The organism is Pseudomonas extremorientalis, assembly GCF_001870465.1.
Lineage (GTDB): Bacteria > Pseudomonadota > Gammaproteobacteria > Pseudomonadales > Pseudomonadaceae > Aquipseudomonas > Aquipseudomonas extremorientalis.
Genome location: NZ_MDGK01000058.1, coordinates 218,461 through 272,808, shown reverse-complemented (window position 1 = coordinate 272,808; position 54,348 = coordinate 218,461). Strand labels below are relative to the sequence as shown.

Below are 54,348 nucleotides of genomic sequence, written 5' to 3'. Positions count from 1 at the left end.
CGGACCCAAAAACGATGGTCCTGGACGCAGATGCTCTAGGTCAGGCTTCTGCCACTGCGGAAGTGGAGGTGCCGCGTGACAGTCCTTATTTTCGAGTGGGTGATTTTATCTTGCTCACCGTGCACGGCACCACTCCAACAGGTGAGTATGTGACTGAATCCTTGCGGCTGCCGGTTGACAAGATTCCAAAGTATTACGAATTTCCTATCCGGAACGAGTTGGTCCGCTCACTTATTCAAAGCACCCTGACGGCTTCCTATGTTAGGCAAAGAGACGGTGAAGATGATCTGCCCTCCAGGGAGACGACGGTTACCGTTGCCGGCCGGCGTTTTGAATTGCCAAGGCCACTGGTTCGCCAAGCCCATGGACCGTTCATCCAGCCGGACTTGCCGCTCATTACCGCGGAAATGCCGGACTACCAACCGCCGGGCAGCCCTGGGGACGATTTGACAGTTCGCATTCAGGGGGTTCGCTTGGACAACACCTCTGAACTGGTTTGGTCTTCGCGTCTGGCTGGCTCGCATGTGCGCACGCGTGATTTTCTCAATGACCAATACGCGCGTTTCGAAGGCTTGCGCGACACCAACGTGCACTACATCGTCACTGGCGCACTGGGGGTACGTGAGTCAGACCGCCGTTGGATACAAGTAGGAATTCCAGCGCGAACGCTGCAGGCACCTGTGTTCCAGGACGCGATCAATGACAACGTAGACCCCGCGCGGGTCGGCAGCGTGGGTACGCTGGAGCTGCGTGCGGATTTCAAACAGGGCGACCTGGTCATCCTTAAGTACAAGGGCTCCGTCAGTGGGGAAGCGCAGTATGAATACCCGCTGTTTGTAGCGGGCAATCCACTCTTGGTGGATGTTCCAAAACAGCTCTTCGTTGACAATCTGGACGGCACGCTCACTGCCAGCTTCCTGATTGACCGCTATGGTGTCTTCGAGTATTCCGAAGAGGCGGTGGTGACCATCGGCACGGCATTGGGCAAACTGTTCATGCCCGAAGTGCTGCAAGCCAACCCCGACACCCATGAACTCGACCCGATACATACATGGCCGGACGGTGCGACGATCCGGGTGCGTTACGAGTTCATCAAGCCCGCCGACAAAGTCGAGGCTGTCTTTAAGGGGCTACCAGGAATAGGCTGCTATTCGGAAATCAAGGAAGGGCAGACCGGAGACCATATCGACTTCACGGTCCCGGTCGGAGCCATCGGCTACAACATCCATCCTGATGGCCGTGATATCGAAGTGTCCTTTAAAGTGATCCGCAATGGATTTGCTACACCGTCACCGACACTGGTGGTGCGTTTACTCTCGCTGCATCATTTGTCTGGGCCCCTGATCGACAGCATTGGCGAGGACAGCGTGTTGCAGAAAACGTTGTTGGACGATCTGGACATGACTCGTGTGCCGCCATACCCCTACGCCGCGATGGGGCAACGCATGTGGTTGCACTATTCGGGCTGGCTCGACACGGGAGCTCCCTATGAGGAGTCGACGTTTGTCGCCCGCGAGGCTGTTGACGATGATGTCACATTTGGCCCATCGGCATATACGCCAGTGGGTCGTCTGCGCCGCCTTCAAGACTGGTCTGCACTGACGATACGCTTCTGGGTGGCGTTCGATCACAGTTCGCAGAAGGACAACGCTGTGCTATTTGGCGTTCGTCATCATGTGGTCCAGGACCAACCGAACGTATTTCCTCATCCGTCGATCAAAGACTCGACGCCTGCCAGCGGGCCGGAAGTGTCGGTTAACCCACTGACAGTCGAAAACAAGTGCCAGGTGCTGGTGAGCTACCCCAACATGAACCTGGGGGGGGTGGACAAGGTATTGCTTCACTGGATCCTTGCTAATGGTTTGACGATTGATTTGGGGCCGCTGGATGGTTTGGATGGTGGCACGGTTACCTACAACGTGCCCAATGATTTGGTCGCCAGGAGTGTAAACAGTACTGTTCATTTACAGTACTTCGTACAGTTGGGTCGAGGTGGCGAGGGTACATCCGATGAACAGAAGGTCACGTTCGGTACGATTGCGTCCGCCAACCTGCCACGAGCCCTCATCAATGGCGTGGCCCATGGAGGGAGCCTCAATCCACCTACACTTACCGGTGACGGCCGGATCGCAGTTGCCAAATGGCGCTTGAGTAGCCCCGGGCAACGGGTGTGGTTGTCGGTTTCCAGTCCTGGAGCTGTCACGCAGAACCTGTTAACGGCCTATCCGATCAATTCGTTGCAGGCTGCCAATGGCCTGCGCGACCATTTGATCTCGCGCGCCTGGTTATTGGGACTGCGGAATAACAGCGTGGTCACGGTCGCGTTGGCGGTTACCTTCAACGGCAGTGAGGAGCGCAGTGATGCGATACCTTTCCCTTCCACGCAGTACAACATTCGCCTGACGTCGCCGCTGAATTTCGACCAGTCTGCGGTCACTTTGAGTGCTCGGACTTACATACTTCCCGGAACTCCCAATATATTGCCAACCTTCGGCGCAGGAAACTCGATCACGCGCCGGGCTTCGGGAGGTACAGCGCCCTACTACTACTCAAGCAGTACATCGGTGGCCGTGGTGGATGGCGGAGGGCTGGTGACCGTGCGCGGCAATGGTTCTGCGACGATTACCGTCAGGGACTCGTCGGTGCCGGCGCAGACCCGCAGTTACACCGTTTATGTCAGCAACGTCGTGCAAGTGTATGGCATGGGCAGGAATACGTTCAGGAATATCAGTACGGCAGTGGCGAATGCTGGGCTACGCATGCCCAGTCTCGATGAGCTACGCGCCATCAACCACGCCTATGGAGCCAGGTGGCCCATGGGGTATGCGTGGTACTGGTCGGGTACCTTCTCCCATTCATTCCTCTTTACCAATTATTACTACTTTCTGGATATTCCTAGCGGTGGCACAGGGACGGAAGCCGACAAGTTGCTCGGCGGCCACCTAAATGGTATCGGGTTGAGATAACGCAAGCGTGAAGGGCTGGCCGGTGGATCGCATAGAGAAACCGGCCTTTTCATCATTAGTTGATTGAGTGAGGAGGCTCAGATCTTCCAGTGACTTGCACTATTGGCCAGTCGTTGACGCATCGCATCCACATTCGCCGCCAACTGCACCGTCAATAAGCGATACCCATCCAGCGCGCTGTAGACCGGCGTATCCAGTGCTGGCTCGGTGCCTGTGATAGGGCTGGGCCGCTGCAACCGCTCCGTCACCCCCGACTTCAACGCCCGCGCCATCCCCACCAACTGCACCCGAATCTGCCGATGTTCGGTCCTCAACATCACCTGCATCCGCGCCATCGCCTGTTCATCCCGTGGATCGGGCCGGGTATTGCCAAGAATCTCCAGGGTGCTGATGCACATGCGCAAATGCCGCTGGATCGCGTCGAGTTCGGTCATGGAAATCCGCACTTCCTTCGACACCGACGGCATCAGCGAACGCAGTTGCACCATCGACGCATTCAAGCGGTTGAGCAGCTTGACGTGCTCATCATCGGTGACCGACTGGCCATTGATGATCCGGCTGTAGATCGCCGCACAATCGCGCAGCGCACTGGCCAGGTTGTAGCGCCACGAATACACGGCGTACAGCGGCAGGGCGAACGAAAACGCCAAGGCCAGCACAATGCCGATCAAGATATCGACGGTGCGCCATAGCCCATCGGAGATCGGGTTGTCCCCGTGACCGGCGACGATAAACACGGTGATCGCTGACAACAGTGCGATGTAGCCGCCCTTGCCGATGGCGTGATAGGAAAAGAACCCGCACACCGCCGACATCAACAGGTAGGTCAAGAAGGGCAGGCCGAAGTAGGCCTGCTGCACCACCACCACCAAGCCGACGCTGGCGCCGATCAAGGTGCCATAGGCACGCTCCACCGCTTTCTTGCCGATATTGCCGTGGTGCTGCAGACCACCGATCACGATCAGCATGGTCACCGACGCCCACTCACCGTGGGGCAGGTTGATACCGGTGGTCAGCAGGATTGTCGCCAGCAAGCCGATGGACACGCGCACGGCGTGAATCAGCTTGGCATGGCGGTAGCGGCGGTACGGGTCGAGCAGGGGGCGCAACAGGCGCCGGGCGAAGAAGGGCAGGTTCATCGGTAGTAAAGTGGCCTCGAAATTCAGGGGGTACACGGTCCAAGTGTGGGAGGGGGCTTGCCCCCGATAACGGTGGATCAGTCAACCGGTCTGTTCCTGAGCGACTGCTATCGGGGGCAAGCCCCCTCCCACATTTGGGTCTGTAGCGTTTTCAGAAGATGTAGTCGGTAGTCAGGAAGCTTGAATCGCGGTTACGCAATATGTCGCTGACCAGCGCCTTGTTGCTCTCCTGGAACTTGGTCGCTACCAGGGTGCGGATCGAGAACACGCGCAACGCGTCATGTACCGACAGCGTACCCTCGGCCGAGTTCTTGCGCCCGTTGAACGGGAAGGTGTCCGGGCCGCGCTGGCACTGGGCGTTGATGTTGATACGGCCGACCTGATTGGCGAAGGCGTCCACCAGGCGCCCGACTTCCACGGCGTTGGTGCCGAAGAGGCTCAGTTGCTGACCGAAATCGGAGTCGAGCACGTACTCGATCACGGTCTCCAGGTCGCGGTAAGGCACGATCGGCACCACCGGGCCGAACTGCTCTTCGTGGTACACGCGCATCTGCGGGTTCACCGGGTACAGCACCGCCGGGTAGAAGAACGAACCGCGACTTTCACCACCATGCTCATTCACCACCTTGGCGCCATGTTGCGCGGCATCGGCTACCAGGCTGGTGAGGTAATCCACCTTGCCCACTTCGGGCAATGGCGTCAGCGCCACGCTGTCTTCCCACGGCATGCCGGGCTTGAGCGTGGCCAGTTTCTGGTTGAATTTCTCGATAAAACTGTCGACGACATCTTCATGCACGAAGAGGATTTTCAACGCGGTGCAGCGTTGGCCGTTGAACGACAGCGAACCGGTAACGGCTTCGCTGACCGCATTGTCAAGGTCCACCTCGGGCAGCACGATGCCGGGGTTTTTCGCATCCAGGCCCAATGCCGCGCGCAGGCGGTGTGGTTTCGGGTGTAGTTTTTTCAGGTCGCTGGCGGCCTTGTTGGTGCCGATAAACGCAAAGATATCGATCTTGCCACTGGCCATCAGCGCACTGACGGTTTCACGGCCGCTGCCGTAGATCACGTTGATCACCCCGGCCGGGAAGCTGTCGCGGAACGCCTCCAGCAACGGACGGATCAGCAGCACGCCGAGCTTGGCCGGCTTGAACACCACGGTGTTGCCCATGATCAGCGCCGGGATCAGCGTGGTGAAGGTTTCGTTCAGCGGGTAATTGTAGGGGCCCATGCACAAGGCCACGCCCAGCGGTACGCGGCGAATCTGGCCGAGGGTGTCCTGTTCCAGCTCGAAGCGGCTGGAACGGCGGTCCAGTTCTTTGAGCGCGTTGATGGTATCGGTGATGTAGTCGCAGGTGCGGTCGAATTCTTTCTGCGAGTCCTTGAGGTTCTTGCCGATCTCCCACATCAGCAGCTTGACCACCGCGTCGCGCTGTTCACGCATGCGGCGCAGGAACGCTTCGACATGCTGGATGCGCTCGGCCACGCGCATTGTCGGCCATTCGCCCTGGCCGCGGTCATAGGCACGCACGGCGGCGTCCAGGGCGGTAAGGGCGGTCTCGGCGTCCAGCAACGGCGTGCTGCCGATATGCGCGCGCTCGTCGCCAAACTGCACCGGGCTTTGCACCTTGGCCAAGGGGCCGTTCCATACCTGCAACTGGCCGTCGACCAGGTAATCACGCTGTTCAATGGGCGCTCCGAGCTGGAACTGCTCGGGAACTGCGGCGGCGGAGGCGGGAAACAGCTGGGCGAGCAGGTTGCTGGTGGTCATGGCGCTACCCCTGGAATAGTTGCAAAACATGACTAGAGAGTCACCCAACAACAGGCTCTATGGCAAGGCTTGCGCGCTTTCTTGTACGCAGGGCTGTGCCCGGCGGTTAAACTGCGCGGCTTTTCAGAAGGAGTTCACATGAGTCAGTACCAGCCGGGCATTCTTGCCGCACCGGTGCCGTTGCAGGCACGCCATCTGTTTTTTGCCGTGGAGGCTCTGGCAGCCGTACCCGCTGCGTTGGACGCACTGGTGCAACTGACCGATTCGGCGGCAGTGGTCGGTCTTGGCGAGCCGCTGGTTGCCGCACTGGGCGCACGCGTTGAAGGCTTGCGCAGTTTTCCGGCCATCAGCGGGCCGGGCGCGCATAACCCGTCCACACAGCAGGCGCTGTGGGTGTGGCTGCATGGCGTGGATCGCGGTGAACTGCTGTTGCGCAGCCGTGCATTTGAAAAGGCCCTGGCTCCGGCATTTCGCCTGGTGCAGATGACCGAAGGTTTCCGCTACAAGACCGGCTTCGACCTCACCGACTACGAAGACGGTACCGAAAACCCCCACGACGACGCCGCGGTCGACGCCGCCCTGACCGACAGCGGCGCCAGCTTCGCCGCGATCCAGCAATGGCAGCATGACCTCGATGGCTTCGCTGCGCTGCCGGCTCAGGAGCGCGACCACATCATCGGCCGCCGCCATGGCGACAACGAAGAACTCGACGACGCCCCCGAGTCCGCCCACACCAAGCGCACCGCCCAGGAAAGCTTCACCCCGGAAGCCTTCGTGGTGCGTCGCTCCATGCCCTGGGCCGAGAATGGCCAGGCGGGCCTGATGTTCCTGGCGTTCGGCCATTCCTTCGATGCGTTCGAAGCGCAATTGCGCCGCATGAGCGGTCTGGAGGACGGGATTGTCGATGGCCTGTACCGCATCAGCACCCCCTTGACCGGTGGCTACTACTGGTGCCCGCCGATCAAGGATGGCCACCTGGACCTGAGCGCCCTGGGCTAAAGCACGCCGCTGGTCACACGTTCACCGCCGCCGCCCGACGGTCTCATCGCCCGCGGGTGCGCCGCCTGCTCGAACCAGGTGGGCGCGACAAAACGATAGCCCATGCCCGATGCCGTGGCGATGTACGGCACATCGTCATCGTCATCGTCATCGCCCAGCGTGCGGCGCAGAGTCTTGATCTGTGTGCGCAGGTTGCATTCCTCGACCACCCGTTTCGGCCAGGCAATGTCGAGCAGTTCGGTTTTCTGCAGCAATTCGCCGGGCCGCGAGGCAAGGGCGATCAGCAGGGTCAGGGCGCGGTTGCCAAGGTTTACCGGCTGGTCATGCCTGAGCAGTTGGTGGCGCTTGGGCAGCAGTCGATAAGGGCCGAAGTGAATCTCAACGCAACCGTCGTCTTTGAGGAGAGTGGTGGGTGAATAATTCATGTCGGTCATAGATCACCTGAAAGATTTATATATAGCCGGCCTGAAAGCGAGTCCTTTGGTTATTAGTGCAGTTGCACTAGCAGGCGCGGAGGGAAGTTGCTCGCCAAGCAATTGGGTTGCTTGGGACGAGTTATCAAACGCGATGATTAAGTCGCTTCTGTTACAAATCAAAATGTCTGGAAAGTTGGGCAAAAGGCTATTAGCGAAAAATGTGAAGTAATCGCGAAAATAAATGCCGGGTGTCGCTAGGTGGCGCGTTTCAAAAGAGGCTTATTGTTCAGCATTGTTCAGTGGGTATTAGCGGAGTGCCCGTAAACATTGGTCTTGAGCGTGTTTTTGTTTTTCTCTGAAAGTTCCATGTCACTCAGGCGATGAATTTTTTTCAACGCCAGGTTGAGCCAGACCTTTCACAACCTGTATCTGAAACGTTTCACAAGCTTTCACAGCGAAGGCGTTTTGATCGTGAGTAGTATGGGGCCCATGCAAACCAACAACGGTTCGAAGGCGCATTGTCTGACGTTTTGGGCCTTCATCGGTTTGCATACTTTCAGCGTGCTGTTGCGCAACTGAATAACTTCCCTATCGATGCAAGGAGATGAACATGGCTGATGTCCCACCAGTAAAAGCAGGCGGCGCCGACGACGCTATCGCGAAGATGGAAGCGACCTTCAACATGGCTATCGAGAAGTCGGCCAAGATCACCGAAATCAGCACCGCGAAAAAAGCCGAGCTGGACGCCACCAAACAGCGTCCGCAGAACTGATTCGCCAAACGGGCGGCGCCGGCGCTGCCCGTTTACCTCTCAATTCCCGTTTTTATCCTGATTCTTGACCCCGTTGCACAGGCTCAAAGGGGCAAACCCGACTATGACAGCCCTGATTTCCCTGGGCCCGGTCGCCGCAACTGGCGCACCGACCCTGACGGTGACCGGCGGTTTGCATCAGGGCAGTTCCCTGGTGCTCGACCAGCCTGTCTACACCCTCGGCGCCGATCTGGCGGCTGATTTGGTGCTCAGCGATCCCGGCGTTGCCGGCCTGCACCTGCGCCTGCGTTTTGAAGGCGGCCAGGTGGCGGTCGAAGCCTTGGGCGGTGACGTATTGATCGCCGGCAATGTGCGCATTCCCCAAGGCAACGGTCATCGCGCGCGGCTGCCGGTGCAGCTGCGCATCGGCACGGCGGGGGTGAGCCTGGCAATGCCTGGCGGTGCTGAAAAACCAGTGCCCGCGTCACGCACATTGACCCCCTGGGTCGTCGCGACCGCGCTGCTGTTTATCTGTGCTGGAGCGCTGGCGTTTCGCAGTGAAGCACCACCGCAGCCGGCAACCGCCGTTACCGCCGTTGCACCGCTGAAAACACCTTCCCGCGAACAGGCCAAGGCCTGGCTGGAGCAGCAGTTGCAAGCCGCCCGACTGGATACCGTGAAGGTCAGCAACAGCAACGGCCAGCTCAGCGCCACGGGCACCTTCGAACAGTCGCAAAAACCGCAGTGGCTGGCGGTGCAGCAAGCCTTCGACCAGCGTTACGGCCAGCAGATCGTGCTCAACCCGCGCGTCGCCGTGCGGGCCGATGCGGCGGCGCCGCGCGTGCGCTTGCAGGCCGTGTGGTTCGGGCCTCATCCGTACGTGATCAACGACAGTGGCAAGCGCCTGTACCCCGGCGCGGCGCTGGCGGACAACTGGGTGCTGGAACGTATCGAAAACAACCAAGTGATCCTCGCCCGTGGTGAGGAGCGCTTCACCTTCACGTTGTGACCATGCTTTTAAGCTAAGGCCCTGGGATGAAAGTCGAACCCCGCCCGTTGATCCCCAGTGACGTACGCAGTGCGCCGGTCGAAGCTGTGCGCCCGGTCAATTCGCGCCAGGCCACCGCCTTCGAAGCGGTGCTCAAGACCCGCAAGACCCACACCCGTCGCTCCCTGCGCAGCGACCTCGAAGAACTCACCGGCGCCGCTGGCGTCGACTCGCTGTTGTTCGGCAGTGCTCGCTCCCTGGAACTGCTGGAGCATGTGATGGAACACATCCTGCCAAGCCTGGACGCCGAGCCACACATCAAGGCACTGGCCGTCGAGCTGATCGGCGAAGAGATCGAGATGCGCCGCACCCTCGCACAGCAACGCTCGGAGGTACACGCCTGATGGCCCGCGATAACGACGACGCCGTGCAACTGCTCAAGGGCATCGGCGAGCTGTACCGGCGCAATGGCCAGTCCCAGCGCGCCCTGGTGATGCTGCTGATCGCGGTCAACGTCGCCCCCGATGACGGCGTGTTGCTGCGCTCGCTGGTGCTGGCTTTCACCGACAGCGGCGACGCGTCCCGCGCCCTCGGCGCCCTGGACCGTCTGGTGGCGCTGGAAGGCGAGTCCGCCAGCCTGTTGCTGTTGCGCGCCCGCGCCTTGTGGTACGGCGAGCGCAAGGACGACGCGCGCCAGTGCTTCAAACGCTATCTGGCTGCACGCAGGGCCGGCGCATGAGTGCGCTCAACCGCCTGAACAACCTGGCGCGCCTGGCTGCCCAGCGCACCGACGTGATCATCGTCGCATTCATGCTGATGGCGATTGTGATGATGATCATCCCGCTGCCCACCTACCTGGTGGACGCGCTGATCGGTCTCAATATCGCCCTGAGCATCCTGATCCTGATCGTGGCCTTCTACATCGGCCACTCGGTAGAGTTCTCCGCGCTGCCGCCGCTGATCCTGCTCAGCACGCTGTTTCGCCTGTCGCTGTCGATCACCACCACCCGTTTGATCCTGCTGCACGGCGACGCCGGGCATATCGTCAAGGCCTTCGGCGACTTCGTGATCGCCGGGCAAGTGGTGGTGGGCATGGTGGTGTTCCTGATCATCACCGTGGCGCAGTTCGTGGTGATCACCAAGGGTGCCGAGCGCGTGGCGGAAGTGGCCGCGCGCTTCACCCTGGATGCGATGCCCGGCAAGCAGATGAGCATCGACAACGACCTGCGCAATGGTGATATCGACCAGGCCGAAGCCCGTCGTCGCCGCTCGCGATTGGAGCGTGAAAGCCAGATGTTCGGCGCGATGGACGGCGCCATGAAGTTCGTGAAGGGCGATGCCATCGCCGGCCTGGTGATCCTGGCGGTCAACCTGCTGGGCGGCATGCTGATCGGCATGATCGAGCGCGACATGCCGTTCGGCGTGGCGGTGCACACCTACTCGTTGCTCACCGTGGGTGACGGCCTGATTGCACAGATCCCGGCGCTGCTGATTTCGGTGGCGGCGGGCACCGTGGTCACTCGCGTCAACAGCGACGGCGAAGCGGGGGACCTGGGCAGCGAGATCATCAAGCAACTGGGCGCCAGCTACCGCGCTCTGGGGTTGACCGCGTTGATCATGATCGGCGTGAGCCTGCTGCCGGGGTTTCCGACCTGGGTGTTCCTCGGCTTGTCCCTGGTGTTCGGTGGCGCGGCATTCATGATGTATCGCCGGCATCACCGCCAGCCGGAACTTGAAGTGCTGGTCGAGACGCCGGAGCCGGTGGTCGAAGCCCAGGCCGAACGGGATGACAACCTGTTGCCCGATACCCGCGTGCTGCTGACCCTCGGCAGCGGCGTGTCCCAAAGCGCACCGCGCCAACTGCTGCGCCAACGCGTCGAAGCGCTGTGCCACGACCTGCGCACCGAACTCGGCGTGGATATACCGGTACCGGGCATCTACATGGAAGCCAAGGCCACGCCTGGCAGTTTCCGCGTGTCCCTGGAAGGCGTGCCGGTAAGCGAAGGCGAGTTGCCGACCAACTGCCTGCTGGTGCAGGACGATCCGGTGCATGTGCAGTTGCTCGACCTCGCCACGGTGCAGGCCGATTCGCCGCTCACGGGCCGCAACGCCCACTGGGTCGAGCGCCAACACGAAGACACGTTGCGCAACGCCGGCATCGGTTTCCTGCTGCCCGACGAGGTGTTGCGCGGTGTGCTGGAACGCAGCCTGCGCCGCTATGCCGCCGACTTTCTCGGCATCCAGGAAACCCGCCTGCTGCTGGAGCGCACCGAGGCCACCTACGGCGAACTGGTCAAGGAAGCCCTGCGCCTGGTGCCGTTGCAGCGGGTGGCCGAGACCCTGCGTTTGCTGGTGGGCGAAGGCGTGTCGATCCGCAACCAGCGCGCCTTGCTCGAAGCCATGGTGGAGTGGGGCGCCCGTGAAACCGATGCCGGGCGCCTGGCAGAGCACCTGCGCGCCGCGTTGGCACGGCAGATCAGCCATCAGTACGCCGACCGCAACCGGGTGATCGGTGCGCTGGTGCTGGCGCCGGGCCTGGAAGACCAGTTGCGCGGCTCCCTGCGTCGCCAGGAACCGCAGCGCGAGTTGATCCCCGAGGACGTCAGCCGCGCCTTGCTCGCCCAACTGCGCCAGGCGTGCGAGCACACCCGCGAGGTCAACAGCGCGGTGTTGCTGGTGCACCCGGAACTGCGCCGCAGCCTGCGCCGCCTGGTGGTGCGCGGCGAGCTGGAACTGGCGGTGCTGTCGTTCCGCGAGCTGGCCACCGAGTACAACCTGCAAGCGCTGGTGACCATCAGCCTGACCGAGATTTCCAATCGCCGCGGGCCTGCCGCGGCTTCCGTCACTCCCCTGGCGTCTGCCTCATGATGCGTTTTTGTGCGTTGTTGCTGACTGTGTTTTCGTGTGTGAGCCAGGCTCAGGAAATCGCCGCCGGTGCCGGAGGTTCTATCGCCCTGGCCTCCGGCGAAGGGCGCATCCTGCATTTTGTCGCCCCCGTGGACACGGTGTTGGTGGCCGAGCCGAATGTGGCCGACTTGCAGGTGGTGTCACCGGGCACCCTCTACATCTTCGGCAAGGCGCCGGGCAATACCAGCCTGATCGCCCTCGGCAGTGACGGTCAGCAACTGGCGAGCCTGAGCCTGGCCGTCAGCAGCGCCAGCCAGGCGGTGACGGCGCCGATGCAGGCATTGCATCCCGGCAACGCTGCGCAGATCAGCGGCGCGGGTAACCGTCTGATCGCCAAAGGCACCGTGGGATCGGTAGCGGAAGCCACGGACTTGAACGCGCTGCTCAATCCCCAGGGGCAGGGTTTCCAGAGCGCGATCAACACCACCGAGTACGCAGGGGCCGCCCAAGTGAACTTGCGGGTGCGCTTTGCCGAAGTGTCGCGTTCGGAGTTGCTGCACTACGGCGTGAACTGGAACGCGATGTTCAACAACGGCACGTTCTCGTTCGGCCTGATCACCGGCGGGCCATTGGCCGCAGCCTCGGCGGGTGGCTTGGCCGCAGCGGGCGCAGGCTCGGGCAATGTGAATATCGACGGCATGCTCGACGCCTTGCAGGCCAACGGTGTGCTGCAGATTCTCGCCGAGCCGAACATCACCGCCATGACCGGCCAGACCGCCAGCTTCCTCGCCGGTGGCGAAGTGGCGATCCCGGTGCCGGTCAACCGCGACCTGGTGGGCATCGAATACAAGTCGTTCGGCGTGTCGCTGTTGTTCAACCCGACCCTGCTGCCCAACGGCCGCATCGCCCTGCAGGTGCGCCCGGAAGTCAGCAGCGTGGTCAGTGGCGGCACCGTGGATTTCGGCAACTTTCATGTGCCGTCCTTCAGCGTGCGCCGCGCCGATACGCGGGTGGAAGTCGGCAGCGGGCAGACCTTCGCCATCGCCGGGCTGTTCCAGCGGGAAAGCAGCCAGGACATCGAGAAACTGCCGCTGCTGGGTGACCTGCCGATCCTCGGCAACCTGTTCCGCTCCAAGCGCTTCCAGCGCAATGAAACCGAGTTGGTGATCCTGATTACGCCGTACCTGGTGGAGCCGGTGCGCGGTCGCACCCTCGCCACGCCCCTCGACGCACCACCGGCTACCGCAGCGGCCACCGGACCGCGCAGCGGCGGGGCGTTCGGTTTCTACATGAATTGATCAGGGGGCCTGCCATGAATGTTTTACGTGTATTGCTGCTGTTGCCCCTGGCGCTGATGGGTTGCCAGACCCACCTGGCGCCGACGTACTACTCATCCGAATACCGCGCCGATGGCTTGCCGACCCAATGCCAGCAACCCCCGGCGACGGACACCATTGGGCTGGGCGAGGATTTCAAGCCGACGTTGGCGCTCGGCTGTGCGAACAATTTGAACCTGATGCAGATGGTCGAGCGCAAGCAGGACTTGACCCAAGGCCGCCCCACAGGCCCGGCCATGGCCGCGCCTGTGGGCCGCGCTGCCCAGGTGTACATCGAAGGGTTTGACCGCGAGCAATTGCAGCGGCGCAAGGATCAGCAAGAAGCCAAGGCCGATGCGGCGGGGGGCAAGCAATGACCTGTGTTGCTTGTTGTGGCGAGCGGGCCTGTTGTGGTGAACGGGCCTGTTGTGGCGAGCGGGCTTGCCCCGCGTTGGGCTGCGAAGCAGCCCCAAAACCAGGCGCTGAGAACTGTCTGTTGGAATGCGGTGAATTTGACAGGGGCCGCTTCGCGCCCCAACGCGGGGCAAGCCCGCTCGCCACAACAGGCCCGTTCACCACAGAAAGCTCACCCACAACAGATTCAGCGCGGATCCACCAACCCCAACTCCCGAGCCTGGGCCACCGGATCGCTGATCGCCTTGATGCGCTCGGCTTCGTTCACCAACCGCGCCCGTTCGGCAGCGGGAATATCGTCCAACGGCAGTGCAGCGATGCGGTCTTCGTACCCCGCCAAGACCATCACCAACAACTCATTACGCTGATGCCGCGCCAATGCGCGGGGCGACTGGGCGACCGGGGCGATGGTGTCCAACGCCTGCTGCGACTGCCCGCCCAGCGCATACGCCAGGGCCAGGTTGCAGCGGTTGTCGAGGTCGTCGGGCTTGAGGCTCAGGCTCCTGGCGAACGCGGTTTGCGCCGCCGCGGCCTGGCCATTGAGGATCTGCGCGACACCCAGGCGGGTGTACGCAACCGGCAAGCCGCTGATCCCGGCCGCCTGGCCCAGGGCGGTGACGGCACGCTGAGTCTTGCCCACTTGCAATTGCGCGGTGCCCAGGCCGAGCAGGGCTTCGGCATTGCGGGCGTCGAACCCCAGGGCCTGCTGGAAGGCCCGCTCGGCGCCCGCCGCATCCTTGGCGTCGAGCCTGGCCTGGCCGAGCTTGAGCCACAGCTCGATACCCGCGCCGGGTTGCTGCGCCGCCCGCTCGTACAGCGCTGCCGCACTGGCGTAGTCGCCGCGCTGGCTCAGGTCATTGGCCAGTTGCAGGGACTTGTCGGCATCGGTCGCAGGTGGGTGGGCGCAGGCGGTCAGCAGCAGGGTACTGGCGAGCAGAAATCTAGGGGTCATCGTCACAACTCGTCTGGCGAAGGCGGAGGCCATGTAAGCATATTTTTGATGGCTGTCCTATGCCTGTTCAGCGCCAGTTTCGCCCACGCTGCCGAAGAGCCTGACTGGTTCTCCCAACCCTACGCCTACGTGCTGGTGGACCAGGACGTGCGCAGTGCCCTGGAAGAATTCGGGCACAACCTCGATGTGCCGCTGGTGCTCTCCGACAAGGTCCGCGGCAAGGCCCGCAGCACGATTCGCGCGGCCACCGCCGGGGAGTTCCTGCAAACCCTGTGCAGCACCAACGGCCTCACCTGGTACTTCGACGGCAACCTCTTGTACCTCAACGCCAGCGATGAAATCAGCACCAGGCTCTTCAAGGCCAGTGCCCTGGACCTCGACCAGTTGCAGGCCTACCTCGGCAACCTCGATGTGTTCGGCCAGCAGTTGTCCATGCGCAACGGCCCCGAGGGCGATGAAGTGTTCGTGTCCGGACCACCGCCGTACCTGGCGCTGGTGCAGCAGCATGTCGATCACCTGCAACCCAAGGTCACCGCCGCCCCGGTGGCGCGCGAGCGCGGTGTGCGGGTATTCCGTGGCGCCCAAGTCAGTACCGAAACCCCAACCCAGTAAAGGAGCAGCACCATGTCCGTAACGGCCGTAGACAGCAATCTCGCCCCTGGTGGCGCCAGCCCTGAAGCCAGGTTCAACGCGGCGGTGGATAACGCCAAGGCCGGCGATAAGCCCGCCGAGCCCACCGACGCCGAACTCACCGATTCGTTCATCACCCAGGCGGTCACTTACGGCGGCCAGTTCATCATCATGCCGAAGATGCAGGAACTGCTGAACGACGCCATGTCCGATGACGACGAAGAGTAGGAAGCCCCTATGACTATCAGTCTCGCCGCCGGCGCTTCGGCGTTGCCGCCGTCTGCCGGCGCGGGGCCCGCCGGGGCCTCGCAGAACCTGTTCGAGCACATGGCCAACACCGCCAAGGGCATGCCCGAAGGCGCCAGCCCGCACCAGATCGGCTCGGGCCTGATGGAGCGCATGAACAGTTTCATCGACCGTACGCGGGCGTTTTCCGAGCGCGCCGACCTGCTCACCAACAATCCTTCGGCACCGCCGCCGGCCCAGGCAGAAATCCGCACCGCCAGTGCTTCGCCCCAGGGTGAACCCGGGAAAAAAGTCGGCGAGCAACAGGTCGACCAGATCGTCCACTCCCTGGGCAAGATGTTCGATTACTCCATCGAAACCCAGATGGTGGTGCGCGGTGCGACACAGATTTCCGGCTCCGCCAACACGCTGCTCAAGGGGCAATAACATCATGCCAAGCCCAAACCGTGCGCTGCGCCTGTTGCTGATCGGCCTGCTCGCCAGCCTGTTGCAGGCGTGCAACACCGACCTCTACACCAACCTCAGCGAGCGCGACGCCAACGCCATGGTCGCGGTACTGCTGCGCGGTGGCGTCCCGGCCGAGCGCAAGGCCCAGGACAACGGCCAGCTCAAGGTGGTGGTCGATGAGTCACGCTTTGCCGAAGCCATGACCCTGCTCGACAACGCCGGCCTGCCGCAGCAGAGTTTTTCCAACATGGGCGAGGTGTTCAAGGGCAATGGCCTGGTGTCGTCGCCGGTGCAGGAGCGGGCGCAGATGATCTATGCGCTCAGCGAAGAGCTTTCGCATTCGGTGTCGCAGATCGACGGCATCGTCGCTGCCCGCGTGCACGTGGTGCTGCCGGACAACGACCTGCTCAAGCGCGTGATCTCGCCGTCATCGGCCTCGGTACTGGTGCGTTACGACCCGGGCACCGACATCAATACGCTGATCCCGCAGATCAAGACCCTGGTCGCCAACGGTATCTCCGGGCTGAGTTACGACGGCGTTTCGGTGACGGCGATCAAGGCCGCCGTCGCCATCAGCCAGAACCCGGCGCAACCGCGCCTGGCGCGCTTCATGGGCCTGTGGCTGCTGGAAGACAACCTGGCCCAGGCGCGGCTGATGTTCGGGGCCTTGTCGCTGATCGCACTCGGTGCGGTGGGTGTGCTCGCCCGTCAGCAGTGGGCATGTCGTCAGTCCCAGGCGTTGTATGTGCTCAAGGAGGGTGAATGAGTTTGTTCGAACGCTGGCAGGGGCTGATTGCCGAGCCGCTGCGGTTTGTGCGCGGGCCGAGCCTGGGTGCATGTTTTGCCGATGAATTGTCAGACGCCGTGCTGCAGGCGATGCAGGGCCAGACACGCTTTCGCCAGCGCCTGGAGCAGTTGTTGGTCAGTCATTATCAACTGGCACCCATGGCGCAATTGACCACGCCGATGGCGGCGGACTTGGCGGTGCTGTTGTTGTCGCCGGCACAGTTTGCCCGCTTGCCGAGGTTGTGCGGCGCCATCTGGCACGCCCCGACCCTGAGCCGCGAGATCCGTCGCGAGGTGGTCAACGAATTGCGCGAAGGCCTGGGCGCTGAGGTCTTCGTGAGTGCCCTGGCCTTGCGCCAACTCGGTGGTGCGGCGGATCTGCTGCGCGAGCCGGTCGAGTTGGTCGACGCCGTCGACCGCGATGGCCAAGGCTGTGTCGCGGCCTGGCTGCACGCCCAGCACGCCGACTGGCAGGGCTGGCTGCGTTTGCGCTTTGCCTTTCCCCAGGGCCACGGCGCCCGTGTACCGCGCGACCTGGAAATCGTCCAGGCCGCCGCTGCGTGCCTGCTGGCCGAGGAGATCACGCCATGAGTGAACTGCCAAGCCGTCCCACCGCCCGCATCCTGCGCGCCGAAGACGCCGCGTTGTGGAGCGATGGCTTTGCCTTCCTGCAAGCGGCCAAGGCGCAGGCCGAGCAGATCCGCGCCGACAGCGAGCAGTGGCTGAGCAGTGCCCGCGCAGAGGGCTTTGAAAGTGCCCGGCAAGCCGGCGCTGAACAGGTGGCGCAACTGCTGCTCGCTACCCAAGCCCAGGTGCAGCATTACTTGAGCAGTCTGGAAACGTCCCTGGTCGACCTGGCCCTGGGTATCGTGCACGAAGTGCTGGGGGAGTTGGACAACGCCGAGCGTGTGGTGCGCAGTACCCGCCAGGCGTTGAGTGCGTTTCGCCAGGACCAGGCCCTGACCTTGTGGGTGCCGCCGGCGGACGTGGACGCCCTGCGCCAACGCCTCAAGCTGGAGGGATTGGCAATCGCGGTGGATGCGGATGAACAGCTGAGCGCCGGACAGGCTCGCCTGAACAGCCCGGCCGGCTCCGTGGAGCTGGGCCTCGAAGCCCAATTGCAGAACCTGCGTCGCAGCCTGTTGCCCTTTGCCGAAGAGGGCCTGGCATGAACCTGGAACAGCTGCTGCCACGCCTCTGCGAGCGCCTGGCCCAGGCGCGCCCGCGGCCCATGCACGGCACCGTGCTGAGCATTCGCGGTGTATTGCTGCGCGCCAGTGTGGCCGGGGCGAGCATCGGTGAGCTGTGCCAGCTGCGCGACCCCGGCAGCGCCCGCAGCCTGAGCGCCGAGGTGATCGGTTTTGACGGTGACGAGGCCATCCTGTCGCCCATCGGCTCCATGGAAGGCCTGTCCACGCGCACCCAAATCACCGCCACCGGCGAGACCCTGGGCGTGGCCGTCGGGGATGCGCAGCTCGGCCGGGTCATCAGCCCCATGGGCGATTTCCTCGACGGCGACGGCATGCCGCCGACCGTGGCCTTGCAGCACTACCCGCTGCACGCTGAACCCCCGGCAGCGTTTTCGCGACAGTTGATCGTGCGTTCCATGGCCCTGGGCATTCGCTCCATCGATGGCCTGCTGACCCTGGCCCAGGGCCAACGCATGGGCATCTTCGGTGAGCCCGGTGTGGGCAAGTCGTCGCTGCTCGCCAGCATCATCCGCAACAGCGAAGCCGATGTGATCGTGATCGGCCTGATCGGCGAGCGGGGCCGGGAAGTGCGTGAATTGCTCGATGTGCAGCTCGACGCCCAGGCCCGTGCGCGCACGGTGGCGGTGGTTGCCACTTCGGATCGCCCGGCGGCCGAGCGGGTGCGTGCGGCGTTTGTCGCCACCACCCTGGCCGAGTACCACCGCGACCAGGGCCGCAACGTATTGCTGTTGATGGACAGCCTCACGCGTTTCGCCCGGGCCCAGCGCGAGATCGGCCTGGCGGTGGGCGAGCCGCCAACCCGGCGCGGTTATCCGCCGTCGTTCTTTTCGGCCTTGCCGCGTTTGCTGGAACGCGCCGGCCCCGGGCCCACCGGCAGCATTACCGCGCTGTACACCGTGCTGACCGAGGGTGATGCCGCCAGCGATCCGGTGGCCGAAGAGGCCCGTTCGATCCTCGACGGTCACATCGTCTTGAGCGCCGAGTTGGCCCAGCGCAACTACTTTCCGGCGGTGGATGTGTTGCGCAGTCGCAGCCGTTTGATGGAGCAGGTCGCCGGTGAAGAGCACAAGCGGCTGGCGATGCGCATGCGTGAATTGATGGCGCGGTATGGCGAGATCGAAATGCTGATCCGCGTGGGGGAGTACTCCGCCGGCAGCGATCCTTTGGCCGATGAAGCGATCAACCGCCACGCCGCTATCGAAGCCTTCCTGCGCCAGAACGCGGGTGAGCCGAGCAACCTGGAACAGACCCTGGCCCACATGCGCCGGGTACTGGCATGAACAAGGAGCAAATCCAATGAAAACCCAACAACTACGCACCCTGCAAACCCTGCGGGTGTTGCGTGAACAGCGGGCCGCCAGCCAACTGGCCGCGCAGCAGCAACGCTGCGAGCAGACCCACGGTGTGCTGACTGACGCCAAGGAGCAATTGCGCCTGCACCGTGAGGCGATTGCCGAAGAAGCGCGGCAGGTTTATGCGTCCCTGACCGAAGGCCTGTCGGTCGCCAGTTGGCAGGCCGCCCAGGATCGCCTGCGCGGCCTGTCGGATGACCAGCAGCAACTGGAAAACGATGTGGCTCACGTGTCCACCACGCTGCGAAGCCAGGAGCGCGAGCGCGATGTGTTCCGTCAGGAGCGCCTGAGCCGCCAGCGCCAGTCCGAGGCCTGGCAAAGCCTGCTTGAGGGCCGTGAAAGCGCCGAGCGCCGGGTGGGCGAGCTGCGTGATGAAGGCGCCGGCACATGATTCCAGCCCTTGCCGATTCGCTGTCGCCGTGGCTGACCCACTACGACCCGGCGTTACTGGCTCTGCACAACCAGTTGCACCGCCGCTGCCGTCCCTGGCAGGGCCGTTGCGGCGGGCAGGACTTGCGCGTGAGCTGGGCCGCCGCAGCGCGCCGCCTTGACGCGCCGCGTCATGTGCCGCTGTCGCTTGGCGGTGCCGCGATGCGCCTGAGTTTGCCCGCTGCGGCGCTGGAGCAACTGATGCTGCCGTTGGCGCTGCCGTTCGATGTGCAGCCGTTGCCTGCGCTGCCGCGCGCGTTGTTGCTGGAGCTGGCGTTGCTCGACCTGATCGAAAGCCTGGAGCCGTTGCTCGGTCACCCGCTGCAGGTGCTCGAAGCCGGTGATGAGCAGGGCGTGTTTGCCCTGCGGCTGGCGCTGGAATTGACCTTCGGCCACCAGCCCGCGATGAGCGCCCAGTTGGACCTGAGCGAAAGCGCCGCCGTACTGGTCACGCAACTGCTGGCGCAATACGCCGAGGTCGAACCCGACCCCTTGCCAGGCCTGCGGCAGACCCTGGCGGTGGTGGCGGGGCGCCAGTGGCTGTCCCTCGGTGAACTGCGCAGCCTGCGCCCCGGTGATGTGCTGATGCTGGAGCAAGGCCCGGGCCTGTTGCTCGACCTCGATGGCCGCCTGCAGGCGCGCTGCCAATACCAGGGCGAAGTCCTGCGCCTGCAGGAAGCCTTGAAAGCCCCCTTTGTGGAACCGGAGAACCCCATGACTGATGTTGATGCCGCCGTTGCGCTGGATGACCTGCCGTTGAAACTGGTGTGCCAGGTGGGCAGCCTGGAACTGACCCTGGCGCAGTTGCGTGAACTGGGCGCCGGCAGCCTGTTGCAGCTCGACACGCCGGGTGTGGACAGCGTCGACCTGATGGTCAACGGCCGTCGCGTCGGCCAGGGTCAACTGGTGAAAATCGGTGACGGCCTGGGTGTGCGCCTGCTGAGTTTTGCCACCCCATGACCGGTTATCAGCCGAACCTGATCGAGATCATCCTGGTCGTTGCGACGATCGGGCTGATCCCGCTGGCGGTGGTGACACTCACCGGGTTCATGAAGATCTCGGTGGTGCTGTTCCTGATCCGTAACGCCCTTGGCGTGCAACAGACGCCGCCGAACCTGGTGCTGTACGGCATTGCGTTGATCCTGTCGGTGTACGTGACCACGCCGTTGATTGGCGACATGTACCGGCAGGTGGAGGGGCGCGACCTCAACATCGAGCATGTGGAGCAACTCAAGGATTTGGGCGATGCATTGCGTCCACCGTTGCAAGCGCACCTGAAGCGGTTTGCCAATGAGTCCGAACGCGGTTTTTTCGTGCAGGCCACCGAGACCATCTGGTCGCCTGAAGCACGCGCCGATTTGCGTGACGACGACCTGGTGGTGCTGATCCCGGCGTTCGTCAGCTCGGAACTGACCCGCGCCTTCGAGATCGGCTTTCTGCTGTACATCCCGTTCCTGGTGGTGGACTTGCTGGTGTCCAACGTGCTGATGGCCATGGGCATGTCGATGGTCTCGCCGAACCTGATCTCCATTCCGCTGAAGATTTTTTTATTCGTGTCCCTGAGCGGCTGGTCGCGCTTGATGCACGGTTTGATTCTGAGTTACGGCTGAGGCACGATCCATGGGCCAGGACGTATTCCTGTCATTGATGAAACAGGCGCTGATGACGGTGCTGATGCTCTCCGCACCGGCGCTGGGCGTGGCGATTATCGTGGGCTTGAGCGTGGGCCTGTTCCAGGCGCTGACGCAGATCCAGGACCAGACATTACCCCAGGTGGTGAAGCTGGTCGCGGTGTTGCTGACCATCGTGTTCCTGGGGCCGGTGCTCGCCGGGCAGGTGGCGGAACTCGGCGGCCAGGTGCTGGACAACTTTGCGATGTGGACGCGCTGACCGCCCATGGATGCCAGCCTGACCGCGCAGTTCCTCGAAGTCGCCTACCCGGTGATCAGCTCCGCGTCGCTTGCCGCTTGCCGTGCCATGGGCGTGGTGGTGATCACCCCGGCGTTCAACCGCCTGGGCCTCACCGGCATGATTCGCGGCTGTGTGGCCGTGGCGATTTCCATCCCGATGTTCTTCCCGGTGTTCGACGCGCTGACATCGATGCCGGAGCACGGCAGCCTGTTTATCGCCGGGTTGCTGATCAAGGAGTTCCTGATCGGTATTTTGATCGGCCTGCTGTTCGGCATTCCGTTCTGGGCCGCCGAGGTGGCGGGGGAGTTGATCGACCTGCAACGCGGCTCGACCATGGCGCAACTGGTGGACCCGCTGTCGTCCGGGGAATCCAGCGTGATGGCGACCCTGCTCACGGTGATGCTGATCACGCTGTTCTTCATGTCCGGCGGGTTCATCCTGATGGTCGACGGCTATTACCACAGCTACCAGCTCTGGCCGGTCACCGCGTTCACGCCGGTGTTCGCCAGCTCGGCGCTGCTGGCGGTGTTGTCGATCCTTGACCAGATCATGCGCGTCGGCGTGCTGATGGTCTCGCCGTTGCTGATCGCACTGCTGGTGACCGACCTGATGCTCGCCTACCTGTCGCGCATGGCGCCGAACCTGCATATCTTCGACCTGTCGCTGCCGGTGAAAAACCTGTTTTTCACGATCCTGATGGTGGTCTACATCGGCTTCCTGATCCCGCTGATGCTCGACCAACTGGCGGAGTTTCGCGGCACGGTCGAACTGCTCAAGACCCTGGCCGGCATGGAGTAGCCCATGGCCGATACCAGCGAAGAAAAATCCCAGCCGGCCACGGACAAGAAGCTCCAGGACGCACGTAAAAAGGGCCAGGTTGCCAAGAGCCAGGACCTGGTGTCGGGCATGGTCATCCTGTTCTGCACACTGTGCATTTCCGTTCTGGCGCCACGGGCCAAGGCCCAGGTTACGGCGCTGATCGACCTCACCGCGCTGATCTACGTCGAACCGTTCGCCACGGTGTGGCCACGGGTGCTCGACCATGCCGAGCAACTGGTGATCGGCATCACGTTGCCGGTGATGGCGGTGACCACCGGCGTGGTGATCCTGACCAATATCATCACTATGCGCGGGTTTGTGTTCTCCACGGACCCGATCAAACCCGAGTTCAAACGCATCAACCCGGCGGAGGGCATGAAGAAGATCTTTGCGCTGCGCAACCTGGTGGAGTTCATCAAGGGCCTGATCAAGGTGCAGGTGCTGGCAATCGCGTTCTACGTGGTGGGCAAGCATGCATTGCAGGCGCTGATGGAGTCGTCGCGCTGCGGTGCCGAGTGCATGCAGTCGACATTCTTCCTGGTGCTCAAGCCGCTGGTGTTTACCGTGCTGTGCGCATTCATCCTGGTGGGCGGGGTGGACGTGATGATGCAACGCTGGCTGTTCGGCCGCGACATGAAGATGACCCGCAGCGAGACCAAGCGCGAACGCAAGGACATCGACGGCGACCCGCTGATCAAAAGCGAACGCCGCCGCCAGCGCAACGAGATGCAGGCTCTGGCGACCAAGTTGGGTTTGGGCCGTGCGTCCTTGATGATCGGCACCACCGACGGTTGGGTGGTTGGCGTGCGTTATGTGCGCGGGGAAACGCCGGTGCCGGTGATCGTGTGCCGGGCCTCCCCGGAGGAGGCGTTGTTGATGCTGCAGGAGGCGTATGACCTGGGGATTCCCCATGCGCCGGACAAAACCCTGGCAGCGGACATCGCAAAAAAGGCGGTGGCTGGCGACCCGGTACCTGATGCCGCATTCCAGGCAGTAGCGGACTGGTTGGTGGCAGCCCGTCTGATCTGAAGTAAAGGCGGTGTCATCGCCTTTACTTCAGATCAGACGCGCATGGCTCCAGAGGTTGGGGCCGCCGCCACAACGGGTAAGACAGGCGCAACCGGATTGGCTGCGCCTACGACTGTTGGCGCCTTTTCGAGGGCGGTATCGACTGCCGGTCCAGGTGAATCGACAGAGGTCGCCTCTTTCACGGCAGGTTTTTCCGGGAGGCGCAGATGTTCGGGGACCTCGTTTTTCAGGGCTTTCCAGGACGGCTCAAGCGATACTGGCGGTTTTTTGGGGGGCGCGGCGGCTGGTTCCTTGTCGGGTGCTGGTTTAGCCGTCTTGTCACCTGCTATGGCTTTAATCGCTTTACCTGTGCCGTAGGTGGCGCCGGCAGTGGCCACACCGGTGACGGCACCGACAGCGATTGCTTTGCCAGCGCCAATCAAGGCGGGAATGATTGCAGCAAGAAATGGAAACATAGGTAGGGTCCTTCATTGGCCGGGACGGAGCCGATCATGAGTGTCCTGAGCGCCTCCATCAGTTCCATTTCTTACTGCTGGGTTCAATCAATTCCTACGTCGTGGTTGTCGTTGGTCCACTCCGACGGTTTGAGCGAGTACTTATCCTGGTCTGCCTGACAGGGTCATTTCACCGCTGTAAAAGCTTGTGCGATTCATCCCGTGTTCAATCACTACCGGTGCTGGAGCCGCGGCAACGAGGCGATGCGCAACTTGGGTTCCTGCAACCGCGCCAGGTCGGTCGCGATCTGCGCCCGCCAAAAATGCGCGCCCGCCAACTGCGCGTCCACCCAGGCCTGGCGCAGCAGCACGGTGGCCTTGTCCACCGAGCCGTAGTGCGCCTGGCGCAGGATCAGTTGCGCCTTGATCCGCAGTATTTGCGGCACGAACCAACGTTCATGGCGGCCGAGGGCCAATTGCAGGGTGTCTTCGAGCACTTCCAGGGCGAGTTTTTCCAGGCCCAGGCGCGCCAGGCCCAGGGCGTACTCACAGCGCAGCAGGCTGTAGAGCTGGCTGTCGCCCTGGCCTTGCAAGTGGTGCAAGGCTTCGCCCAGTTGCGGCACGCCGGTTTCCGGGGCGCCTTCGCGGATCAGCAGGATGTTTTCGAAACACAGGCGAAATTGCCGCCAGATATGCAGGTCCTGGCCGGTGGTGCTGTCTTGCAGCAGGCCCAGGTAATAGCGCACTTTCGGCAGGTTGGATGCCAACAGTGCCAGGGGTATGGCACCCAGGCACAGGGTGTACCAGAGGGTCGCGGGGTGTTCGAGGGAGATGGCTTCGTCGACGCAACTGCCGATCAGGCGCAGCGCCGGGTCGACATCGCCTTCAAGCAACTGCACCTTGGCCTTGAGGCAGCGGGCGGCGATGCGTTGGTCGAATTGCAGGTCGATGATGTGCGAACGCGGTGCCGACGGCGAGCCCAGGGCTTCATCGATGTTCTGCCGTGCCCCCATCAGGTCACCCATATGGAACAGCGCCACGGCACGCATGCGCTTGCCGAGCAATTGTTGGCTGCCGCTGCTGTTCAGCGCGATGTAGCGCTCGGCCAGTTCCAGGGCTTCGGTGTACTGGTTGCAGCCGCAGCGGTCGGTCCACAGACCCCACAGGGCACGCAACTTGTGCTCGGCATCGCCGAGGTCGCGGGCGTCTTCGCATACCTGGCGCCAGGCGTCGCGCATCGGGCCGCCGGTGCCGTAGGTGAGCATCAGCACGCTGGCCAGGGCCGTATGCAACAACATGCGCTGGCGCAAGGGCAGCGGGATGAGGGCGTCGCTGGCCAGGCCTTTGTCGACCCAACTGCGGCACTCGCTGATCAAGGACACCCGCAGCCACAACGGCACGCCGCCCAGGGTCAATTCGATGCCCAGGGACAGGTCGCCGGTGGGCGAGTAGGCCCAGTCGAGGGCTGCCCGGATGGTATTGATCTGCGCAGCGTAGAGGGCCAGCCAGGTGCCTGGCGACAAGCCATCCAGGGTTCGCCCGGCTTCCTGCAGCACGCCGAGCGCATAGCGCGCATGACGCTGGCAAGTGGTACGGGTTTCGCCCTGTTCGTCGAGTTTTTCCAGGGCGTAGGCGCGGGTGGTTTCCAGCAGGCGGTAGTGCTTGGGCACGGTGGATTCGCTGGCGATCAGCAGCGACTTGTCCATCAGGCTTTCGAGCAAGGGCAGGGCGTTGCGTGGGGCCAGGCGGCTGGAGGCTGTCATCGTCTTGACCGCCTCCAGGGTGAAGGAACCAGTGAACACCGCGAGCTGGCGCAGCATGGCCTGTTCGTCGTCGCTGAGCATGGCGTAGGTCCAGTCCAGGGTCGCGCTCAGGGAACGGTGCCGGGCGAGGGCGGTACGCCGGCCAGTCATTTGCAGGCGGAAGCTGCCGTCGAGCAGGCCCACCAGGTCCTGGATGCCAAAGGTGCGCACGCGGGCGGCGGCGATCTCGATCGCCAGCGCGTTGCTGTCGAGTTTGCGGCAGATCGCACTGACGGCCGCGACGTCGGCGTCGGTGAACACAAAACCCGGGTCGAGGGCGCGTACGCGTTCCACAAACAGACGCACGCCGGACCATGCCAGGGCTTGCTGGGCGCTGAGGTGGGCGTGTGCGTCGGGCACCTCCAGCGGCGCCAGGTCATGCACCCGTTCGCCGTGTGCACGCAGCGGTTCGCGGCTGGTGGTAAGCACACAGCATTGCGGGGCGCTGCGCAGCAGGATTTCGACCACGTCGGCGGTGGCAGGCAGTACGTGTTCGCAATTGTCGAGCACCAGCAGCAAGCGGCGGTTGGCCAGGCTGGCGACCACACAGTGCAGCGGGTCTGCGCTGACGGTCTGGATACCCAATGCACTGGCGAGCATGCCGGCCACCCATTGCCCGCCAGTGGCGGGGGCCAGGTCGACGAAGCACGTGCCCAGATTGAGTTCACCGGCCAGGCGCTGCGCCACCGCCATGGCCACGGTGGTCTTGCCGATTCCGCCGGGGCCGGTGAGGGTCACGAAGCGCTGGCTCATGACCTGGTCGGCCAGGCTGGCGATCAAGGCGTCGCGGCCGATCACCTCAGCCGTCGGCGTCGGCAGGTTGGGCTCATCCACACGCACATAGGGCGCGGGCAGGTGCTCTTCACTGGCCGCCTGTACGGTGACGGGGGCGACAAAGCGATAGCCGCGGCCCGGCACGGTGACGATATAACTGCAGTTGCCATCGTCACCCAGCGCGCGGCGCAGCGCGACGATCTGTGCGCGCAGGTTGCATTCTTCCACCACCACCTTGGGCCAGGCGAAGGCGATCAGTTCGGCCTTCTCCAGCAATTCTCCCGCACGGGTCACCAGGGCAATCAACAGGTAGAGCGCGCGACTGCCCAGGGTGACCGGCACGCCGTTGCGCAACAACACATGCTGCTTGGCCAGTAATAGATAGGGGCCAAAGCCCAGGGTGCTGTCAGGGGCGGCCGGCGCGGGATGGTCTGCGTCCAGAAAGGACACTGCGTGGTTCTTGCTCGAGCTCATCAAATCGTCCTTTTTATAGTCAGGCTTGTTATTGGCGATCAGGCCATTCGCCCTTTTTGGGGTACAGATGTGCAGCAGCAGTCTTGGAAAAATGATGTCGATCAACCGTGTTAAAGGCTGCCCTCCTTTGGGGCGTGGTCGTTTTTATGGTGACGTCACGGAGCCTGTTTCAGGGGATGAGACTGTCTCAGAGCTGAAACATTTTATTACTAGAAATACTGATAAAGCAGAATGTATGCCAGTTGGCATGTATCAAACATGACAACAACCGCATGAAATTCATGGTGATTTTTGCGGTCGTCGACGACAGGGGAGGGCCTTCGTTCGGAAAGGCGAATATTTCTAATTGTGTCGTTCGGGATGCCGAATAAAGCGCCGGGGTTTTGGCACTGTTTTATTGACTGTGTATCGAACTGTATCCCTGCACCATCCTGATACACCTGCATGACGTTCTGTCGCGTTCGCGACACAGAGCGGATACACGCCTGGCTTTAACTCTGCTCACCAGCTGGCGCAGGCGGTCACCGACCCCAAGCGCCCTGGCCACCCTCAGTCAAGCCAGGAGACTCATCTTATGAAGCGTCCTTACGCAGCCCTCGCGGCAACCCTTGCGCTGTCCCTCAGCGCCTTCGCGGCCGTGGCTCACGCCGACGAGCCCAAGCCCCAGGAAAAATGCTTTGGCGTGTCCCTCGCCGGTGCCAACGATTGCGCCGCCGGCAAAGGCACCTCGTGTGCCGGCACCGCCACCACCGACTATCAGGGCAACGCCTGGGTGCTGGTGGACAAAGGCACCTGCACCCAGATCAAGACCCCTAAAGGCTTCGGCAGCCTCACGGAGCAACCGTGATCCAGCGCCTGCTGCCCGAAGCCCTGCTGTTGCTGGTGGCGCGGGTGGCGATCGCGGCGGTGTTCTTTCTGTCGGGACGCACCAAGGTCACCGGGTTGATTGAACTCAAGCCGTCGACCTACACGCTGTTCCGCTCGGAGTACGCCTTGCCGCTGATTCCGCCGGAGTGGGCGGCGCACCTGGCGACCTACGCCGAGCACCTGTTCCCGCTGTTGCTGGTGCTGGGCCTGCTGACCCGTCCGGCCGCCGCCGCGCTACTGGGCATGACCCTGGTGATCGAGGTGTTTGTGTACCTCGATGCCTGGCCGGTGCACCTGACCTGGGCGGGGCTGTTGTTGCCGCTGCTGGCTTATGGCGGTGGGGCCTGGTCGCTGGACCGCCTGATGCTGGGCAAACGTTCTTAACTTTGATGGAGATTTCCCATGCGTATGCTTTCTTCCCTGGCCATTGCCATGGCCTTGACCGTTCCGATGCTGGCCCAGGCCGCGGATGCCCCGCAGCCCGGCACCGGTAAAAGCGTGGTGATCGTGCCCGGTTCGTTTGTCGACGGCTCCGGCTGGCGTGTGGTGCACGACATCCTGATTCACAAGGGCTACAAGGTCACGGTGGTGCACCAGGGCCACGAGAACCTGGCCGCCGACGTGGCCGAGGCGCGCGAAGTGCTGGAGCAGCAAGTCGGCCCGGTGGTGCTGGTGGGTCACAGTTCCGGTGGCGGGGTGATCTCGATTGCCGGCGACCGCGACAAGGTCAAGTCGCTGGTCTACGTGTCGGCGCTGCAACCGGAAGTGGGCGAGAACATGGCCCAGTTGATCGGCTCCATGCCGGCGCCCAGCGATGACATCAAGCAGAGCCGCGACGGTCACCTGTTCTTCGACCGTGCCAGGTTCAACGCCGACTTTGCCGCCGACCTGACCACCAACCGCACCGACTTCATGGCCGCGTCCCAGGTGCCCGCGACCACTGCCCTGTTCGGCGGCACCGTGTGGGCCGCGGCCTGGCACAAAAAGCCGACCTACGCGGTGGTCTCCACCGAAGACCGAGCCCTGAGCCCCGACCTGCAGCGCTGGATGTACAAGCGTGCCGGTTCCAAGGTCACCGAAATCAAGGCCAGCCACTCGGTGTACATCTCCCAGCCCGAGGCTGTGGCGAAGGTCATCGAAGACGCTGCTTCCGTTATCAAGTAATTCACCCCAACCCTGGAGAAACACCCATGAACACTGCACTCAAATCCCGCCTGAGCCTCGCTGCCGCTGCCGCCCTTATCGCCATGGCCTCGGCCTCATTCGCCACCGCCGCCAGCGCCGCCGACCAACAGGAAAAACCCGGCCGCTGCTACGGCGTCAACACCTGTAAAGGCACCAGCCTGTGTGCCACCGCCAAGAACGACTGCAAGGGTCTCAACAGCTGCAAGGGCGAAGGCGTGATCGTCAAGACCCCGTCCGAGTGCCTCAAGGCCGGTGGCACCTTGACCGAACCGAAGTAATCCACCCGGCGGGCCCTGTGTGGGCTCGCCACTTATTCGTTGCGGAGATCCGTCATGTCGACATCCAACCCTCACTTTTCAGGCTACGGCCTGGGGCTGCGCAAGGAGCATTACTGCGACTTCCTGGAGACTTCGGTGCCCGTGGATTTTGTCGAAGTGATCTCCGAAAACTTCATGGTCGCGGGCGGCCAGCCCCGGCACATCCTGCGCCAGGTGCGCGAGCGTTACCCGGTGGCACTGCATGGTGTGTCCATGTCCATCGGCACCGCCGAAGGGCTGGACACCGACTACCTGCGGCGCCTCAAGTCGCTGGTGGATGAAATTGAACCGCTGTTTGTCTCCGACCACCTGAGCTGGTCGCGCAGTGGCGGTTTCAATGCCCATGACTTGTTGCCGGTGCCCTATACCGACGAAGCGCTGGACCGGGTCTGCGCCAATATCCACCAGGCCCAGGACGTGCTGGGCCGTACGATGCTGTTCGAGAATCCCTCGAGTTACCTGGCGTTCGAGGGGGCCTGCATGACCGAGTGGGAGTTCATCACGGCCATGGCCCGGCGCACCGGCTGTGAACTGCTGCTGGACGTCAACAATGTGTTTGTCAGTGCGAGCAATCACGGTTTCGACGCCCTGGCGTTTCTCGATGGCATCCCCGCCGAGCGAGTACGCCAGGTGCACCTGGCCGGCCACAGCCAGGGCCGTGACATCTTGATCGACAGCCATGACAGCCCGGTGTGCACCGGCGTCTGGGAACTGTACGCACGGGCCATGCAACGGCTGGGGCCGGTGGCGACCATGATCGAGCGTGATGATGAGATCCCGCCGCTCGCCGAGCTGCTTCAGGAACTGTCGATGGCCCGGACGTTGGGGGCGGCGCTATGAACCTGGCGCAACTTCAGCAGGCTTTTCGCCGCTGGCTGGTGAACGCGTCAGATGAATCCGCGCAGTTGCTGGGCAGCAATCACGTCGGTTTGGCGGTGTACCAGAACAACTACCGCGCCCAGTTGGTGGGCTGCCTCGAACAGGCGTTCCCCAACCTGCGCCGTTGGCTTGGAGAGCAAGCGTTTCTGGCCGCGAGCATTACCCATATCGACAACCATCCGCCCCATGCCTGGACCCTGGATGCTTACCCCGAGGGGTTCCACGCCACCTTGAAGGATGTGTTTCCACAGAATCCGGATGTGCATGAGCTGGCCTGGATCGAGTCGGCCCTGAATGAGGCCTTTGTCGCCGCTGACGCGCAACCGCTGGCCCTGGAAGCGTTGGCCGAGCTGGACTGGGACACGGCGGTATTGCAGCTCACACCGTCGTTGCGTTGCCACGACTTGACCACCAATGCCGAGGCCATCTGGTCGGCGCTGTGGCAGGAAACGTGCGCGCCGGAAGCGGTGATGCTGGAACAGGCGGGCGGTTTGCTGGTGTGGCGGCGGCAATTCACCTCGCGGCTGCGTCAGGTGGATGCGCTGGAACTTCAGGCGGTGCAGCAGGTACAGGCTGACGGCAGTTTCGCCGGGCTGTGTGAGTTCCTGGTGCAACGCCTGGGGGAGGACGCGGGCGTGATGCAGGCAGGTGAATACCTGGCCGCTTGGCTGGGCAGTGAATTGATCGTGGGGGTGAGAGATGTTTGACCGTCGGGGTTTTTTATTGCTGGCGACGGTGGTGATCACCGCCCCGGCGTTTGCGCTGCAACAGGTGAGCACGGATGAGGGGGAGGTGCGTTATGAGCAGTTCGGGCCGGAGGACGGCCGCGCGATCATCTTGCTGGCGGCGGATGTGCAGGTGTTTGCGGCGGTCAGCGGGCCGCTGGCGGCGCAGGGTTTCCGGGTGATCGTACCGTACCTGCGCGAGGCCGATGACGTGGCGCTCGGCCAGGATGTGCTGGAACTGATGAACGCGCTGCATATCCCCGAGGCGGTGCTGGCCGGTGTGGAACAGGCCGCACGCGTGGCGACGCACACGGCGACCCTGAAACCGACACGCTGCGTGGGGCTGGTCACGCTCAACACGGTGCCCCAGGCGGGTTTTGCCGAGGCGGTAGGGGTGATGGCTAAAACCGGGCACTGGCGAACATGAAAATACGGACAGTTAGCCAATCGGCCACTGAATAAATTCGCGGCTGCCATTAATCTAACCGCCTTAGTCACCTGCGCGGATTGTTCATGTCTTCTGTTGCCGATGGGTTGCCCCTCGATAAACGCCTGCCGGCCGTGATCGCGATCTCCCTGGGGATCGGCATGGCGACCCTGGACACGGCCATCGTCAACACGGCGTTGCCGACCCTGGCTGAAGGGATCGGCACCGATTCCGCTTCGGTGATCTGGGTGGTCAATGCCTACCAGTTGGCGATCATCGCCACGGTGCTGCCGTTTGCTTCGCTCAGCGATGTGCTGGGGCATCGCCGGGTGTACCTCGGCGGGTTGTTGCTGTTTATTGTGTCGTCGCTGTTTTGCGGGTTGGCCGGCTCGCTGCTCACCCTGACTGCCGCGCGAGTGGCGCAAGGGCTTGGGGCGGCGGCGATCATGAGCGTGAACACGGCGTTGCTGCGGCATATCTACCCGTCAAAAATGCTCGGGCGCGGGCTGGGCTATAACTCGTTGGTGGTGGGGTTGGCCTTTACCCTTGGGCCGACGGCTGCGTCGGCGATTCTGTCGGTGGCGACCTGGCATTGGTTGTATCTGATCAACGTGCCGCTGGGGTTATTGGCCTTGGGGTTGGGCGTGCGCTCGTTGCCGACCCTGCCGATGACCGGGCATGCCTTCGACCGTCTTGCCGCCGTACTGTGCGCCGGGCTGTTCGCCCTGCTGGTGCTGGGCCTGGGCGCGGCGGTGCACGGTGCCCAGGGTGCGCTGACGCTGGGTGTGATTGCTGTGGCACTGGTCTGCGGCGTGCTGCTGTTGCGGCGCCAGGCCGGGCACCCGGCACCGATGCTGGCGCTCGACCTGTTCAAGCGCCCGGTGTTTGCCTTGTCTTCCTTGACGGCCGTGTGTGCCTTCAGCGCCCAGGGCCTGGCCTTTGTGTCCCTGCCGTTTTTGTTGCAGGCGGTGCTCGGCCATAGCCAGGTGGAAACCGGTTTCCTGATGACGCCATGGCCGGCGGTGGTGGCGGTGATGGCGCTGGTTGCGGGGCGTCTGGCGGACCGTGTGTCCCTGGGCGTGCTGTGCGGCATCGGCTTGTTGATGCTCAGCGTGGGGATGGCTGCGTTGGCCACCCTGGGCAGCGGCGCCTCGGCATTTGATATCGGCTGGCGCATGGCGCTGTGCGGGGCCGGGTTCGGCTTTTTTCAGTCACCCAACCTCAAGGCGTTGATGACCAGCGCACCGCTGGCGCGCAGTGGCGGGGCGAGCGGCATCGTGGCGATTTCACGCCTGTTGGGCCAGACGCTGGGCGCATCGCTGGTAGCGTTGTGTTTCCACCTGTCCGTGGGCATCGGCCCGCATCATGCGCTGTGGCTGGGCTGCGGGTTTGCACTGGTGGGCGCGGTGGCCAGTGGTCTGCGTTTGTTGCCCTATGGGAAAAAGGGCTGATTAACGCTACCGTGGCGACCTGAATATTTCGGGATGTTTCAGATTTATGTCCAGCCTGGCCCTCCGCACCGCTGATACCCACTCCCGCCGCGCCGCTTTGACCCTGGCTTTATGCCTGCCCAGTGACGTGTTGCTCTACCTGTTGCTGCCCATGGAATCCCAGGCGTTCGGCATCACCCTGGCCCAGGCCGGGGTGTTGCTGGCCGCCAACCGTCTGGTGCGGATTTTCGGCTACCGGCATGTGCTCAATTTCTACGCACGCAACGGCGACCGCCTGACCTGCATGATCGCCGCCGGCGCCGCAGCGTTGTGTGCGGTGGGCAACTCAATGTTGTCCGGGTTTGCCGCATTGCTCTGCCTGCGCCTGGTGTGGGGCTTGTGCTTTGCAGCGTTGAACCTGTCGACCCAAGTGCTGGCCACGTCGGAACCTGCCGGCGCCGCACGCCGCGCCGGGCGCTCACGGGCGTTGATCGCCCTGGGGCCGATGCTGGCGCTGCCCCTGGGCGGCTGGCTGACGCTGTGGGCCGGGCCGCGTCCGATCTTTCTGATTCTGGCCGGGTGTTGCCTGGTGGGCTTGTGGATGGCGCGCGGTTTGCCTACGGTCGGGCATGATTTGCACAGCACCCCGGGCCGACGCTTCAAATGGCCGGACAGTGTGGCAGTGTGGTCGTTTATCGAGGGCGTGGCGCTGGACGGGCTGTTTATCTTCGGCCTGTCGCTCCAGGCGCAGAAGCTGCTGGGCGGGGATGCGGTGCTGATCGCCGGCGGCCTGATGGCGTTGCGTTATGTCTCGGAAATGCTCCTGAGCCCTTTGGGCGGTCGAGCGGCCCAGCGTTTTGGCGCCACCTCGATGCTGTTGCTGTTTTCGTTCCTGAGTGCCCTGGCCCTGACGGCGTTCGGCAGTTACTGGGTGATTGTCGGCGCGGCGGCGGTACTGGTGTTGCGCGCACTGCAACTGCCGCTGGTGACTACCCTGGTGGCGGAGCGCAATCCCGGGTCGATGCGCGTGTCAGCCCTGGCCTCGAATGCCGTGTGGCGCGATATCGGCGCCGGCCTCGGCCCCTTGCTCGCCGGCCTGCTGCTGCCGATCGCCTCGGCGCCGTGGGTGTTTGGCCTGGCCGGTGCAGCCATCGCCGTCAGCGCGGTGTTCTGCTGGCGGGCAAAAAATTCCAACTGATGATGTGAGGTTGTACGTGTCCTCTCAAGAAAGCTTCGTAGACGTGCTGGACAAGGCCTATCGACACTGGACCGGCCAGGGACTGCCGGCCCCGGCACACCTGGACGCACAACAGCGCCTGGCCTGGCTGCACCGCGACGCACCCTACAGCCTGCTGGCCCATGACGGCGGCGCAGATCCGCGATTTACGTATGTGAATGAATGCGCCCTGCAGTGCTTCAAATACCCGCGCGAGAGCTTTATCGGCATGCCCTCACGCTTCAGCGCTTCGGCCCTCGACCGCGATGCGCGCCAGCTGCTGCTGGAGCAAGTCACCGCCAACGGCATCGCCGAGGGCTACAGCGGTTGGCGGGTGGATGCGCACAACCAGCCGTTCATGATTCATGCCGGGGTGGTATGGACCTTGCTCGATGACGCCGGCCAGCCGTGCGGCCAGGCGGCGCTGTTCTGGCCTGACGAGCAGCGCATCGGCGAGTTGGCTTAAGCGGTTTTCAAGGCTGCCAGCCAGGCGGGGTCGAGACGGGTTTGTTCGGTGTCGATCCCCAGTGCCTGCATCCTGGCCTTGTGCGCCTCGACCTCAGCCACCAACTGCACCTGGGCGCTGGAGTTGGCCTCCAGCTCATGCATCTGCGTCAAGCCCAAGTGGTAGAAGCGCAGTACCTTGATCGCCGCCGGGTCATTGGCCTGCACCCGCTCGATGACCTTGTGCATCACATTGGTCACGCTCATCAGGCTGCGCTTGAGCTGCCAGCCATACACCGCCGGCGCGAGCCACCCCTGGGTCCAGAACGGGCCACGGACCAGGGCCATGGTGATCAGCACCCCGGCGAACACACCGCCGACATTGAAGCGGAAATTGTCACCGCCGGGCTCACCAAACAGCATCACCGCCAGGCTCGACAGCAGCATCGCCAGGGCGACGAACAACACGGCCACGATCAGCGTGCTGCGCCGGGTCTGTTGACGGAAGGTGACAGGGTCGCAGGGTTTGAGCTCGAACATCCGGGGCATTTCTCCAGAAGGGGCCGGCATCATCTCACGCTTGGGCAAACAAGTTGAACGATGCTGCACGGCGGTTTCTCTAAATTGGTGTAGACCCTTTGAGGTGAGCCATCATGCCCGAATACAAGCAACCACCGCCCGGTACCCCGAACCCTGACCGCACACCCGGAGAGGAAGAACGCGACAATGATGCGTTGCGCCCCAACGACCCGGCGGAGCGCCAGGACGACGACGTGGAGCGCGTCGAGGAAGACCTTGAAAGCCTCCATGACAAGGCTCGCCCACTTTAAATGAGGAGAACGCCGTGAGTGACACATCGAAAGGCCCGGCTTCGGGCGAGCATTCCAGTGTTCAGGATGAACTGGGGTTTGATCCGGATTCACCGGATGTATCGGATCCGCAGGTAGACCCCATTGGTCCGGCTATCGCGCCGTTGGATAAGAAAAACACCGACAAGGACGAGCGGAAACCACCCTACGATCCGCTGGGAGATTTGAAGACTTGATCCGGCCACGGTCCTTGCGGCTCATTCTTGCCGACACGCATCGTGCGTGGCGAGGTCGCGATACTGTCCTTTGAAGTAAAGCAATGGCTGCGAAGCAGTCGCTTCAGGCAGGTTCATGGCTTTCACTTCGCCGATCACGATCAGGTGATCACCCGCGGCGTGTTCGGCGTGAATTTCGCAATCCAGCCAGTACAGGCTGCCGGCAATGAGCGGATTGCCCAGTGGTGATCCCTGCCACTCCACGCCGTGCCACTTGTCTGTGCCTCGCCGAGCGAACTGGTTGGAAATCCCGACCTGCTCGCCGGACAGAATATTGACGGCAAACCGGCCGGCCTGGCGCATCCTCGGATAGCTGGCTGAATTGGACATGACGCTGAATGACACCAGTGGCGGGCTCATCGACACGCTGTAGAACGACTGGCAAGTGAAGCCGATCGGCTCGCCGTCAACGTGGGAGGTAATCACTGTTATACCGGACGCGTAGTGCCCGAGGGCTTCTCGAAAGCGCGAGGGCTCGATGGGAGGTGACATGGGCGGTCCTGAATGGGGTGACGTGCGAATGCGCCAGGCAAGGCCTGACATCGTCAGGCCTTGCGCATTCTCAGTACGGGTTCGAGAGTTCGCTTCGGACAATCGCTGCGCCGGCACTCAACGCATTCAGCTTGCCCCTGGCGATGTGACGAGGCAGCGGCGCCATGCCACAGTTCGTGCAAGGGTAGAGCTTGTCGGCATCGACAAACTGCAGTGCTTTTCTCAAGGTGTTGGCGACTTCCTCGGGTGTTTCAATGGTGTGGCTGGCCACGTCGATGGCGCCGACCATCACTTTTTTGCCGCGGATAAGTTCAATCAGCTCCATGGGCACATGGGAGTTGTGACACTCCAGCGAGACGATATCGATACTGGATTGCTGCAGCTTGGGGAAGGCTTCTTCATATTGACGCCACTCTGATCCCAGCGTCTTTTTCCAGTCAGTATTGGCTTTGATGCCGTAGCCGTAGCAAATATGCACGGCGGTTTCGCATTTGAGGCCTTCAATGGCCCTTTCCAGGGTGGCCACGCCCCAGTCGTTCACCTCATCAAAGAACACGTTGAAGGCGGGCTCGTCGAATTGGATGATATCCACCCCGGCGGCTTCTAATTCAAGGGCTTCCTGGTTGAGGATTTTGGCGAATTCCCAGGCGAGCTTTTCACGACTCTTGTAATGGTTGTCATACAGCGTGTCGATCATCGTCATGGGGCCAGGCAGCGCCCACTTGATGGGTTGACTGGTTTGCTGGCGCAAGAACTTGGCGTCTTCGACAAACACGGGTTTCTGGCGGGAAACAGCCCCTACGACCGTTGGCACGCTTGCGTCATAACGATCACGGATTCGCACGGTCTCGCGTTTCTCGAAATCAACACCGCTGAGGTGTTCAATAAACGTCGTCACAAAGTGTTGGCGCGTCTGTTCACCATCACTGACGATATCAATGCCCGCGTGCTGTTGTTCCTGCAGGGACAGGCGCAAGGCGTCGTGTTTGCCCTCGGTCAATGCCTCATCCTGCAGTTTCCAGGGCGACCACAGTGTTTCAGGTTGAGCCAGCCAGGAAGGTTTAGGCAAACTGCCGGCGGTCGAAGTAGGTAACAACTTTTTCATCAGGGATGACCTTGTAGTATTAATGCGTCAAAGCGCGCAGTGGGCGGACCACTGTTGAAGAACAGCCTGGTAGGGTTTGATAAAGTGCTCTTCAACAAATTTTCCCTGTTCAATCGCCAGGCGGCTGCGTTCTTCTCGATCGTAGACAATCAACGTCAGTGAGTAATCCTGGTGCTTCAAGCTGGGTCGGTAGAATTTGCCGGCGGCAGAATTGGCATTGTAAATCTCGGGCCGGTAAATCTTCTGGAAAGTGTCCATGGTGCTGATGGTGCTGATGAGTTCAAGATTGCTGTAATCCGCCAGCAAGTCACCGGAAAAATAAAAGGCCAGCGGCGCAACACTGTGTGAAGGCATGAAGTAGCGAACCTTCAAGCCCATTTTACTGAAGTACTCATCCGTCAAGGAGTAGGCGTCCTGTTGGTATTCAAAGCCCAGTACAGGATGCTGGTTTTCTGTCCGATGATAGGTCCTGGTGTTCGAAACGCTCAGGCAGATCACCGGCGGCTTCTTGAAGTTTTCTTTGTACGTGTTTGAGTTGACGAAGTGCTTGAACAGTTTTCCATGCAAGTCGCCAAAGTTCTCGGGTGTGCTGAACTCGGTCTGATTCTTGTTGTGCGCTGACAAGGCAACGCTGAAATCGTAATCGCGAACGTAGGAGGAAAAGTTGTTGCCGACAATACCCTCACTGCGTTCATGGGTGTGTTGATCGACTATCGTCGTTTTCAATATTTCAATCAGCGGGATGGCATTGCCACGCTGTTCAGGGGCAATGTCCATTTCAACCGAGACGATATCAAGTTCCACTCTGTAGCGATCACCCTTGGGGTTATCCCACTGCGCCAATGCATTGAAACGATTGTTGATCATCCTCAATGTGTTGCGCAGATTCTCCTGGCGACTTTTACCCCTGGCCAAGTTGGCAAAGTTTGTGGTGATGCGCGTGTTTTTCGAGGGCTGATAATGTTCGTCGAAACGCAGGGTTTTGAGGGTAAAGGCAAACTCGCTGTTCATTGTGGCCTGACATCCTGATTTCCGGAATACACCTGATGGGTTGTTCAGGTGCCAGATTGATTTCTAGAATCAATAATTAGGATGTAGTTTAGGCAGCGCATGGGTCGAGTGAAATTGAATTGATTTCACTGAAGCGTTAGCCCTGTTCATGATGGGCAAATGGTCAACTGCAGAGGGTGTTAAAAGCCCCACCTTGTACGATGGGGCTATGCACTTACTTGGGTGCGATCCACGTGACATCGGTAATCCCAAACTTCTCCGCCCAGGGCCGGGTGGTTTTCTTGACCTGCTCATGCCCCACGCGCCCCACGCGACTCACATGGGCAATATCGGCATCCACCGCCGCCCAGTGCCAGGCCTCGGCGTTGTTCATCACTTCAGCACGCACCACAAAGGTTTTCGGTTGACCGTGCAGCTGATAATTGATCGTGTAGATTTTTGCGGTACTCATGTTGCCTCCCTGTGTTGTTATAGATGGATAGGGCAGCGTTCAAAAAGGTTCATTCAAAATGACAATCTGCAGGTTGGCGCGGCATAGTGATGCCTTCTTCCTGCGCCCAAGGATCGCGCCATGTCTCTGCTGACCCATAGCCGTCTCTACCTGCAACGCCTGGGTTATGACACGCCGCCGGCGCCCACCCTGCACACCTTGCAGGCCCTGCAACTGCGCCACGTGTGCAGCTTTGCCTTCGAGAACCTGTCGAGCCTGATACGCCTGCCGGTGCCGATCGACCTGCCCAGTGTCGAACAAAAAGTGCTGTTGGACGGGCGGGGCGGCTATTGCTATGAGCTGAACCAGATGTTCCTGGCCTTGCTGCAGGAACTCGGCTTCGAGGCGCGTGGCATCACCGGCCGGGTGGTGATGGGCGGGGCGCCGGATGCACGCACGGCGCGTACCCATCGTTTGAGCCTGGTGACCCTGGACGGCGTGCGCTACATCACCGATGTCGGCTTTGGCGGCATGGTGCCCAGCAGCCCGTTGCAACTGGACACCGAAGCGGTGCAGGCCACGGCCCATGAACCGTATCGCCTGACTTTCGACGGGCAGGGCAGTTACACCTTGTGGGCACAAGTGGCCGAGGAGTGGCGTGGGCTGTATGTGTTCGACCTGCAAGTACAGGCGGATATCGATTACGAAATCGGCAACTGGTACGTCTCTACCCACCCGGATTCGGTATTTGTGGGCCAACTGAAAGTCGCACGCCTGGCACCGGGCAAGCGCCATACCCTGAACAACACCCACTATGCGATCCACTCCCTGGACCGGCCGAGCGAAAAACGCACGCTTGGCAGTGCCGATGAGGTGGTGCAGATGCTGACTGAAACCTTCAGGATTCGCGTGCCGGACACGGCAACACTTCGGCAAACCCTGGATGGCCTGGTCCTGGCTGCCTCCCGGGAATAGTGAGCTAGAGCCTCGCTGAACCGTTTTACCTCCAAATCCACGCAAATTAATTCGAACCTTTGGCGCATGCCGGGGTTCGAACCGTTTCCTGAATAATTTGCTCACCAGACAAGGAGATGTAAAACGATGTCCAAGCTATTCGGAAAACTCTTCAAGGGTTCCTCGCTGCTGGCGCTGGTCGCTGCGCCTGCCGTGGTGTTCGCCGCACCGTCCACCGACCCGATCTCCACCTTCGGGATCCTGGGCAGCTACAACGACTTCAAATTCGAAGGCGGCAGCCAGAGCGACAAGAGCCACATGCCTGAGGCGGGCCTGTTCTACAACTTCGGCAACAAGCTCACCGCCGAATCCGGCTTTATCTACCAGGCCGGTATCGAAGCCAAATACGGCGAAAAGAGCGATAACAAACTCAAGGAAGGCCAGGCAGACCTGGATCTCGGCTGGCGCGCCGCGCTGGATGCGCGCAACTTTGTCGACGTGATCGTTGGCGGTGGCTACAGCTGGACCCGCTACGAGCCAGAGATCAACGACCTCGACGTGAAGCTCACCAACAAATCGCCGTTCGCCAAGGCGGCCCTGGGCTATAACCACCAGTTCGATGACATGACCCTGCGTCTTGAAGCTGGCGCCCGTCGCACCATCGACGGTCGTACCAAGCTCAAGGTGGAAGATTTCGGCAGCGACACCGTGGACCTCAAGGACCGCACCAACCCTTACGCCGAAGTCAGCCTGTTGATGAATCAGAAGGGTAACCTGCCGGTGGTCGCGGGCTTGTACTACACCCGCACTGAGTACAAACTCGACGGTAACTCCGAAGTGGCTGACAACACCAAACTCAAGCGAGATGAGTACGGGTTCAAGGTCGGTATCGCGTTCTAAGTGCATCGCCCGGACGTGGGCGGCCAACGCCCACGTTCAACTGTCCCCGCCAGCCCCCCTTTGTGTCCGCCAAAACCCTCAACGCAGTCGCGTCGCTGCCTTAGTGTGGAACCTGCTTTCCATATCCTGAGAAGAGAGGGTGGCCATGCCCCGCATCGCCTACCAGACCCTGGCCTGGGCAATTTTCACCTCGGCGCGTTGGGCGTGGCCACTCGCATCCGCTCGCAGAACCGCACCCTGTATCACCTGCGCGAACGCTAGTGGACCGCCAGGACTGGGGGTGGCTGCGCATAACATGCTCGGCGGCCCATAGTGCTGAATGAAAAAGCCCCGAACCTGTCGGGGCTTTGTTGATCAACCCAATGCAGCGAGTTGCGCTACGGTTTCCGGGAAACGTGCCACCAGGCGAATCAGGGTGGCGGCCTGGGCATTTGGCTTGGCCCGACCTTGTTCCCAGTTTTCCAGGGTGCGGGTGTTGGTGCGCAGGTACATGGCGAACACCGACCGGGAGAGGTTGAGTTGTTGACGCACGGCCACCACCTCCTCGGCGGTAAGCGGCTCCAGTTGATTGAGATGAACCTTATGGGTTCGCAGGGTGACTTTGCCCTGGCGTTCGTTTGCCAGGGCGTCGAAGCCTTCGACCAGTTCGGAAAAGATTTCACGTTTCATGATGTGTTCTCGCTTTGATTTCCCTGTCCAGCATGTGTTTTAGGGCTTTTTTTTGCTGTGGTGTCAGGTCATCCTGTTCGTGCTTGCCGTACAGGGTGAACAGCCAGAATTGCGTGCCGCCCGACCACCAGTAGTAAATGACCCGCAGGCCACCGCGCTTGCCTTTGTTGCGTCGCTCGTCGATGAAGCGAACCTTGCGCAGTCCGCCTGTTCCCTCGATCACATCTCCTGCTTCCGGGTTCTTCATCAACTCTTGTTGAAAACCCTGGAAAAGCTCGTCACTCAGATAGTCCTTGCGATGCCGCTCGAAGGGCGGCAGTTCGATAAATAGAGCATCCATGTTCTGTACGTAGACTACGTATAGTTTGGTGGCCCACCTGCTTATGGTCAAGTGACCTGGCTGTGGGAACTTTCCTAAAACTCAAACACCATACGGCGGGCTTCGGCGTGCATATACCAGATGAGTAGGCGAGTGGAAGAGGAAATTTCCGTGAGTTGAAGAGGGTGTTTGAACCCCATTGCCCAGAATGCAAAACGGCGCCCGAAGGCGCCGTTTTGTTGACTGCATACCGCTAAGCGATCAAACGCCCAACACCGCGTGCTGCACCAGGGTGAGCAGCGGTTGTGGGTACACACCCAGGAAGAACGCGAGCAGGGCAATGGCCAGCAGCATTACACCGCCTGCCTTCTGTTCCCAGTGCAGTTCGGCATCCACACGGCGCAGGTTTGGCTCGATCAGGTACAGGGTGACCATCACGCGCAGGTAGTAGAACACGCCGATGGCGCTGCCCAGTACCAGGGAGGCAACCAACCACCACTCGTGCGCTTCGACGCCGGTGGCGACGATGTAGAACTTGCCGATGAAGCCCGCCGTGAGCGGAATACCGGCCAGGGACAGCATCATCACGGTCAGTACGGCGGTCAGGTACGGACGGCGCCAGAACAGGCCGCGGTACTCGTACAGGGCGTCGGCGTCACGGCCTTTGAACGGCGAGGACATCAGGGTGATTACGCCGAACGCGCCGAGGCTGGTGATCACGTAGGTGACCAGGTACACACCCATGGCTTCCACGGCCAGGCCTTTGCTCGCCACCAGGGCGATCAGCAGGTAGCCGAAGTGAGCGATGGACGAGTAACCCAGCAGACGCTTGAGGTTGTTCTGGGTCAGGGCCAGCAGGTTACCGAACAGGATCGACGCGATGGCGATCACGGTCAGCACGTTGCTCAGCACGCCAGTGTTGGCAGCAGGCGAGATCTGGAACAGACGCACCATCACCGCAAACACCGCAACCTTCGACGCGGTCGCCAGGAAAGCGGCCACCGGCGCCGGGGCGCCTTCGTACACGTCCGGGGTCCACAGGTGGAACGGCACCAGCGACAGCTTGAACGCCAGGCCGATCAGCATCATGGCCAGGCCCAGTTGGGCAATCGGCGCAGGCAGGCTGGTGGTGGCCAGGGCGTGGCCGATACCGGTGAAGCTCAGGCTGCCGGCTTCGGCGTAGAGCAGGGCCATGCCGAACAACAGGAACGCGGAACCGGCGGCGGACAGCACCATGTACTTGATGCCGGCTTCCAGGGAGCGCTTGTTGAAGAACGCGTAGGCCACCAGGCCGTAGGTCGGGATCGACAGCAGTTCCAGGCCGATGAACAGGCCGGCCAGGTGCTGTGCGCTGACCAGCACGATGCCACCGGCCGCGGCCAGCAGGATCAGCAGGTACAGCTCTTCCTTGTTGCCTGGGTAACCGGTGCCGCCTTCGCCCATGTAGGCGTGGGCGAGGGTGACGCAGGCCAGGGTCGCGACCAGGATCAGCGCGATATACAGCAGGGCGAAGTCATCCACCATCATCAAAGGCGTGACCGCCAATGGCGCGACCTTGAGGGCCGGGATGATCGACAGCAGGGCCAGGTTCAGACCGGCACAGGACAGCAGGAACGTTTGCGAGTGATTGCGGCGCCAGGCGATTGCCAGCATCACCACCACGATGGTGAGGCTGGTGATCAGCAGCGGCGCAAGCGCGATAAAGTGTTGGATCGTGAATTCCATAGCGCTCTTACCGGGCCGAAGCGAGTTGAGAGAAGGCGGTGCCGAACCACTGCTGCACGCCATGCATCGTTGCGGCAGAAGTGTCCAGGAACGGTTGCGGATACACGCCGATATAGATCAGCAGTACCGCAAGGCCGAGCACCATGATCAGTTCGCGAGCATCCATCCCTTGCAGGACGGTGTCGGACTTGGCCGGGCCGAAGTAGGCGCGGTGGATCATGATCAGCGAGTAGACCGAACCGAACACCAGGCCGGAGGTAGCAATCGCACTGATCCACGGCGTTTGCACGAAGGCACCCATCAGGATCAGGAACTCGCCGATGAAGTTACCGGTGCCCGGCAAGCCCAGGGACGCGGCGGCGAAGAACAGGCTGATCGCAGGCAGGTAGGCAATGCGCGACCACACGCCACCCATTTCACGCATGTCACGGGTGTGCAGGCGCTCGTACAGCTGGCCACTCAGGATAAACAGGGCAGCGGCCGAGACACCGTGGGCCAGCATCTGGATTACCGCGCCCTGCAGCGCCAGTTGGCTGCCGGAGTAGATACCGATCAGTACGAAGCCCATGTGGGAAACGGACGAGAAGGCAATCAGACGCTTGATGTCGGTTTGCGCGAACGCCAGGAACGCACCGTAGAAGATCCCGATCAGACCCAGGGTCATGGCGATCGGCGCGAACTCGGCCGAGGCATTCGGGAACAGCGGCAGGGCGAAACGTAGCAGGCCGTAGGCCGCAGTCTTCAGCAGGATACCGGCCAGGTCCACGGAACCGGCAGTCGGCGCCTGGGCGTGCGCATCAGGCAGCCAGGAGTGGAACGGCACCACCGGCAGCTTCACCGCGAAGGCGATGAAGAAGCCCAGCATCAGGATGTACTCGGTGGTCAGGGACATCTTGGTCTTCAACAGGTCGGCGTAGTTGAAGGTAATCACGCCGGTGTTATTGAAGTTGACCAGTACCAGGCCCAGGATCGCCACCAACATGATCAGGCCGGAAGCCTGGGTGAAGATGAAGAACTTGGTCGCCGCGTAGATCCGGGTTTTCTTGCCGTCCGAAGAACTGTGACCCCAGAGCGCGATGAGGAAGTACATCGGCACCAGCATCATTTCCCAGAAGAAGAAGAACATGAACAGGTCGAGGGCGAGGAACACGCCGACCACACCGCCCAGGATCCACATCAGGTTCAGGTGGAAGAAACCCACGTGACGCTGGATCTCTTTCCAGGAGCAGAGTACCGAGAGGATACCCAGCAGGCCGGTCAGCAGGATCATCAACAGCGACAGGCCGTCGAGGGCCAGGTGCACGTTGATGCCGAAGCGCTGGATCCACACGTGCTTGAATTCAAGCGCGAAGGTCGGATCGACACCCGGTGCCGGAGCAAATGAATAGTCGCCATGGGCCCACAGCCAGAGGCCGAGCGCGAGTTCCAGGGACATGGTCAGCAACGCAATCCAGCGGGGGAGGGTGGCGCCGAAGCGTTCACCCATCCAGCAGAGCAGGCCGCCGATGAAGGGGATCAGGATTAGCCAGGGCAGAATCATGACAGGCTCGTTTCCTTTCGCAAGTTCGCAAAGATCGCAATGTTCATAGTCATATCGCTACCACGACGATGGCGCCGATTACCAGCACGGCACCGGCCGCCATGGAGGCTGCATACCAGCGCAGTTGGCCAGTCTCGCTGCGGCTCAGGGCGGTGTGACCGGCCTTGGCGGCACGCGGGATCAGACCGATGGTCTGGTCGAGCGGGTCCTTGCGCAGAATGTGGCTGATGGCGAGGTAAGGCTTGACGAACAGTTTGTCGTAGATCCAGTCGAAGCCCCAGGCGGCGAACCACCAGGCCGACAGGAAGCGGCCGATGCCACTGTTGGCGACGGCCGTCACGAAGCGACGCTTGCCGAGGAACAGCAGGGCCGCCAGCAGGATACCGGCAATGGCGATGGCGCCCGAGGCGATTTCCAGGCTGTGCTGGGCTTCGCCACCGGCATGGCCGACGCTTTGCGGCAGTACACCGTGCAGAGGCGGGGTGATCATGGCGCCGACGAAGGTCGACAGGATGATCAGTACCGACAACGGCAACCAGTGCGAGATGCCGTGGCCTGCGTGAGCTTCGGTCTTGGCTTCACCGTGGAAGGTGATGAAGATCAGGCGGAAGGTGTACAGCGAGGTCATGAACGCACCCACCAGGCCTGCGTACAGCAGGTTCTGGTTGCCGCTGGCGAAGGCTTCCCAGAGGATTTCATCCTTCGAGTAGAAACCGGCGGTCACCAGCGGCAGGGCGGCCAGGGCGGCACCACCGACGATGAAGCTGGCATAGGCCAGTGGCAGTTTCTTCCACAGGCCGCCCATCTTGAAGATGTTCTGCTCATGGTGGCAGGCCACGATCACCGCACCGGAAGCGAGGAACAGCAAGGCCTTGAAGAAGGCGTGGGTCATCAGGTGGAAGATCGCCGCGTCCCAGGCGCCAACGCCCAGGGCCAGGAACATGTAGCCGATCTGGCTCATGGTCGAGTAGGCAAGGATGCGCTTGATGTCGGTCTGTACCAGGGCAGCAAAGCCAGCCAGGACCAGGGTCACGCCACCAACGATGCCGACCAGGTGCAGGATGTCCGGCGCCAGGGTGAACAGGCCGTGGGTACGGGCGATCAGGTAGACACCGGCGGTTACCATGGTGGCAGCGTGGATCAGTGCGGAAACCGGGGTAGGGCCGGCCATCGCGTCCGCCAGCCAGGTTTGCAGTGGCAGTTGCGCGGATTTACCCACGGCGCCGCCGAGCAGCATCAGGGTGGCCAGGGTGATCCAGAAGTCGCCAACCTGGAATTTCTGCGGTGCCAGCACCAGCAGTTCCTGGATGTTCAGCGTGCCCACTTGCTGGAACAGGATGAACAGGCCGATGGCCATGAACACGTCGCCGATGCGGGTGACGATAAAGGCCTTGAGTGCTGCGTTACCGTTGTTGCGGTTGCTGTAGTAGAAACCGATCAACAGGTACGAGCACAGGCCCACGCCTTCCCAGCCGAAGTACAGGAACAACAGGTTATCGCCGAGCACCAGGAACAGCATGCTGGCGATAAACAGGTTGGTGTACGAGAAGAAGCGCGAGTAACCGGCTTCACCGCGCATGTACCAGGACGCGAACAGGTGGATCAGGAAGCCCACGCCGACCACCACGCCGAGCATGGTGATCGACAGGCCGTCGACGTAGAGGGCGAAGTTGGGCTTGAAGCCCTCCACCGACATCCACTGCCACAGCACCAGGGTGTAGTGACCGCCTTCCGGCGGTGCCACGTTGAATTGCCAGATGACGTAGGCGGCAACGATCGCCGACAGGCCAATGGAACCCACGCCCACCAGGGCAGACAGATTTTCCGACCAGCGTCCACGGGAGAACGACAGCAGCAGGAAACCGATCAGGGGAAATACGAAAGTCAGAAAGATCATGTTCATCCGCGCATCTCACTGGCAGCGTCGATATCAAGCGTGTGGAAGCGACGATACAGTTGCAGCAGGATCGCCAGGCCAATGCTGGCCTCGGCGGCTGCCAGGCTGATCACCAGGATGAACATGACTTGTCCATCCGGCTGGCCCCAACGTGCACCCGCAACGATGAACGCCAGTGCCGCGGCGTTCATCATGATTTCCAGGCTCATCAACACGAACAGAATGTTACGGCGGACCATCAGGCCGACCAGGCCAAGGCAGAACAGGATGCCGGCGACCGCCAGACCATGCTCCAAAGGGATAGCAGGCATCGTCATTGCTCCTTGGCTTCGTTGCGGCCCAAGTGGAAGGCGGTGACGGCTGCAGCGAGCAGCAGCATCGACGCCAGTTCGACCACCAGCAGGTACGGGCCGAACAGGCTGATGCCCACGGCTTTTGCATCCACGGTGGTGTGGCCGATGGCCTGGCCGCTCTGGTGAGCGAACAGCACATACAGCAGTTCACCCAGCAGCAGCGCTGCCAGGACAACCGGACCGAGCCAGATGCCGGGCTTGAGCCAGACGCGTTCCTGGGCGACCGAAGCCGGCCCCAGGTTAAGCATCATCACCACAAACACGAACAGCACCATGATGGCGCCGGCATAGGCGATCACTTCCAGCACACCGGCGAACGGCGCGCCGAGGCTGAAGAAGGTCATGGCCACGGCGATCAGCGAAATGATCAGGTAGAGCAGGGCGTGCACGGGGTTGGTGTTGGTGATCACGCGAAGCGTGGACACAACCGCGATACCCGATGCGAAATAGAAAGCGAATTCCATCTTTCTTCCTTAAGGCAGCAAGCTCTTCACGTTGATCGGCTCGGCTTCGTTTTGTGCGGCGCCTTTCGGCTTACCGGCAACGGCCATACCTGCAACACGATAGAAGTTGTAATCAGGGTTTTTACCGGGACCAGAGATCAACAGATCTTCTTTCTCGTACACCAGGTCCTGACGTTTGAACTCGGCCATCTCGAAATCCGGTGTGAGCTGGATCGCGGTGGTCGGGCAAGCTTCCTCGCAGAGGCCGCAGAAAATGCAGCGCGAGAAGTTGATGCGGAAGAAGTCCGGGTACCAGCGACCGTCTTCGGTTTCAGCTTTCTGCAGGGAGATGCAACCCACCGGGCACGCCACGGCGCACAGGTTGCAGGCTACGCAACGCTCTTCGCCATCGGGGTCGCGGGTCAGTACGATGCGGCCGCGGTAGCGCGGCGGCAGGTATACCGCTTCTTCCGGGTATTGCAGGGTGTCGCGTTTGCGAAAGCCGTGACCGAACACCATCACCAGGCTTCGCAACTGGGTACCGGTACCCTTAACGATGTCGCCAATATATTTGAACATGGGTCAAATCCTCACTGAACCGCAGCCGCTGGCGTGTGCATCAGCACCACGGCAGCAGTCACCAGCAAATTGATCAGGGTCAGCGGCAGGCAGAAGCGCCAGCTGAAATCCATCACCTGGTCATATCGTGGACGCGGAATGGAAGCGCGCAGCAGGATAAACAACATGATGAAGAACGCGGTCTTCAGGAAGAACCAGAAGAACGCCAACTGCGGCAGGATGCCGAACGGTCCGTGCCAGCCGCCGAAGAACAGCGTGACCAGCAGGGCCGAGATCAGGATGATGCCGATGTATTCACCGACGAAGAACATGCCCCACTTCATGCCGGCGTATTCGATGTGGTAACCGTCGGCCAGTTCCTGTTCCGCTTCCGGCTGGTCGAACGGGTGACGGTGAGTCACGGCGACACCAGCGATGAAGAAGGTACAGAAGCCGAAGAACTGCGGAATGATGAACCACAGGTTCTGTGCCTGGTACTCGACGATGTCGCGCATGTTGAACGAGCCGACCTGCACCACGATGCCCATCAGCGCCAGGCCCATGAACACTTCGTAGGACACGGTCTGGGCCGAGGCCCGCAAGCTGCCCAGCAGGGCGAACTTGTTGTTGCTCGACCAGCCGGCGAACAGCACCGCGTAGACCGACAGGCCGGCCATGGCGAAGAAGAACAGCAAGCCGATGTTCAGGTCCGCCACGCCCCAGGTCGGGGTGATCGGGATGATCGCGAAGGCGATCAGCAAGGCGCTCATGGCCACGACCGGTGCCAGGGTGAAGATCACCTTGTCGGCAAACGGCGGGGTCCAGTCTTCCTTGAAGAACATTTTCAACATGTCGGCGGCGATCTGGAACATGCCGAACGGGCCAACGCGGTTCGGACCGTAGCGGTCCTGCCACCAGCCCAGCAGGCGACGTTCGACGAAGCTGAGCAGGGCGCCCGCGACGACCACGGCCAACAGGATCACGATGGCCTTGACGACCGAGATGATCACGTCGATCACTTCAGGGGTGAACCAGGTCATTGCGCTGCCTCCTGCAGACCGTCAACGGTTTTGCCAAAGATCGCAGGCGGAATACCGGCGAGGCCTTTTGGCAGTGCAACCAGGCCTGCACCCAACTCATCGTTGATGCGCAGAGGCAGACGCAGGGTCTGGCCGGCCACGTTCAGGCTGAGCAGGGCACCGTCGTTGACGCCCAGGCGGTCGGCTTCGGACTTGGCCAGGGATACGTAGGCTTCAGGGATGCGGCTTTGCACCGGCGCGGCCTTGGAAGAGTTCTCTTCGCTGCCGAACAGGTGGAAGAACGGCACAACCTGCCAGGTGCCCTGGGCTGGGTTGAACGGACGCGGTACGGCGGCGAACCAGTTCAGTGCGTCACCGGTGCTTTCGATCAGGCGGGTGCCCGGGTCGCCAGCGCGGATGTGACCACCGACTTCGTCCTGGAACTTGTTCCAGGCCTGCGGCGAGTTCCAGCCCGGCGACCAGGCGAATGGCACCTGCTGACGCGGCTCGACCGAACCCGAGTAGCCTTCCATGGAGAAGGCGAACGCGGTGTCGTTGTCTTGCGGGGTACGTGGTTCGTGCACGCTGATGTCGGCGCGCATCGCGGTACGACCGGAATAACGCAGCGGTTCACGGGCCAGTTTCAAGCCCTTGATGCGAAACGAAGCGGACGGTGCCGCATCGACAATCCGCGCCAGTTGCGGGGCGCTGGCAGCGGTGGCTGCGGTGACGTGGTCGAGCTGGGTCCAGTCGATCGGCTGGTTCAGCAGGGTGGCGCGCAAGGCATGCAGCCAGCGCCAGCCTTCGTGAACCAGGATGCTGGCGTCCATGTACTTCGGATCGAACACCTGGAAGAAGCGCTGGGCACGGCCTTCCTGGCTGACCAGGGTGCCGTCGCCTTCGGCGAAGGTGGCGGCCGGCAGTACCAGGTGGGCGCGGTCGCTGGTGGCGGTCTTCTGGTGATCGGCAACGATCAGCACTTTGGCCGCGTTCAGTGCCGCGTCGACCTTGGCCGCATCGGTGCGGGTGTACAAGTCGTTTTCCAGTACCACGATGGCGTCGGCGTTGCCGTCGGTCACCGCTTGCAGGGCAGCGTCCAGGGACTCGCCACCGAGCATGGCCAGGCCGAGGCTGTTGGCTTCCGGCACCACCAGGCTGATGGAACCGTTCTTGTCGCGTAGCTTCAGGGCCTTGGCGATGTTGGCAGCGGCTTCGATCAGCGCCTTGGAACCCAACGAGGTGCCAGCAATGATCAATGGGCGCTTGGCCGCCAGCAGGGCGTCGGCGATGCGCTGGGCCAGCTCGACGGCTTCGGTGTCCAGGCCTTCGACGGCAGGCGCGCTGGCGTCCAGGGCGTGGGCCACGGCGAAACCGAGGCGGGCCAGGTCGTCCGGTGCTGCGTGCACACATTCTTCAGCGATGTCGTCGAGCTTGGTTTCAGCAATGCTCGCAATAAACAGCGGGTTCAGCGCGTGCTGGCCGATGTTCTTCACTGCGGCGTCGAGCCACGGCTGTACGCGCATGGCGTCGGCCATGTCTTCGGCCTTGCCCTTGACCGACTGGCGCAGCGACAGGGCGATGCGGGCGGCGGTCTGGGTCAGGTCTTCACCGAGCACGAAGATCGCGTCGTGGTCTTCGATGTCGCGCATGTTCGGTACGGGCAGCGGGCTGTCGTTCAGCACCTGCAGGACCAGGCGGATGCGCTCCAGTTCACCGGCTTCGATACCGCTGTAGAAGTGCTCGGCGCCGACCAGCTCGCGCAAGGCGAAGTTGCTTTCGAGGCTGGCGCGGGGCGAACCGATACCGACGATGTTGCGGCCGCGCAGCAGGTCGGCAGCTTTATCCAGCGCGTCGTCCAGGCTCAGCTTGGCGCCGTCGGCCAGCAGTGGTTGGCGAGGGCGGTCTTCGCGGTTGACGTAGCCATAGCCGAAACGGCCACGGTCGCACAGGAAGTACTGGTTGACCGAACCGTTGAAGCGGTTTTCGATGCGACGCAATTCGCCGTAGCGCTCGCCCGGGGAAATGTTGCAACCGCTGGAGCAGCCATGGCAGATGCTCGGGGCGAACTGCATGTCCCACTTGCGGTTGTAGCGCTCGGAGTGCGTCTTGTCGGTGAACACACCGGTCGGGCAGACCTCGGTGAGGTTGCCGGAGAACTCGCTTTCGAGCACGCCGTCTTCAACACGACCGAAGTACACGTTGTCGTGGGCGCCGAATACGCCGAGGTCGGTGCCGCCGGCGTAGTCCTTATAGAAGCGCACGCAGCGATAGCAGGCGATGCAACGGTTCATTTCGTGGGAAATGAACGGGCCGAGGTCCTGGTTCTGGTGGGTACGCTTGGTGAAGCGATAACGGCGCTCGTTGTGGCCGGTCATCACGGTCATGTCTTGCAGGTGGCAGTGACCGCCTTCCTCACAGACCGGGCAGTCGTGGGGGTGGTTGGTCATCAGCCATTCGACGACGCTGGCGCGGAACGCCTTGGATTCTTCATCGTCGATGGAGATCCAGGTGTTGTCGGTGGCTGGGGTCATGCAGGACATGACGATACGACCACGGGTGTCGTTCTCGTCGGTGTACTGCTTGACCGCACACTGGCGGCAGGCCCCGACGCTACCAAGCGCGGGGTGCCAGCAGAAATACGGGATATCGAGACCGAGCGACAGACAGGCCTGTAACAGGTTGTCTGCCCCATCGACTTCGAGCGCTTTGCCGTCTACGTGGATAGTGGCCATGGTTCAAAGTTCTTCGTTGGCCCGTTGTCAGCGGGCGTGGCTAATGGAATCTTGTTATTCATGGGCCTCAACACAGCCTCTACGGCGTCAGCCCATGAGAAAGCGAAGGGCACGGACCCTTCGCCTTTTAAAGCGTTACGCGCCGACTACGATCGGCCTTGCCAGAGGTGGGACGGCAGCGCTGGTAGGCGCGATGCCGGCTTCGAACTCCGAGCGGAAGTATTTGATTGCGCTGCCCAATGGCTCCACGGCGCCCGGTGCGTGAGCACAGAAGGTCTTGCCCGGGCCGAGGAAACCGACCAGGCCCAGCAGGGTCTCGATATCACCCTCGCGGCCTTCGCCGTTTTCCAGCGCCATCAGCAGCTTCACGCTCCATGGCAGACCGTCGCGGCATGGGGTGCAGAAGCCGCAGGACTCGCGGGCAAAGAACTGCTCCATGTTGCGCAGCAAGGACACCATGTTCACGGTGTTGTCGACCGCCATCGCCAGGCCGGTACCCATCCGGGTGCCCACCTTGCCGATGCCGCCGGCATACATTTGTGCGTCGAGGTGCTCGGGCAACAGGAAACCGGTACCGGCGCCGCCTGGCTGCCAAGCTTTCAAGGTGTAGCCGTCGCGCATGCCGCCAGCGTAGTCCTCGAACAGCTCGCGTGCGGTCACGCCGAACGGCAGCTCCCACAGGCCAGGGTTCTTGACCTTGCCGGAGAAGCCCATGAGCTTGGTGCCCATGTCCTCGCTGCCTTCGCGGGCCAACGATTTGTACCAGTCCACGCCGTCGGCGATGATCGCCGGCACGTTGCACAGGGTCTCGACGTTGTTCACGCAGGTCGGCTTGCCCCACACGCCCACGGCGGCAGGGAAGGGCGGCTTGGAGCGCGGGTTGGCGCGGCGACCTTCGAGGGAGTTGATCAGTGCGGTTTCTTCACCGCAGATGTAGCGCCCGGCGCCGGTGTGCACGAACAGTTCGAAGTCAAAACCCGAACCCAAGATGTTCTTGCCCAACAGGCCGGCGGCCTTGGCTTCTTCCACGGCACGGTTGAGGTGCTTGGCGGCGGTGGTGTACTCGCCACGCAGGAAGATGTAGCCCCGGTAGGTTTTCAGCGCGCGGGCGCTGATCAGCATGCCTTCGATGAGCAGATGGGGCAGTTGCTCCATCAGCATGCGGTCTTTCCAGGTGTTCGGCTCCATTTCATCCGCGTTGCACAGCAGGTAGCGGATGTTGATGGATTCGTCCTTGGGCATCAGGCCCCACTTCACGCCCGTGGGGAAGCCTGCACCGCCGCGGCCTTTGAGGCCAGCGTCTTTCACGGTCTGGACGATATCGTCCTGGGCCATGTCCGCGAAGGCTTTGCGCGCAGCCGCGTAGCCGTTCTTGGCCTGGTACTCGTCGAACCATACCGGTTCGGCATCGTCACGCAGGCGCCAGGTCAGCGGGTGGGTCTCGGGCGAACGCTTGATCAGGTTGGCCGGGCCGAAAGAAGTCAGGGTCATGGGTAGCCCTCGAGCAATTGGGTCACGCCAGCGGGCTGCACGTCACCGAATGTGTCGTCGTCGATCATCAACGCCGGCGCCTTGTCGCAGTTGCCCAGGCAGCACACCGGCAGCAGCGTGAAGCGGCCGTCCGGGGTGGTCTGGCCGAGGCCGATGCCCAGCTTGTTCTGGATCTCGCTGACCACCGATTCGTGGCCGCCGATGTAGCAGACCATGCTGTCGCACACGCGAATGATGTGGCGGCCCACCGGCTGACGGAAGATCTGGCTGTAGAACGTGGCCACCCCTTCGACGTCGCTGGCAGGGATGCCGAGGATTTCGCCGATGGCGTAGAGGGCGCCGTCCGGCACCCAGCCTCGTTCCTTCTGGACGATCTTCAAGGCTTCGATCGACGCCGCGCGCGGGTCTTCGTAGTGATGCAGCTCGTGCTCGATGGCCGAGCGCTCGGTTTCACTCAAGGTGAAACGGTCTGTCTGGATAAGCGTGCTGTTCATGCTTAGCGGTCCACGTCGGCCATAACGAAATCGATACTACCCAGGTACGCAATCAAGTCCGCGACCATCTCGCCTTTGATCACCGAAGGGATCTGCTGCAAGTGGGCGAAGCTCGGGGTACGGATCCGGGTGCGGTAGCTCATGGTGCCGCCATCGCTCGTCAGGTAATAACTGTTGATACCCTTGGTCGCTTCGATCATCTGGAAGGACTCGTTGGCCGGCATGACCGGGCCCCACGAAACCTGCAGGAAGTGCGTGATCAGGGTTTCGATGTGCTGCAGCGTGCGCTCTTTCGGCGGCGGCGTGGTCAGCGGGTGATCCGCCTTGTACGGGCCGGCCGGCATGTTGCGCATGCACTGCTCGATGATCTTCAGGCTCTGGCGCATTTCTTCGACGCGCACGATGCAACGGTCGTAGGCATCGCCATTGGCCGCCAGCGGGACTTCGAATTCGAAATTCTCATACCCGGAGTACGGACGTGCTTTACGCAGGTCGAAATCGCAGCCGGTGGAACGCAGGCCGGCACCGGTGACGCCCCATTCCAGGGCTTCCTTGGTGTTGTACTGCGCGACGCCGATGGTACGACCCTTGAGGATGCTGTTATCCAGCGCGGCCTTTTGGTACTCGTCCAGGCGCTTGGGCATCCAGTCGATGAATTCCTTGACCAGGCGTTCCCAGCCGTTCGGCAGGTCGTGGGCCACGCCGCCGATGCGGTACCAGGCCGGGTGCAGGCGGAAACCGG

Annotated in this window: 61 protein-coding genes (2 of these 61 cut by a window edge); 37 read left to right on the top strand and 24 right to left on the bottom strand. The window is 62.1% G+C overall.

From position 1 onward, the window contains the following. On the top strand, nucleotides 1–2,966 hold the 3' portion of the coding sequence (locus tag BFN10_RS25045; protein WP_242626976.1) for an Ig-like domain-containing protein. It extends 907 nt beyond the left edge of the window; 2,966 of the gene's 3,873 nt are visible here — the last part of the coding sequence; its start codon lies off the left edge, out of view; it ends in the stop codon at nucleotides 2,964–2,966. Nucleotides 2,967–3,043: 77 nt separating this feature from the next. Here BFN10_RS25045 and BFN10_RS25040 read toward each other — a convergent pair whose 3' ends face one another. Then, nucleotides 3,044–4,105, bottom strand: coding sequence for an FUSC family protein (locus BFN10_RS25040; protein WP_071491944.1), 1,062 nt, complete (start codon nucleotides 4,103–4,105; stop codon nucleotides 3,044–3,046). Between the two features lie 151 nt (nucleotides 4,106–4,256). Then, entirely contained in the window at nucleotides 4,257–5,873 is a 1,617-nt protein-coding gene (locus tag BFN10_RS25035; RefSeq protein ID WP_071491943.1) for an NADP-dependent glyceraldehyde-3-phosphate dehydrogenase, read from the bottom strand. A 138-nt stretch (nucleotides 5,874–6,011) separates the two neighbouring features. Here BFN10_RS25035 and BFN10_RS25030 point away from each other — a divergent pair, with 138 nt between their 5' ends. Then, nucleotides 6,012–6,872 (top strand): Dyp-type peroxidase, encoded by an 861-nt coding sequence (locus BFN10_RS25030; RefSeq protein ID WP_071491942.1) that lies wholly within the window; start codon nucleotides 6,012–6,014, stop codon nucleotides 6,870–6,872. Here the strand turns inward: BFN10_RS25030 and BFN10_RS25025 are convergent. After that, nucleotides 6,869–7,297, bottom strand: coding sequence for a winged helix-turn-helix domain-containing protein (locus BFN10_RS25025; RefSeq protein ID WP_071492042.1), 429 nt, complete (start codon nucleotides 7,295–7,297; stop codon nucleotides 6,869–6,871). The genes BFN10_RS25030 and BFN10_RS25025 overlap by 4 nt on opposite strands. A gap of 601 nt (nucleotides 7,298–7,898) precedes the next feature. Here BFN10_RS25025 and BFN10_RS29530 point away from each other — a divergent pair. From BFN10_RS29530 to BFN10_RS24995, 7 genes are all read left to right on the top strand, one after another. Beyond that, nucleotides 7,899–8,060 (top strand): hypothetical protein, encoded by a 162-nt coding sequence (locus tag BFN10_RS29530; RefSeq protein ID WP_016969018.1) that lies wholly within the window; start codon nucleotides 7,899–7,901, stop codon nucleotides 8,058–8,060. 103 nt (nucleotides 8,061–8,163) lie between these two features. Next, nucleotides 8,164–9,048, top strand: coding sequence for a SctD/MshK family protein (locus BFN10_RS25020; protein WP_071491941.1), 885 nt, complete (start codon nucleotides 8,164–8,166; stop codon nucleotides 9,046–9,048). A gap of 26 nt (nucleotides 9,049–9,074) precedes the next feature. Next, nucleotides 9,075–9,431 carry a hypothetical protein gene (locus BFN10_RS25015; RefSeq protein ID WP_071491940.1) on the top strand — a complete coding sequence of 119 codons (357 nt, stop codon included), beginning with the start codon at nucleotides 9,075–9,077 and terminating at the stop codon, nucleotides 9,429–9,431. After that, nucleotides 9,431–9,766, top strand: coding sequence for a tetratricopeptide repeat protein (locus BFN10_RS25010; protein WP_071491939.1), 336 nt, complete (start codon nucleotides 9,431–9,433; stop codon nucleotides 9,764–9,766). The genes BFN10_RS25015 and BFN10_RS25010 overlap by 1 nt, the downstream gene beginning before the upstream one ends. Continuing rightward, the gene (gene sctV / locus BFN10_RS25005) at nucleotides 9,763–11,895 is read left to right on the top strand and encodes a type III secretion system export apparatus subunit SctV (RefSeq protein ID WP_071491938.1); all 2,133 of its coding nucleotides are present in this window, start codon (nucleotides 9,763–9,765) and stop codon (nucleotides 11,893–11,895) included. Before BFN10_RS25010 ends, sctV begins: the two co-directional genes overlap by 4 nt. After that, nucleotides 11,892–13,172, top strand: coding sequence for a type II and III secretion system protein family protein (locus tag BFN10_RS25000; RefSeq protein ID WP_071491937.1), 1,281 nt, complete (start codon nucleotides 11,892–11,894; stop codon nucleotides 13,170–13,172). The genes sctV and BFN10_RS25000 overlap by 4 nt, the downstream gene beginning before the upstream one ends. A gap of 14 nt (nucleotides 13,173–13,186) precedes the next feature. Then, complete coding sequence (locus tag BFN10_RS24995) at nucleotides 13,187–13,567, top strand: hypothetical protein (RefSeq protein ID WP_071491936.1); 381 nt, start codon at nucleotides 13,187–13,189, stop codon at nucleotides 13,565–13,567. Between the two features lie 224 nt (nucleotides 13,568–13,791). Here BFN10_RS24995 and BFN10_RS24990 read toward each other — a convergent pair whose 3' ends face one another. Next, complete coding sequence (locus tag BFN10_RS24990; protein WP_071491935.1) at nucleotides 13,792–14,556, bottom strand: tetratricopeptide repeat protein; 765 nt, start codon at nucleotides 14,554–14,556, stop codon at nucleotides 13,792–13,794. 48 nt (nucleotides 14,557–14,604) lie between these two features. Between BFN10_RS24990 and BFN10_RS24985 the strand changes: the two genes are divergently transcribed. Genes BFN10_RS24985 through BFN10_RS24925 form a run of 13 tightly spaced genes read left to right on the top strand, consistent with a single transcriptional unit; the run spans nucleotide 14,605 to nucleotide 23,416 of the window. Beyond that, entirely contained in the window at nucleotides 14,605–15,168 is a 564-nt protein-coding gene (locus BFN10_RS24985) for a type III secretion protein (protein WP_071491934.1), read from the top strand. A gap of 12 nt (nucleotides 15,169–15,180) precedes the next feature. Beyond that, nucleotides 15,181–15,414 (top strand): hypothetical protein, encoded by a 234-nt coding sequence (locus BFN10_RS24980; protein ID WP_071491933.1) that lies wholly within the window; start codon nucleotides 15,181–15,183, stop codon nucleotides 15,412–15,414. A gap of 9 nt (nucleotides 15,415–15,423) precedes the next feature. Next, the gene (locus BFN10_RS24975; RefSeq protein ID WP_058425050.1) at nucleotides 15,424–15,858 is read left to right on the top strand and encodes a hypothetical protein; all 435 of its coding nucleotides are present in this window, start codon (nucleotides 15,424–15,426) and stop codon (nucleotides 15,856–15,858) included. A gap of 4 nt (nucleotides 15,859–15,862) precedes the next feature. Then, nucleotides 15,863–16,645, top strand: coding sequence for a type III secretion system inner membrane ring lipoprotein SctJ (gene sctJ / locus BFN10_RS24970; RefSeq protein ID WP_071491932.1), 783 nt, complete (start codon nucleotides 15,863–15,865; stop codon nucleotides 16,643–16,645). Next, a complete protein-coding gene (locus BFN10_RS24965; RefSeq protein ID WP_071491931.1) occupies nucleotides 16,642–17,256 on the top strand; it encodes a type III secretion protein in 615 nt (204 codons plus the stop codon). Before sctJ ends, BFN10_RS24965 begins: the two co-directional genes overlap by 4 nt. Beyond that, a complete protein-coding gene (gene sctL, locus BFN10_RS24960) occupies nucleotides 17,253–17,837 on the top strand; it encodes a type III secretion system stator protein SctL (RefSeq protein ID WP_071491930.1) in 585 nt (194 codons plus the stop codon). Before BFN10_RS24965 ends, sctL begins: the two co-directional genes overlap by 4 nt. After that, entirely contained in the window at nucleotides 17,834–19,156 is a 1,323-nt protein-coding gene (locus BFN10_RS24955) for a FliI/YscN family ATPase (protein ID WP_071491929.1), read from the top strand. The genes sctL and BFN10_RS24955 overlap by 4 nt, the downstream gene beginning before the upstream one ends. Nucleotides 19,157–19,172: 16 nt before the next feature. Continuing rightward, nucleotides 19,173–19,619: a hypothetical protein gene (locus tag BFN10_RS24950; protein WP_071491928.1), complete on the top strand. Its 447-nt coding sequence runs from the start codon at nucleotides 19,173–19,175 to the stop codon at nucleotides 19,617–19,619. Next, nucleotides 19,616–20,617 carry a type III secretion system cytoplasmic ring protein SctQ gene (sctQ, locus tag BFN10_RS24945; RefSeq protein ID WP_071491927.1) on the top strand — a complete coding sequence of 334 codons (1,002 nt, stop codon included), beginning with the start codon at nucleotides 19,616–19,618 and terminating at the stop codon, nucleotides 20,615–20,617. Before BFN10_RS24950 ends, sctQ begins: the two co-directional genes overlap by 4 nt. Beyond that, complete coding sequence (gene sctR, locus BFN10_RS24940; RefSeq protein WP_017137580.1) at nucleotides 20,614–21,267, top strand: type III secretion system export apparatus subunit SctR; 654 nt, start codon at nucleotides 20,614–20,616, stop codon at nucleotides 21,265–21,267. Before sctQ ends, sctR begins: the two co-directional genes overlap by 4 nt. A gap of 10 nt (nucleotides 21,268–21,277) precedes the next feature. Next, nucleotides 21,278–21,547, top strand: a complete 270-nt coding sequence (locus BFN10_RS24935; RefSeq protein WP_071491926.1) for an EscS/YscS/HrcS family type III secretion system export apparatus protein — start codon at nucleotides 21,278–21,280, stop codon at nucleotides 21,545–21,547. A gap of 6 nt (nucleotides 21,548–21,553) precedes the next feature. Beyond that, entirely contained in the window at nucleotides 21,554–22,366 is an 813-nt protein-coding gene (sctT, locus tag BFN10_RS24930) for a type III secretion system export apparatus subunit SctT (RefSeq protein ID WP_071491925.1), read from the top strand. Between the two features lie 3 nt (nucleotides 22,367–22,369). Then, complete coding sequence (locus tag BFN10_RS24925) at nucleotides 22,370–23,416, top strand: EscU/YscU/HrcU family type III secretion system export apparatus switch protein (RefSeq protein WP_071491924.1); 1,047 nt, start codon at nucleotides 22,370–22,372, stop codon at nucleotides 23,414–23,416. Nucleotides 23,417–23,448: 32 nt separating this feature from the next. Here BFN10_RS24925 and BFN10_RS24920 read toward each other — a convergent pair whose 3' ends face one another. After that, nucleotides 23,449–23,871 carry a hypothetical protein gene (locus BFN10_RS24920; protein WP_071491923.1) on the bottom strand — a complete coding sequence of 141 codons (423 nt, stop codon included), beginning with the start codon at nucleotides 23,869–23,871 and terminating at the stop codon, nucleotides 23,449–23,451. A gap of 212 nt (nucleotides 23,872–24,083) precedes the next feature. Then, a complete protein-coding gene (locus tag BFN10_RS24915; protein WP_071492041.1) occupies nucleotides 24,084–26,900 on the bottom strand; it encodes an ATP-binding protein in 2,817 nt (938 codons plus the stop codon). 94 nt (nucleotides 26,901–26,994) lie between these two features. Here BFN10_RS24915 and BFN10_RS29525 point away from each other — a divergent pair, with 94 nt between their 5' ends. From BFN10_RS29525 to BFN10_RS24865, 11 genes are all read left to right on the top strand, one after another. After that, on the top strand, nucleotides 26,995–27,162 hold the full coding sequence (locus BFN10_RS29525; RefSeq protein WP_156792148.1) for a hypothetical protein: 168 nt from the start codon (nucleotides 26,995–26,997) through the stop codon (nucleotides 27,160–27,162). A 312-nt stretch (nucleotides 27,163–27,474) separates the two neighbouring features. Continuing rightward, a complete protein-coding gene (locus BFN10_RS24910) occupies nucleotides 27,475–27,747 on the top strand; it encodes a BufA1 family periplasmic bufferin-type metallophore (RefSeq protein WP_049712652.1) in 273 nt (90 codons plus the stop codon). Further along, nucleotides 27,744–28,151 (top strand): DoxX family protein, encoded by a 408-nt coding sequence (locus BFN10_RS24905; protein WP_071491922.1) that lies wholly within the window; start codon nucleotides 27,744–27,746, stop codon nucleotides 28,149–28,151. The genes BFN10_RS24910 and BFN10_RS24905 overlap by 4 nt, the downstream gene beginning before the upstream one ends. 18 nt (nucleotides 28,152–28,169) lie before the next feature. Further along, complete coding sequence (locus BFN10_RS24900) at nucleotides 28,170–28,931, top strand: alpha/beta fold hydrolase (protein WP_071491921.1); 762 nt, start codon at nucleotides 28,170–28,172, stop codon at nucleotides 28,929–28,931. A gap of 26 nt (nucleotides 28,932–28,957) precedes the next feature. Then, complete coding sequence (bufA2, locus tag BFN10_RS24895) at nucleotides 28,958–29,230, top strand: BufA2 family periplasmic bufferin-type metallophore (RefSeq protein ID WP_016979675.1); 273 nt, start codon at nucleotides 28,958–28,960, stop codon at nucleotides 29,228–29,230. A 54-nt stretch (nucleotides 29,231–29,284) separates the two neighbouring features. Then, nucleotides 29,285–30,109, top strand: coding sequence for an MNIO family bufferin maturase (gene bufB, locus BFN10_RS24890; RefSeq protein ID WP_071491920.1), 825 nt, complete (start codon nucleotides 29,285–29,287; stop codon nucleotides 30,107–30,109). Continuing rightward, complete coding sequence (locus BFN10_RS24885) at nucleotides 30,106–30,855, top strand: HvfC/BufC N-terminal domain-containing protein (RefSeq protein WP_071491919.1); 750 nt, start codon at nucleotides 30,106–30,108, stop codon at nucleotides 30,853–30,855. Before bufB ends, BFN10_RS24885 begins: the two co-directional genes overlap by 4 nt. Continuing rightward, nucleotides 30,848–31,300: an alpha/beta fold hydrolase gene (locus BFN10_RS24880; RefSeq protein WP_071491918.1), complete on the top strand. Its 453-nt coding sequence runs from the start codon at nucleotides 30,848–30,850 to the stop codon at nucleotides 31,298–31,300. The genes BFN10_RS24885 and BFN10_RS24880 overlap by 8 nt, the downstream gene beginning before the upstream one ends. 86 nt (nucleotides 31,301–31,386) lie before the next feature. Beyond that, on the top strand, nucleotides 31,387–32,751 hold the full coding sequence (locus BFN10_RS24875) for an MFS transporter (RefSeq protein WP_071491917.1): 1,365 nt from the start codon (nucleotides 31,387–31,389) through the stop codon (nucleotides 32,749–32,751). A gap of 46 nt (nucleotides 32,752–32,797) precedes the next feature. Then, on the top strand, nucleotides 32,798–33,928 hold the full coding sequence (locus tag BFN10_RS24870) for an MFS transporter (RefSeq protein ID WP_071491916.1): 1,131 nt from the start codon (nucleotides 32,798–32,800) through the stop codon (nucleotides 33,926–33,928). Between the two features lie 16 nt (nucleotides 33,929–33,944). Further along, the gene (locus tag BFN10_RS24865) at nucleotides 33,945–34,412 is read left to right on the top strand and encodes an MEKHLA domain-containing protein (RefSeq protein WP_231999507.1); all 468 of its coding nucleotides are present in this window, start codon (nucleotides 33,945–33,947) and stop codon (nucleotides 34,410–34,412) included. Here the strand turns inward: BFN10_RS24865 and BFN10_RS24860 are convergent. Further along, nucleotides 34,409–34,930, bottom strand: a complete 522-nt coding sequence (locus BFN10_RS24860; protein WP_071491914.1) for a DUF3087 family protein — start codon at nucleotides 34,928–34,930, stop codon at nucleotides 34,409–34,411. The genes BFN10_RS24865 and BFN10_RS24860 overlap by 4 nt on opposite strands. Before the next feature lie 113 nt (nucleotides 34,931–35,043). Between BFN10_RS24860 and BFN10_RS29520 the strand changes: the two genes are divergently transcribed. Further along, the gene (locus tag BFN10_RS29520) at nucleotides 35,044–35,220 is read left to right on the top strand and encodes a hypothetical protein (protein ID WP_165447912.1); all 177 of its coding nucleotides are present in this window, start codon (nucleotides 35,044–35,046) and stop codon (nucleotides 35,218–35,220) included. 14 nt (nucleotides 35,221–35,234) lie between these two features. Beyond that, complete coding sequence (locus BFN10_RS29065; protein ID WP_083351478.1) at nucleotides 35,235–35,435, top strand: DUF6021 family protein; 201 nt, start codon at nucleotides 35,235–35,237, stop codon at nucleotides 35,433–35,435. 21 nt (nucleotides 35,436–35,456) lie between these two features. Here BFN10_RS29065 and BFN10_RS24855 read toward each other — a convergent pair whose 3' ends face one another. The 4 genes from BFN10_RS24855 to BFN10_RS24840 all read right to left on the bottom strand — a co-directional run bounded on the left by BFN10_RS24855 (nucleotide 35,457) and on the right by BFN10_RS24840 (nucleotide 38,533). Further along, nucleotides 35,457–35,966: a flavin reductase family protein gene (locus BFN10_RS24855; protein ID WP_071491913.1), complete on the bottom strand. Its 510-nt coding sequence runs from the start codon at nucleotides 35,964–35,966 to the stop codon at nucleotides 35,457–35,459. Between the two features lie 70 nt (nucleotides 35,967–36,036). Next, entirely contained in the window at nucleotides 36,037–37,071 is a 1,035-nt protein-coding gene (locus tag BFN10_RS24850; RefSeq protein ID WP_071491912.1) for a methionine synthase, read from the bottom strand. A gap of 27 nt (nucleotides 37,072–37,098) precedes the next feature. Then, entirely contained in the window at nucleotides 37,099–38,082 is a 984-nt protein-coding gene (locus BFN10_RS24845) for a DUF1852 domain-containing protein (protein WP_071491911.1), read from the bottom strand. Between the two features lie 214 nt (nucleotides 38,083–38,296). Next, the gene (locus BFN10_RS24840; protein WP_058425027.1) at nucleotides 38,297–38,533 is read right to left on the bottom strand and encodes a DUF6555 family protein; all 237 of its coding nucleotides are present in this window, start codon (nucleotides 38,531–38,533) and stop codon (nucleotides 38,297–38,299) included. Nucleotides 38,534–38,653: 120 nt separating this feature from the next. Between BFN10_RS24840 and BFN10_RS24835 the strand changes: the two genes are divergently transcribed. Together BFN10_RS24835 and BFN10_RS24830 are read left to right on the top strand one after the other, a co-directional pair. Beyond that, nucleotides 38,654–39,487 carry an arylamine N-acetyltransferase family protein gene (locus BFN10_RS24835; RefSeq protein ID WP_071491910.1) on the top strand — a complete coding sequence of 278 codons (834 nt, stop codon included), beginning with the start codon at nucleotides 38,654–38,656 and terminating at the stop codon, nucleotides 39,485–39,487. A gap of 126 nt (nucleotides 39,488–39,613) precedes the next feature. After that, entirely contained in the window at nucleotides 39,614–40,366 is a 753-nt protein-coding gene (locus BFN10_RS24830) for an outer membrane beta-barrel protein (RefSeq protein WP_071491909.1), read from the top strand. 354 nt (nucleotides 40,367–40,720) lie between these two features. Here BFN10_RS24830 and BFN10_RS24825 read toward each other — a convergent pair whose 3' ends face one another. The 13 genes from BFN10_RS24825 to nuoC all read right to left on the bottom strand — a co-directional run. Beyond that, nucleotides 40,721–41,035 (bottom strand): helix-turn-helix domain-containing protein, encoded by a 315-nt coding sequence (locus tag BFN10_RS24825; RefSeq protein ID WP_071491908.1) that lies wholly within the window; start codon nucleotides 41,033–41,035, stop codon nucleotides 40,721–40,723. Then, entirely contained in the window at nucleotides 41,025–41,375 is a 351-nt protein-coding gene (locus tag BFN10_RS24820; RefSeq protein WP_071491907.1) for a type II toxin-antitoxin system RelE/ParE family toxin, read from the bottom strand. The genes BFN10_RS24825 and BFN10_RS24820 overlap by 11 nt, the downstream gene beginning before the upstream one ends. 240 nt (nucleotides 41,376–41,615) lie before the next feature. Next, nucleotides 41,616–43,079, bottom strand: a complete 1,464-nt coding sequence (gene nuoN, locus BFN10_RS24815) for an NADH-quinone oxidoreductase subunit NuoN (RefSeq protein WP_058425023.1) — start codon at nucleotides 43,077–43,079, stop codon at nucleotides 41,616–41,618. A 7-nt stretch (nucleotides 43,080–43,086) separates the two neighbouring features. Further along, a complete protein-coding gene (gene nuoM / locus BFN10_RS24810) occupies nucleotides 43,087–44,619 on the bottom strand; it encodes an NADH-quinone oxidoreductase subunit M (protein ID WP_010209575.1) in 1,533 nt (510 codons plus the stop codon). Between the two features lie 49 nt (nucleotides 44,620–44,668). Next, on the bottom strand, nucleotides 44,669–46,522 hold the full coding sequence (nuoL, locus tag BFN10_RS24805; protein ID WP_071491906.1) for an NADH-quinone oxidoreductase subunit L: 1,854 nt from the start codon (nucleotides 46,520–46,522) through the stop codon (nucleotides 44,669–44,671). Then, the gene (nuoK, locus tag BFN10_RS24800) at nucleotides 46,519–46,827 is read right to left on the bottom strand and encodes an NADH-quinone oxidoreductase subunit NuoK (RefSeq protein WP_003174727.1); all 309 of its coding nucleotides are present in this window, start codon (nucleotides 46,825–46,827) and stop codon (nucleotides 46,519–46,521) included. The genes nuoL and nuoK overlap by 4 nt, the downstream gene beginning before the upstream one ends. Nucleotides 46,828–46,829: 2 nt before the next feature. After that, nucleotides 46,830–47,333, bottom strand: coding sequence for an NADH-quinone oxidoreductase subunit J (nuoJ, locus tag BFN10_RS24795; protein WP_016974048.1), 504 nt, complete (start codon nucleotides 47,331–47,333; stop codon nucleotides 46,830–46,832). Between the two features lie 9 nt (nucleotides 47,334–47,342). Further along, complete coding sequence (gene nuoI, locus BFN10_RS24790; RefSeq protein WP_003174725.1) at nucleotides 47,343–47,891, bottom strand: NADH-quinone oxidoreductase subunit NuoI; 549 nt, start codon at nucleotides 47,889–47,891, stop codon at nucleotides 47,343–47,345. 11 nt (nucleotides 47,892–47,902) lie between these two features. After that, nucleotides 47,903–48,910, bottom strand: a complete 1,008-nt coding sequence (gene nuoH, locus BFN10_RS24785) for an NADH-quinone oxidoreductase subunit NuoH (protein WP_071491905.1) — start codon at nucleotides 48,908–48,910, stop codon at nucleotides 47,903–47,905. Next, a complete protein-coding gene (gene nuoG, locus BFN10_RS24780; protein WP_071491904.1) occupies nucleotides 48,907–51,621 on the bottom strand; it encodes an NADH-quinone oxidoreductase subunit NuoG in 2,715 nt (904 codons plus the stop codon). The genes nuoH and nuoG overlap by 4 nt, the downstream gene beginning before the upstream one ends. Before the next feature lie 135 nt (nucleotides 51,622–51,756). Continuing rightward, nucleotides 51,757–53,112 (bottom strand): NADH-quinone oxidoreductase subunit NuoF, encoded by a 1,356-nt coding sequence (nuoF, locus tag BFN10_RS24775; RefSeq protein ID WP_025858970.1) that lies wholly within the window; start codon nucleotides 53,110–53,112, stop codon nucleotides 51,757–51,759. Beyond that, entirely contained in the window at nucleotides 53,109–53,606 is a 498-nt protein-coding gene (gene nuoE / locus BFN10_RS24770) for an NADH-quinone oxidoreductase subunit NuoE (RefSeq protein ID WP_003174721.1), read from the bottom strand. Before nuoE ends, nuoF begins: the two co-directional genes overlap by 4 nt. 2 nt (nucleotides 53,607–53,608) lie before the next feature. Next, nucleotides 53,609–54,348, bottom strand: partial view of an NADH-quinone oxidoreductase subunit C/D gene (gene nuoC / locus BFN10_RS24765; protein WP_025858969.1) — the 3' end only. Its footprint extends 1,045 nt past the window's final position; 740 of the gene's 1,785 nt are visible here — the last part of the coding sequence; its start codon lies off the right edge, out of view; its stop codon occupies nucleotides 53,609–53,611.

Bases quoted from the DNA above. Each gene is read 5' to 3' on its own strand.
- BFN10_RS24855 (WP_071491913.1), bottom strand. From the start codon at position 35,966: ATGTCACCTCCCATCGAGCCCTCGCGCTTTCGAGAAGCCCTCGGGCAC.
- BFN10_RS29525 (WP_156792148.1), top strand. From the start codon at position 26,995: ATGTCGATCAACCGTGTTAAAGGCTGCCCTCCTTTGGGGCGTGGTCGT.
- BFN10_RS25000 (WP_071491937.1), top strand. From the start codon at position 11,892: ATGATGCGTTTTTGTGCGTTGTTGCTGACTGTGTTTTCGTGTGTGAGC.
- BFN10_RS24955 (WP_071491929.1), top strand. From the start codon at position 17,834: ATGAACCTGGAACAGCTGCTGCCACGCCTCTGCGAGCGCCTGGCCCAG.
- bufA2 (WP_016979675.1), top strand. From the start codon at position 28,958: ATGAACACTGCACTCAAATCCCGCCTGAGCCTCGCTGCCGCTGCCGCC.
- nuoE (WP_003174721.1), bottom strand. From the start codon at position 53,606: ATGAACAGCACGCTTATCCAGACAGACCGTTTCACCTTGAGTGAAACC.
- BFN10_RS24885 (WP_071491919.1), top strand. From the start codon at position 30,106: ATGAACCTGGCGCAACTTCAGCAGGCTTTTCGCCGCTGGCTGGTGAAC.
- BFN10_RS25040 (WP_071491944.1), bottom strand. From the start codon at position 4,105: ATGAACCTGCCCTTCTTCGCCCGGCGCCTGTTGCGCCCCCTGCTCGAC.
- BFN10_RS24835 (WP_071491910.1), top strand. From the start codon at position 38,654: ATGTCTCTGCTGACCCATAGCCGTCTCTACCTGCAACGCCTGGGTTAT.
- nuoM (WP_010209575.1), bottom strand. From the start codon at position 44,619: ATGATTCTGCCCTGGCTAATCCTGATCCCCTTCATCGGCGGCCTGCTC.
- BFN10_RS24980 (WP_071491933.1), top strand. From the start codon at position 15,181: ATGTCCGTAACGGCCGTAGACAGCAATCTCGCCCCTGGTGGCGCCAGC.
- BFN10_RS24910 (WP_049712652.1), top strand. From the start codon at position 27,475: ATGAAGCGTCCTTACGCAGCCCTCGCGGCAACCCTTGCGCTGTCCCTC.
- BFN10_RS25025 (WP_071492042.1), bottom strand. From the start codon at position 7,297: ATGAATTATTCACCCACCACTCTCCTCAAAGACGACGGTTGCGTTGAG.
- bufB (WP_071491920.1), top strand. From the start codon at position 29,285: ATGTCGACATCCAACCCTCACTTTTCAGGCTACGGCCTGGGGCTGCGC.
- BFN10_RS24860 (WP_071491914.1), bottom strand. From the start codon at position 34,930: ATGTTCGAGCTCAAACCCTGCGACCCTGTCACCTTCCGTCAACAGACC.
- BFN10_RS24995 (WP_071491936.1), top strand. From the start codon at position 13,187: ATGAATGTTTTACGTGTATTGCTGCTGTTGCCCCTGGCGCTGATGGGT.
- BFN10_RS25015 (WP_071491940.1), top strand. From the start codon at position 9,075: ATGAAAGTCGAACCCCGCCCGTTGATCCCCAGTGACGTACGCAGTGCG.
- BFN10_RS25035 (WP_071491943.1), bottom strand. From the start codon at position 5,873: ATGACCACCAGCAACCTGCTCGCCCAGCTGTTTCCCGCCTCCGCCGCC.
- nuoK (WP_003174727.1), bottom strand. From the start codon at position 46,827: ATGCCTGCTATCCCTTTGGAGCATGGTCTGGCGGTCGCCGGCATCCTG.
- sctR (WP_017137580.1), top strand. From the start codon at position 20,614: ATGACCGGTTATCAGCCGAACCTGATCGAGATCATCCTGGTCGTTGCG.
- BFN10_RS24950 (WP_071491928.1), top strand. From the start codon at position 19,173: ATGAAAACCCAACAACTACGCACCCTGCAAACCCTGCGGGTGTTGCGT.
- BFN10_RS25030 (WP_071491942.1), top strand. From the start codon at position 6,012: ATGAGTCAGTACCAGCCGGGCATTCTTGCCGCACCGGTGCCGTTGCAG.
- BFN10_RS24990 (WP_071491935.1), bottom strand. From the start codon at position 14,556: ATGACCCCTAGATTTCTGCTCGCCAGTACCCTGCTGCTGACCGCCTGC.
- BFN10_RS24925 (WP_071491924.1), top strand. From the start codon at position 22,370: ATGGCCGATACCAGCGAAGAAAAATCCCAGCCGGCCACGGACAAGAAG.
- nuoI (WP_003174725.1), bottom strand. From the start codon at position 47,891: ATGTTCAAATATATTGGCGACATCGTTAAGGGTACCGGTACCCAGTTG.
- BFN10_RS24825 (WP_071491908.1), bottom strand. From the start codon at position 41,035: ATGAAACGTGAAATCTTTTCCGAACTGGTCGAAGGCTTCGACGCCCTG.
- sctQ (WP_071491927.1), top strand. From the start codon at position 19,616: ATGATTCCAGCCCTTGCCGATTCGCTGTCGCCGTGGCTGACCCACTAC.
- BFN10_RS24850 (WP_071491912.1), bottom strand. From the start codon at position 37,071: ATGAAAAAGTTGTTACCTACTTCGACCGCCGGCAGTTTGCCTAAACCT.
- BFN10_RS24845 (WP_071491911.1), bottom strand. From the start codon at position 38,082: ATGAACAGCGAGTTTGCCTTTACCCTCAAAACCCTGCGTTTCGACGAA.
- BFN10_RS24920 (WP_071491923.1), bottom strand. From the start codon at position 23,871: ATGTTTCCATTTCTTGCTGCAATCATTCCCGCCTTGATTGGCGCTGGC.
- sctJ (WP_071491932.1), top strand. From the start codon at position 15,863: ATGCCAAGCCCAAACCGTGCGCTGCGCCTGTTGCTGATCGGCCTGCTC.
- BFN10_RS24900 (WP_071491921.1), top strand. From the start codon at position 28,170: ATGCGTATGCTTTCTTCCCTGGCCATTGCCATGGCCTTGACCGTTCCG.
- sctL (WP_071491930.1), top strand. From the start codon at position 17,253: ATGAGTGAACTGCCAAGCCGTCCCACCGCCCGCATCCTGCGCGCCGAA.
- sctV (WP_071491938.1), top strand. From the start codon at position 9,763: ATGAGTGCGCTCAACCGCCTGAACAACCTGGCGCGCCTGGCTGCCCAG.
- BFN10_RS29530 (WP_016969018.1), top strand. From the start codon at position 7,899: ATGGCTGATGTCCCACCAGTAAAAGCAGGCGGCGCCGACGACGCTATC.
- BFN10_RS24820 (WP_071491907.1), bottom strand. From the start codon at position 41,375: ATGGATGCTCTATTTATCGAACTGCCGCCCTTCGAGCGGCATCGCAAG.
- BFN10_RS24935 (WP_071491926.1), top strand. From the start codon at position 21,278: ATGGGCCAGGACGTATTCCTGTCATTGATGAAACAGGCGCTGATGACG.
- BFN10_RS24875 (WP_071491917.1), top strand. From the start codon at position 31,387: ATGTCTTCTGTTGCCGATGGGTTGCCCCTCGATAAACGCCTGCCGGCC.
- BFN10_RS24975 (WP_058425050.1), top strand. From the start codon at position 15,424: ATGACTATCAGTCTCGCCGCCGGCGCTTCGGCGTTGCCGCCGTCTGCC.
- BFN10_RS24830 (WP_071491909.1), top strand. From the start codon at position 39,614: ATGTCCAAGCTATTCGGAAAACTCTTCAAGGGTTCCTCGCTGCTGGCG.
- nuoH (WP_071491905.1), bottom strand. From the start codon at position 48,910: ATGACCTGGTTCACCCCTGAAGTGATCGACGTGATCATCTCGGTCGTC.
- BFN10_RS24965 (WP_071491931.1), top strand. From the start codon at position 16,642: ATGAGTTTGTTCGAACGCTGGCAGGGGCTGATTGCCGAGCCGCTGCGG.
- BFN10_RS24880 (WP_071491918.1), top strand. From the start codon at position 30,848: ATGTTTGACCGTCGGGGTTTTTTATTGCTGGCGACGGTGGTGATCACC.
- nuoF (WP_025858970.1), bottom strand. From the start codon at position 53,112: ATGACCCTGACTTCTTTCGGCCCGGCCAACCTGATCAAGCGTTCGCCC.
- nuoJ (WP_016974048.1), bottom strand. From the start codon at position 47,333: ATGGAATTCGCTTTCTATTTCGCATCGGGTATCGCGGTTGTGTCCACG.
- BFN10_RS24870 (WP_071491916.1), top strand. From the start codon at position 32,798: ATGTCCAGCCTGGCCCTCCGCACCGCTGATACCCACTCCCGCCGCGCC.
- nuoG (WP_071491904.1), bottom strand. From the start codon at position 51,621: ATGGCCACTATCCACGTAGACGGCAAAGCGCTCGAAGTCGATGGGGCA.
- BFN10_RS24985 (WP_071491934.1), top strand. From the start codon at position 14,605: ATGGCTGTCCTATGCCTGTTCAGCGCCAGTTTCGCCCACGCTGCCGAA.
- nuoN (WP_058425023.1), bottom strand. From the start codon at position 43,079: ATGGAATTCACGATCCAACACTTTATCGCGCTTGCGCCGCTGCTGATC.
- BFN10_RS25010 (WP_071491939.1), top strand. From the start codon at position 9,431: ATGGCCCGCGATAACGACGACGCCGTGCAACTGCTCAAGGGCATCGGC.
- nuoL (WP_071491906.1), bottom strand. From the start codon at position 46,522: ATGAACATGATCTTTCTGACTTTCGTATTTCCCCTGATCGGTTTCCTG.
- BFN10_RS24840 (WP_058425027.1), bottom strand. From the start codon at position 38,533: ATGAGTACCGCAAAAATCTACACGATCAATTATCAGCTGCACGGTCAA.
- sctT (WP_071491925.1), top strand. From the start codon at position 21,554: ATGGATGCCAGCCTGACCGCGCAGTTCCTCGAAGTCGCCTACCCGGTG.
- BFN10_RS25020 (WP_071491941.1), top strand. From the start codon at position 8,164: ATGACAGCCCTGATTTCCCTGGGCCCGGTCGCCGCAACTGGCGCACCG.
- BFN10_RS24915 (WP_071492041.1), bottom strand. From the start codon at position 26,900: ATGAGCTCGAGCAAGAACCACGCAGTGTCCTTTCTGGACGCAGACCAT.
- BFN10_RS29520 (WP_165447912.1), top strand. From the start codon at position 35,044: ATGCCCGAATACAAGCAACCACCGCCCGGTACCCCGAACCCTGACCGC.